General features: G+C 63.3%; 41 protein-coding genes, 2 tRNA genes and 5 rRNA genes (2 of these 48 only partly in view). 17 read left to right on the top strand and 31 right to left on the bottom strand.

Annotation, left to right across the window (positions count from 1 at the left end; all coding sequences use genetic code 11):
- The 4 genes from astA to ACSQ25_RS01500 all read right to left on the bottom strand — a co-directional run.
- On the bottom strand, positions 1 to 442 hold the 5' end (the start) of the coding sequence (gene astA, locus ACSQ25_RS01515; protein ID WP_436103947.1) for an arginine N-succinyltransferase. The gene continues 593 nt to the left of window position 1, outside the view; 442 of the gene's 1035 nt are visible here — the first part of the coding sequence; the start codon lies at positions 440 to 442; its stop codon lies beyond the left edge, outside the window.
- 11 nt (positions 443 to 453) lie between these two features.
- Positions 454 to 1482, bottom strand: coding sequence for an arginine N-succinyltransferase (locus ACSQ25_RS01510; protein WP_436103946.1), 1029 nt, complete (start codon positions 1480 to 1482; stop codon positions 454 to 456).
- Positions 1483 to 1561: 79 nt separating this feature from the next.
- A complete protein-coding gene (locus ACSQ25_RS01505) occupies positions 1562 to 2803 on the bottom strand; it encodes an acetylornithine/succinyldiaminopimelate transaminase (protein WP_436103945.1) in 1242 nt (413 codons plus the stop codon).
- 317 nt (positions 2804 to 3120) lie between these two features.
- Positions 3121 to 4062, bottom strand: coding sequence for a GlxA family transcriptional regulator (locus tag ACSQ25_RS01500; RefSeq protein ID WP_436103944.1), 942 nt, complete (start codon positions 4060 to 4062; stop codon positions 3121 to 3123).
- A 125-nt stretch (positions 4063 to 4187) separates the two neighbouring features.
- Here ACSQ25_RS01500 and ACSQ25_RS01495 point away from each other — a divergent pair, with 125 nt between their 5' ends.
- The 6 genes from ACSQ25_RS01495 (at position 4188) to ACSQ25_RS01470 (ending at position 10683) form a co-directional block, all read left to right on the top strand.
- Complete coding sequence (locus ACSQ25_RS01495; RefSeq protein WP_436103943.1) at positions 4188 to 4655, top strand: MarR family winged helix-turn-helix transcriptional regulator; 468 nt, start codon at positions 4188 to 4190, stop codon at positions 4653 to 4655.
- Complete coding sequence (locus tag ACSQ25_RS01490; RefSeq protein ID WP_436103942.1) at positions 4652 to 4933, top strand: hypothetical protein; 282 nt, start codon at positions 4652 to 4654, stop codon at positions 4931 to 4933. Before ACSQ25_RS01495 ends, ACSQ25_RS01490 begins: the two co-directional genes overlap by 4 nt.
- A gap of 76 nt (positions 4934 to 5009) precedes the next feature.
- Positions 5010 to 5855: an HDOD domain-containing protein gene (locus tag ACSQ25_RS01485; RefSeq protein WP_436103941.1), complete on the top strand. Its 846-nt coding sequence runs from the start codon at positions 5010 to 5012 to the stop codon at positions 5853 to 5855.
- Between the two features lie 130 nt (positions 5856 to 5985).
- Positions 5986 to 8328 (top strand): family 43 glycosylhydrolase, encoded by a 2343-nt coding sequence (locus tag ACSQ25_RS01480; protein WP_436103940.1) that lies wholly within the window; start codon positions 5986 to 5988, stop codon positions 8326 to 8328.
- A gap of 27 nt (positions 8329 to 8355) precedes the next feature.
- Complete coding sequence (locus ACSQ25_RS01475; RefSeq protein ID WP_436103939.1) at positions 8356 to 8958, top strand: PEP-CTERM sorting domain-containing protein; 603 nt, start codon at positions 8356 to 8358, stop codon at positions 8956 to 8958.
- Positions 8959 to 9270: 312 nt separating this feature from the next.
- Positions 9271 to 10683 (top strand): FAD-binding oxidoreductase, encoded by a 1413-nt coding sequence (locus ACSQ25_RS01470; protein WP_436103938.1) that lies wholly within the window; start codon positions 9271 to 9273, stop codon positions 10681 to 10683.
- A gap of 218 nt (positions 10684 to 10901) precedes the next feature.
- Here ACSQ25_RS01470 and secF read toward each other — a convergent pair whose 3' ends face one another.
- From secF to queA, 5 genes are all read right to left on the bottom strand, one after another.
- A complete protein-coding gene (secF, locus tag ACSQ25_RS01465; RefSeq protein ID WP_436103937.1) occupies positions 10902 to 11924 on the bottom strand; it encodes a protein translocase subunit SecF in 1023 nt (340 codons plus the stop codon).
- Positions 11925 to 11926: 2 nt separating this feature from the next.
- Positions 11927 to 13816: a protein translocase subunit SecD gene (gene secD / locus ACSQ25_RS01460; RefSeq protein ID WP_436103936.1), complete on the bottom strand. Its 1890-nt coding sequence runs from the start codon at positions 13814 to 13816 to the stop codon at positions 11927 to 11929.
- A 64-nt stretch (positions 13817 to 13880) separates the two neighbouring features.
- A complete protein-coding gene (gene yajC / locus ACSQ25_RS01455) occupies positions 13881 to 14213 on the bottom strand; it encodes a preprotein translocase subunit YajC (protein WP_277484156.1) in 333 nt (110 codons plus the stop codon).
- Positions 14214 to 14370: 157 nt separating this feature from the next.
- The gene (tgt, locus tag ACSQ25_RS01450) at positions 14371 to 15510 is read right to left on the bottom strand and encodes a tRNA guanosine(34) transglycosylase Tgt (RefSeq protein WP_436103935.1); all 1140 of its coding nucleotides are present in this window, start codon (positions 15508 to 15510) and stop codon (positions 14371 to 14373) included.
- 9 nt (positions 15511 to 15519) lie between these two features.
- Complete coding sequence (queA, locus tag ACSQ25_RS01445) at positions 15520 to 16542, bottom strand: tRNA preQ1(34) S-adenosylmethionine ribosyltransferase-isomerase QueA (RefSeq protein WP_436103934.1); 1023 nt, start codon at positions 16540 to 16542, stop codon at positions 15520 to 15522.
- 105 nt (positions 16543 to 16647) lie between these two features.
- Between queA and recG the strand changes: the two genes are divergently transcribed.
- Positions 16648 to 18711, top strand: a complete 2064-nt coding sequence (recG, locus tag ACSQ25_RS01440; protein ID WP_436103933.1) for an ATP-dependent DNA helicase RecG — start codon at positions 16648 to 16650, stop codon at positions 18709 to 18711.
- Positions 18712 to 18803: 92 nt separating this feature from the next.
- Positions 18804 to 19550, top strand: coding sequence for a tetratricopeptide repeat protein (locus ACSQ25_RS01435; RefSeq protein WP_436103932.1), 747 nt, complete (start codon positions 18804 to 18806; stop codon positions 19548 to 19550).
- A gap of 9 nt (positions 19551 to 19559) precedes the next feature.
- Here ACSQ25_RS01435 and ACSQ25_RS01430 read toward each other — a convergent pair whose 3' ends face one another.
- The 4 genes from ACSQ25_RS01430 to pyrC are packed head-to-tail and all read right to left on the bottom strand — an operon-like array spanning position 19560 to position 22859.
- Complete coding sequence (locus ACSQ25_RS01430; RefSeq protein WP_436103931.1) at positions 19560 to 19928, bottom strand: glyoxalase superfamily protein; 369 nt, start codon at positions 19926 to 19928, stop codon at positions 19560 to 19562.
- Positions 19925 to 20995 carry a Gfo/Idh/MocA family protein gene (locus ACSQ25_RS01425; RefSeq protein WP_436103930.1) on the bottom strand — a complete coding sequence of 357 codons (1071 nt, stop codon included), beginning with the start codon at positions 20993 to 20995 and terminating at the stop codon, positions 19925 to 19927. Before ACSQ25_RS01425 ends, ACSQ25_RS01430 begins: the two co-directional genes overlap by 4 nt.
- A gap of 11 nt (positions 20996 to 21006) precedes the next feature.
- Positions 21007 to 21801 (bottom strand): DUF3025 domain-containing protein, encoded by a 795-nt coding sequence (locus tag ACSQ25_RS01420; RefSeq protein ID WP_436103929.1) that lies wholly within the window; start codon positions 21799 to 21801, stop codon positions 21007 to 21009.
- Between the two features lie 8 nt (positions 21802 to 21809).
- On the bottom strand, positions 21810 to 22859 hold the full coding sequence (gene pyrC / locus ACSQ25_RS01415) for a dihydroorotase (protein ID WP_436103928.1): 1050 nt from the start codon (positions 22857 to 22859) through the stop codon (positions 21810 to 21812).
- A 276-nt stretch (positions 22860 to 23135) separates the two neighbouring features.
- Here pyrC and ACSQ25_RS01410 point away from each other — a divergent pair, with 276 nt between their 5' ends.
- A complete protein-coding gene (locus tag ACSQ25_RS01410; protein WP_436103927.1) occupies positions 23136 to 24191 on the top strand; it encodes an NF038122 family metalloprotease in 1056 nt (351 codons plus the stop codon).
- Between the two features lie 60 nt (positions 24192 to 24251).
- Here ACSQ25_RS01410 and ACSQ25_RS01405 read toward each other — a convergent pair whose 3' ends face one another.
- Positions 24252 to 24977, bottom strand: a complete 726-nt coding sequence (locus ACSQ25_RS01405) for an amino acid ABC transporter ATP-binding protein (RefSeq protein ID WP_436103926.1) — start codon at positions 24975 to 24977, stop codon at positions 24252 to 24254.
- A gap of 188 nt (positions 24978 to 25165) precedes the next feature.
- Here ACSQ25_RS01405 and ACSQ25_RS01400 point away from each other — a divergent pair, with 188 nt between their 5' ends.
- Both ACSQ25_RS01400 and ACSQ25_RS01395 read left to right on the top strand, forming a co-directional pair.
- Positions 25166 to 26428 (top strand): dicarboxylate/amino acid:cation symporter, encoded by a 1263-nt coding sequence (locus tag ACSQ25_RS01400; protein WP_436103925.1) that lies wholly within the window; start codon positions 25166 to 25168, stop codon positions 26426 to 26428.
- A gap of 81 nt (positions 26429 to 26509) precedes the next feature.
- The gene (locus ACSQ25_RS01395) at positions 26510 to 27796 is read left to right on the top strand and encodes an amidohydrolase family protein (RefSeq protein WP_436103924.1); all 1287 of its coding nucleotides are present in this window, start codon (positions 26510 to 26512) and stop codon (positions 27794 to 27796) included.
- A gap of 172 nt (positions 27797 to 27968) precedes the next feature.
- Here the strand turns inward: ACSQ25_RS01395 and ACSQ25_RS01390 are convergent, their stop codons facing one another.
- Positions 27969 to 29816, bottom strand: a complete 1848-nt coding sequence (locus tag ACSQ25_RS01390; protein ID WP_436103923.1) for an ABCB family ABC transporter ATP-binding protein/permease — start codon at positions 29814 to 29816, stop codon at positions 27969 to 27971.
- A gap of 62 nt (positions 29817 to 29878) precedes the next feature.
- Between ACSQ25_RS01390 and ACSQ25_RS01385 the strand changes: the two genes are divergently transcribed.
- The gene (locus tag ACSQ25_RS01385; RefSeq protein WP_436103922.1) at positions 29879 to 30319 is read left to right on the top strand and encodes an acyl-CoA thioesterase; all 441 of its coding nucleotides are present in this window, start codon (positions 29879 to 29881) and stop codon (positions 30317 to 30319) included.
- A 36-nt stretch (positions 30320 to 30355) separates the two neighbouring features.
- Here ACSQ25_RS01385 and ACSQ25_RS01380 read toward each other — a convergent pair whose 3' ends face one another.
- The 4 genes from ACSQ25_RS01380 to ACSQ25_RS01365 all read right to left on the bottom strand — a co-directional run bounded on the left by ACSQ25_RS01380 (position 30356) and on the right by ACSQ25_RS01365 (position 37200).
- Positions 30356 to 32038 (bottom strand): long-chain-fatty-acid--CoA ligase, encoded by a 1683-nt coding sequence (locus ACSQ25_RS01380; protein ID WP_436103921.1) that lies wholly within the window; start codon positions 32036 to 32038, stop codon positions 30356 to 30358.
- Positions 32039 to 32141: 103 nt separating this feature from the next.
- Positions 32142 to 33830 (bottom strand): long-chain-fatty-acid--CoA ligase, encoded by a 1689-nt coding sequence (locus tag ACSQ25_RS01375; protein ID WP_436103920.1) that lies wholly within the window; start codon positions 33828 to 33830, stop codon positions 32142 to 32144.
- A gap of 153 nt (positions 33831 to 33983) precedes the next feature.
- Positions 33984 to 35072, bottom strand: a complete 1089-nt coding sequence (locus tag ACSQ25_RS01370) for an aminopeptidase (RefSeq protein WP_436108007.1) — start codon at positions 35070 to 35072, stop codon at positions 33984 to 33986.
- A gap of 25 nt (positions 35073 to 35097) precedes the next feature.
- Positions 35098 to 37200 carry a molybdopterin-containing oxidoreductase family protein gene (locus tag ACSQ25_RS01365; RefSeq protein WP_436103919.1) on the bottom strand — a complete coding sequence of 701 codons (2103 nt, stop codon included), beginning with the start codon at positions 37198 to 37200 and terminating at the stop codon, positions 35098 to 35100.
- A 147-nt stretch (positions 37201 to 37347) separates the two neighbouring features.
- Here ACSQ25_RS01365 and ACSQ25_RS01360 point away from each other — a divergent pair, with 147 nt between their 5' ends.
- The gene (locus ACSQ25_RS01360) at positions 37348 to 38538 is read left to right on the top strand and encodes a M20 aminoacylase family protein (RefSeq protein WP_436103918.1); all 1191 of its coding nucleotides are present in this window, start codon (positions 37348 to 37350) and stop codon (positions 38536 to 38538) included.
- Between the two features lie 97 nt (positions 38539 to 38635).
- Here ACSQ25_RS01360 and ACSQ25_RS01355 read toward each other — a convergent pair whose 3' ends face one another.
- Together ACSQ25_RS01355 and ACSQ25_RS01350 are read right to left on the bottom strand one after the other, a co-directional pair.
- Positions 38636 to 39529 carry an NAD(P)-dependent oxidoreductase gene (locus ACSQ25_RS01355; protein WP_436103917.1) on the bottom strand — a complete coding sequence of 298 codons (894 nt, stop codon included), beginning with the start codon at positions 39527 to 39529 and terminating at the stop codon, positions 38636 to 38638.
- The gene (locus ACSQ25_RS01350; protein WP_436103916.1) at positions 39529 to 40227 is read right to left on the bottom strand and encodes a suppressor of fused domain protein; all 699 of its coding nucleotides are present in this window, start codon (positions 40225 to 40227) and stop codon (positions 39529 to 39531) included. The genes ACSQ25_RS01355 and ACSQ25_RS01350 overlap by 1 nt, the downstream gene beginning before the upstream one ends.
- 143 nt (positions 40228 to 40370) lie before the next feature.
- On the opposite strand from ACSQ25_RS01350, the gene ACSQ25_RS01345 reads away from it, so the two are divergent.
- Together ACSQ25_RS01345 and ACSQ25_RS01340 are read left to right on the top strand one after the other, a co-directional pair.
- Complete coding sequence (locus ACSQ25_RS01345; protein WP_436103915.1) at positions 40371 to 40937, top strand: acyloxyacyl hydrolase; 567 nt, start codon at positions 40371 to 40373, stop codon at positions 40935 to 40937.
- Positions 40938 to 41028: 91 nt separating this feature from the next.
- Positions 41029 to 42471 (top strand): DHA2 family efflux MFS transporter permease subunit, encoded by a 1443-nt coding sequence (locus ACSQ25_RS01340; protein ID WP_436103914.1) that lies wholly within the window; start codon positions 41029 to 41031, stop codon positions 42469 to 42471.
- A gap of 431 nt (positions 42472 to 42902) precedes the next feature.
- On the opposite strand, the gene rrf (ACSQ25_RS01335) is transcribed toward ACSQ25_RS01340, so the two are convergent.
- The 5 genes from rrf (ACSQ25_RS01335) to ACSQ25_RS01315 all read right to left on the bottom strand — a co-directional run bounded on the left by rrf (ACSQ25_RS01335) (position 42903) and on the right by ACSQ25_RS01315 (position 48046).
- A 5S ribosomal RNA gene (rrf, locus tag ACSQ25_RS01335) occupies positions 42903 to 43015 on the bottom strand.
- A 134-nt stretch (positions 43016 to 43149) separates the two neighbouring features.
- Positions 43150 to 46041, bottom strand: a 23S ribosomal RNA gene (locus ACSQ25_RS01330).
- A gap of 226 nt (positions 46042 to 46267) precedes the next feature.
- Positions 46268 to 46343 (bottom strand) — tRNA-Ala (locus tag ACSQ25_RS01325).
- A 17-nt stretch (positions 46344 to 46360) separates the two neighbouring features.
- Positions 46361 to 46437: transfer RNA gene (locus ACSQ25_RS01320), tRNA-Ile, on the bottom strand.
- An 80-nt stretch (positions 46438 to 46517) separates the two neighbouring features.
- Positions 46518 to 48046 (bottom strand): 16S ribosomal RNA (locus tag ACSQ25_RS01315).
- The 16S, 23S and 5S rRNA genes sit together here with 2 tRNA genes alongside, the layout of an rRNA operon.
- A 630-nt stretch (positions 48047 to 48676) precedes the next feature.
- Here ACSQ25_RS01315 and ACSQ25_RS01310 point away from each other — a divergent pair.
- The gene (locus ACSQ25_RS01310; protein WP_436103913.1) at positions 48677 to 50701 is read left to right on the top strand and encodes a TonB-dependent receptor family protein; all 2025 of its coding nucleotides are present in this window, start codon (positions 48677 to 48679) and stop codon (positions 50699 to 50701) included.
- On the opposite strand, the gene ACSQ25_RS01305 is transcribed toward ACSQ25_RS01310, so the two are convergent.
- The 3 genes from ACSQ25_RS01305 to ACSQ25_RS01295 all read right to left on the bottom strand — a co-directional run bounded on the left by ACSQ25_RS01305 (position 50698) and on the right by ACSQ25_RS01295 (position 54249).
- The gene (locus ACSQ25_RS01305; protein WP_436103912.1) at positions 50698 to 52179 is read right to left on the bottom strand and encodes a DUF3482 domain-containing protein; all 1482 of its coding nucleotides are present in this window, start codon (positions 52177 to 52179) and stop codon (positions 50698 to 50700) included. The two genes, ACSQ25_RS01310 and ACSQ25_RS01305, sit on opposite strands and share 4 nt — an antisense overlap.
- On the bottom strand, positions 52176 to 53657 hold the full coding sequence (locus tag ACSQ25_RS01300) for a DUF2868 domain-containing protein (RefSeq protein WP_436103911.1): 1482 nt from the start codon (positions 53655 to 53657) through the stop codon (positions 52176 to 52178). Before ACSQ25_RS01300 ends, ACSQ25_RS01305 begins: the two co-directional genes overlap by 4 nt.
- A 148-nt stretch (positions 53658 to 53805) precedes the next feature.
- The gene (locus tag ACSQ25_RS01295; protein WP_436103910.1) at positions 53806 to 54249 is read right to left on the bottom strand and encodes a hypothetical protein; all 444 of its coding nucleotides are present in this window, start codon (positions 54247 to 54249) and stop codon (positions 53806 to 53808) included.
- A 212-nt stretch (positions 54250 to 54461) separates the two neighbouring features.
- Between ACSQ25_RS01295 and ACSQ25_RS01290 the strand changes: the two genes are divergently transcribed.
- Complete coding sequence (locus ACSQ25_RS01290) at positions 54462 to 55676, top strand: M20/M25/M40 family metallo-hydrolase (protein ID WP_436103909.1); 1215 nt, start codon at positions 54462 to 54464, stop codon at positions 55674 to 55676.
- A 57-nt stretch (positions 55677 to 55733) separates the two neighbouring features.
- Here ACSQ25_RS01290 and rrf (ACSQ25_RS01285) read toward each other — a convergent pair.
- Positions 55734 to 55846 (bottom strand): 5S ribosomal RNA (gene rrf / locus ACSQ25_RS01285).
- 133 nt (positions 55847 to 55979) lie between these two features.
- A 23S ribosomal RNA gene (locus ACSQ25_RS01280) occupies positions 55980 to 57671 on the bottom strand (it continues 1184 nt past the right edge of the window).

Raw genomic sequence — 57671 nt, 5'->3', positions numbered from 1 at the left:
TGAACAGGAAGCGGCTCTTCGACAGCCACTTGCCGTTGAAGCCGGCGCGGTACTGCGGCAGCAGGAACAGCGAGCACAGTTCCGACGAGCCGGTCAGGTCGTTCGACAGGTACAGGGTTTCCATCCGCGTGAACACGTTCAGTTCGCGGCTGCTGTGCACCAGGGTGCCGATGCGGTAGTTGTAGAAGGGCTCGGTGAGGCCGACCGCGCCCTTGATCGCGCACACGCCGGCGATGCGCGCATCTTCGGTGTGCTCGAGCACGAACATGTAGTCGCGCTGCTCGGGCGGAATGCTCTGGTTGAAGGAGGCCACCGCGGTCGCGACGCGGTCGCCCAGCATCTTGCGGTCGGGTTTCAGCGTGGTCATGCCGCTGCCGGCCTGGCGCGCCATCTCGATCAGGGCGTCCAGGTCGTCGGTGTTCACTGCACGGATTACGAGCATCGGGTCCTCTCTCAGATGCGCACGCAGGTGACGCTGTCGCCCGCGGAAACACCCAGCGCCTGCTGGGCTTCGCGCGGCAGGCAGATTGCCTGGCCCGACTCGGCCGGCGGGCAGGCGGCGATGACGGCGCGGAAGTGTTGTTCGCTGCTGGCCACTGCGTAAGTCACCATCTCGTCGGCGCCTGCCGCGCGGCCGGCGTTCTCGACCTGGCGCACCTGCGAGGCGCAGAACGAGCGCAGGGCGTTCTTGTGGGCCTGCAGGATCGGGCCGCCGTCGAAGATGTCGATGTACTCGTCGGCCTCGAAGCCCTCTTGCGTGAGCAGCTGGAAGGCCAGCTGGCCGCTCGGGTGGATCTGGCCGAGCGCAGCCTGGGCGTCGCCCGGCAGCAGCGGCACGTAGACCGGGTAGTGCGGCATCAGCTCGACGATCATGGTGCGGTTGCGGGCGCCGTCGATGACGCGCTCGGCGTCGAGGAAGTCCATCTTGAAGAACTTGCGGCCCAGCGCATTCCAGAAAGGCGACTGGCCGTCGCTGTCGGTGACGCCGGCCAGCGGCACGAAGAAGCGGTCGCCGAAGCGCTGCGGCGCCAGCACGGCGTACAGCAGGCGCGCACGCGACAGCAGGGCCGCCTCGGTGCCGGCATTGTCGCGGTTGCGGACGTAGAAGCCCGACAGGTGCGAGTAGGCCGTCAGTTCCGAGCACAGGGTCAGCGCGTGCACGCTGTGGCTGATGTTCAGGTCGCGCGAGACCTGCTGGATCACGTCGTTGCGGAAGGCGAAATAGGTGCCGTTCGAACCGGCCGAGGCGTGGATCGACGAGGTGCCGACCACGTCGCGGGTACGCAGGTCCTCGAGCACGAACTGGTACGACTCCTCGCTCGGGATGTCGACGTGGGCGGCGAACGAGGCGATGGAGCGCTCGACCGCCGCGACGATGGCTTCGCGCGTGCGCGGCAGCGTGTGCACGCCGGGGATCGACACCGCCCCCAATGCCTCGAGGGCGCCGATATCTCCGCGTTCAACCGGTCGGACTACATACATGCGAACTCCTGGAAAGAGATCAACTCAAACAGCGAGGCCGGCACACCCGTGGAGGTGTGCCGGCCGGGATCGCACGGGCTTACGCGGCGAGGAAGGCCTCGACGGCTTCGCGCATCAGGCGGTCCGCTTCCGCGATCTGTTCGTCCGACACCACCAGGGCCGGCGCCAGGCGTACCACGTCCGGGCCGGCGATCAGCAGCATCAGGCCGAGCTTTTCGCAGATCTTGGTGTAGTCCTTGGCGCGGCCCTTGAAGTCGCCGGCCATCGGCAGGCCAATCAGGAGACCCAGGCCGCGCGGCTTGCCGAACAGCTGCGGATAGTCGCCGGCCAGCTTTTCGAGGTTGGCAAAGATCTTGCTGCTGGCTTCACGCACGCGTGCCAGGAAGCTCGGCTGGTTGATGGTCTCGACGACCTTCAGGCCGACGGTGCCGGCCAGCGGGTTGCCGCCGTAGGTGGTGCCGTGCGAGCCGACGTTCAGGTGCAGGCCGATTTCCTCGGTGGTCAGCATGGCGCCGATCGGGTAGCCGTTGCCCAGGGCCTTGGCCGAGGTCAGGATGTCCGGGGTGACGCCGGTGTCCATATAGGCGTAGAAGGCGCCGGTGCGGCCGACGCCCGACTGCACTTCGTCGAACACCAGCAGCGCGCCGGTCTGGTCGCAGAGTTCGCGCAGGGCCTTCAGGTAGGCGTGGTCGCCCGGGATCACGCCGCCCTCGCCCTGGATCGGCTCGACGATCACGGCGGCGACGTCGTCGGTGATGGCGGCGCGCGCGGCTTCGATGTCGTTGTACGGGATGTGGTTGATTTCCTGCGGCAGCGGCTCGAAGCCTTCGGTGTACTTCGGCTGGCCGCCCACCGAGACGGTGAACAGGGTACGGCCGTGGAAGGACGACAGGCAGGACACGATGCGCGACTTGTGCGCGCCGAACTTGGTGTGCGCGTACTTGCGGGCCAGCTTCAGGGCCGCTTCATTGGCTTCGGCGCCCGAATTGCAGAAGAAGGCGCGGTCGGCGAAGGTAGCTTCGGTCAGGGCGCGGCCCAGGCGCAGCACCGGCTCGTTGGTGTAGCCGTTGCCGAGGTGCCAGAGGGTGTTGATCTGCTCGGTCACCGCCGCCACGACGGCCGGGTTGCAATGGCCCAGGCTCGAGACGGCGATGCCCGAGGTGAAGTCCAGGTAACGCTTGCCTTCCTGGTCCCACACGTCCAGGCCCGCGGCGCGCACCGGCACCATGGCGGCCGGGGCGTAGGTCGGGACGAGGACTTCGTCGAAGGTCTGCCGGGTGACAGGCCGCGTGGTGACACCGGAATCAAGGTTTGCGTTCATGGCTTCTTCCTCATCAATAGTCGGTTGGTGCGCGGACGGTGCAGCGCAGGTTCGAGCCATTATAGAAAGCCACCCTGACAAGTTCTTGCAGAAGTGCGACAGGGATTTTCGTTTTTAGTCGGAGAAATATTGCGGGAATGGCAAGCTGCATCTCCGGTAGCCACCGGCGCGTCGTACCGGCGGAGGCCGGTACCTAAGTTTGCGTGCTCCGAGGTACTGCCAGCGTTCTCACTGCTCTACGGAATTGGATCCCGGCCTTCGCCGGGATGACGCTCTTACGCAGGTGGCCGCAAACATAAGTTGCAGGTATTCCATCTCTACTGCCCCAACTTGCGTTGCCGCTCTTCCCTTGGCGTATTCCCGAAAAGCGCCCCAAACGCCGTGGAAAAATGCGAGCCCGACGAGAACCCGCACATCAGCCCCACCTGCACGATCGAATAATTGGTGTCGAGCAGCAGCTTGCGCGCCCGCTGCAGGCGCAATTCGAGGTAGTAGCGCGAGGGCAGGCTGCCGAGGTATTGCTTGAACAGGCGCTCCAGCTGGCGCCGCGAGATGCCGGCCAGGCCGGCGATCTCGTCGGTCGAGAGCGGTTCTTCGATGTTGGCCTCCATCAAGGCCACCGCCTCGGTCAGCTTCGGCTGCAGGGTGCCGAAACGGGCCTGCAGCGCCACCCGCTGGCGCTCGTCCTTGCCGCGCACGCGGTCCACGCACAGGATTTCCTTCACCTGCGCCTGCACCGCCGCGCCGAACAGCATCTCGATCAGGGTCAGGGCGAAGTCGATGCTGGCCGCGCCGCCGCAGCAGGTCAGGCGGTTGCGGTCGAATTCGAAGAGATTCGGTGTGAACAGGGCCTGCTCGGCCAGCGCATTGGTGTCCGGATACAGGGCCCAGGGCAGCGCGGTCCGCACGCCGTGCAGCGCCCCGGCATCGGCCAGCCACAGCACGCCGGCGCCGACGCCGCCCCAGAACGGCGCCGCGCGGCAGCGCTCGACCAGGACGCGGCAGTTGGCGGGCTTGAGCGCCGCTTCGGCCTCGTCGGCCACCAGCAGCACCAGGTGCCAGTGGCGCTGGGAATCGGCAGTGAACTTGTCGGGGCTGCGCACGTCGACGTGCAGCAGCTCGGGCCCCAGCAGCTTGGCCGCCAGGCGCAAGGGCTGGACCAGGCCGGACCAGGTCAGCATGTCCGGCTCGCCCGCGTTCACCAGCAACACGCGCAGCGGACGCTCCTGTGCCAGTTGGGACAGGTCAGCAGGCGGCATCGGGATGGATCGGCGGTGTCATCAAGGTGGAATGATACCGGAGATAATGATCCGGGACCGATCATGCCCGTCCCGGGGACGCATGTCGATCCGGCAAAACCGCGCCGGCCAGCTATAATCCGCCCATGGGGGAACGATATCTAAAGAGTGTCCGGCTGCTGGCCGAGTGCATGCAGGGCTTCGAGCGTTTTTCCGGCGAATCGGTGCGCCAGCATGGGCTGACGCACGCACAGTTCGATATCATTGCCACGCTGGGCAACACGCCCGGCATGAGCTACAAGGAGCTCGGCGAGCGCACCCTGATCACCAAGGGCACACTCACCGGCGTCATCGAACGGCTGGAACAGAAAGGCCTCGTGGTGCGCGAACGCAGCAGCGACGACAAGCGCTCCTTCTTCGTGCGCCTCACGCCCGCGGGCGAAGCCGTATTCGGCGACGTGTTCCCCAAGGTGGTGGCGCACGGCAAGCAGCTGTTCGCGCACTACGGCGATGCCGACTTCGACGCCCTGGAAAACGTCTTGCGCAGGCTGCGCGACCAGATCGCCGCCGGCAGTCTTCCTCCCCAATCACCACAAGCAAAGGAATTGCCTTGAAAACATCCCTCATCGAAGGCAAAAAGCCTGCCCATTTCGACAAGCACATCATCGGCAACATCCTGCTCGATGTCGCGCCGCTGGACGAAGTCAAACAGGAAGCCATGCTGATCGGCGTGCGCAACGAAGCCGGCGAGATCTACCGCCTCATCGGTGCAACCAAGCTCAACAGTTTCATGAACGCAAGCGAAGAGCTGCTCGACCTCGGCCTGGTAGACGAACTGCAGGACCTCGAAGAGCAGAAGGAAGGCTGCGACGCCATCTTCAGCGAACCTTGAGCTGGCTCAAACCTTAGAAAAATTCCACAAGGCAATTTTTCTAAACTTGACAAGGGGATGGGGGTATAATTTTTCGATGGACCGACTCTCCGCACTCAAGAGCATCGCCGCCCAGGCCAGCCGCGGCGAACTCAGCTTTCCGACGAACGTCGACGCGACGCTCAAGCTGCAGCGCGCGCTCAACGAGCCCGACTGCCACGCCGACATGGCGGCGCGCCTGGTGCAGGCCGAACCCCTGCTCGCCGCACGCACGGTGGCGATCGCCAATTCGGTGGCCTACAACCGTGCCGGACACGACGTCACCAACGTCCGCGCGGCGGTCCAGCGCGTCGGCTTCCGTACGCTCGGCGCACTGGCCGCCTCCGTCATCGTGCGCCAGCTGGCCAGCGAAATCAGCGACCCCGGCCTGCGCGCCAAGGCCGATGCGCTCTGGATCCACTCGGCCCACGTGGCCGCGCTGGCCCAGGTGATCGCGCGCCGCGTTTCCTTCGTCGACCCCGAAACCGCGATGTTCGCCGGCATCGTGCACGAAGTCGGCGGCTTCTACCTGCTCTCGCGCGCCGAGGAATTCCCCGGCCTGCTCGACGATGATGCCGGGAACAGCGCCGACGAATGGATCGAGCATGGCGAAGTGGCGATCGGCCGCGGCGTGCTGATCAAGCTCGGCGTGCCGGTGCCGGTGATGGGCGCCATCGAAGCCCTGTGGAACGGCATGCGCGCGCTGCCGCCGGAAACCCTGGGCGACACCCTGCTGCTTGCCAACGACCTGGCGCCCTTCCCGTCCCCGCTGCACGAGCGTCCGGGCGCCACCACCCTGGCTTCCGCCGCCACCATCGACTTCACGGTCGGCGAAGGCACCCTGGCCCAGGTCCTCGCCGAATCGGCCGAGGAAGTGAAGAGCCTCACCGCCGCCCTGCTCTGAGCGGCTCTGCAGTCGATACCGATACCGGTATCGACTGCCGTATTAATCTCATTAGTAAATAAGCACAAACGTCTTCAAGCTTTGTATGCACCGTTCATACGGCATAACAAAAAGCTCACGGAGACATGCAATGAAGAACACCCTCGCGCTGTGGGGGATGGGGGCGCTGTTGGCCTCATCCCTGGTTTCCCCGAACGCCGCCGCCCAGGCCGGATTCACGCCCATCACCTTCAAGAACGCGTCCGTCCACGACCCGTCGGTGGTCAAGTCGGGCGACACGTACTACGTCTTCGGCTCCCACCTCGCTGCCGCGAAGTCCACCGACCTGATGAACTGGCAGCAGGTCAGCGACGGCGTCAGCGCGACCAATCCCCTGTTCCTGAATGGCGCGGCCAACGTGTTCACGGAACTGTCCGAAACCTTCGCCTGGGCACAATCGAATACCCTGTGGGCGGCGGACGTCAGGCAGCTGGCCGACGGCAAGTTCTACATGTACTACAACGCCTGCAAGGGCGATTCTCCCCGCTCCGCCCTCGGCATTGCCGTGGCCGACCGCATCGAAGGGCCGTATGTCGACAAGGGCATCATCCTGCGCTCCGGCATGTGGGGGCAGACCAGCCACGACGGCACGGTGTATGACGCCCTGAAGCATCCGAATGCGGTCGACCCGCATGTATTTTCGGACAATGCGGGCCGCCTGTGGATGATCTACGGCTCGTATTCGGGCGGGATCTTCATCATGCAGATGAACCCGAGTAACGGCATGCCCTTGCCCGGCCAGGGCTACGGCAAGCGCCTCATCGGCGGCAACCACAGCCGCATCGAAGGGGCCTTCGTGATGTACAGCCCGGCCACCTCCTACTACTACATGTTCACCTCCTTCGGTGGCCTGGATGCGAATGGCGGCTACAACATGCGGGTGGCGCGCTCGCTCAATCCGAATGGCCCCTACCTGGATGCCCAGGGCAATGACATGGCCAATGTCAGGTCGGATCCAGCCAAGCCGCTGTTCGACGACGCCTCGATCGCGCCCTACGGCGTCAAGCTGATGGGGAACTACCTGTTCGAGCGCAAGCTGGGCGAGGCCGGCACCGGCATCGGCACCGGCTACGTGTCGCCCGGCCATAACTCGGCCTATTACGATGCCGCGACCGGCAAGCATTTCCTGGTGTTCCATGCGCGCTTCCCCGAGCGCGGCGAACAGCACGAGATCCGGGTGCACCAGATGTTCATGAATGCCGACGGCTGGCCGGTCGTCGCGCCCTACCGCTACGCGAAAGAGAATCTCAACCTGGTGCGCCGCGAGTTCGTGATCGGCGACTACCTGTTCGTCAACCATGGCAAGGATATCTCTGCCGCCGTCAAGAAGTCGCAGCCGATCACACTGAACATCAATGGTTCGGTGAGCGGCGCGGTGACGGGCAGCTGGCTGCTTACCGGCACCAACAGGGTCGAACTGCGCCTCGCCGGCTCGCCCTCGCCTTACAAGGGCGTGTTCCTGAGCCAGTGGGACGAGACCTCGAAAAGCTATGTCATGACCCTGTCGGCCCTGTCGCACGAAGGGGTGGCGGTGTTCGGCAGCCGTTTGATTCCGCGCACCGACGCGCAGGTGGTGAATGCGATCTATGCAGAGCTCAGCCTGGGCAATACCGCGGCGGTGAGCGCCAACCTGAACTTGCCGACCTCGGCGGCGCGCGGCGCGACCATCGCCTGGACGTCCTCGCATCCGGCCATCGTCAGCAACACCGGGGTCGTCACCCCTGCCACCACCGACGTCACCGTGACCCTCACTGCGCGGATCAGCAAGGGCACGGCCAGCGCCGTGAAGAGCTTCGCCGTCACGGTGCGCAAGGCCGGCGGCCTGCTGGCGCATTACCCCTTCGACGGCAACCTGCTCGACGCCAGCGGCGCAGCGGCGCCGGGCAGCGTGGTCGGCAACCGGCTCGACGTGGCTGGAGGCAGCATCGGCTATGAAGCGGGCGCCAAGGGCAATGCCGCGGTCTTCAACGGCGCCAGCGGCATCCGCCTGCCGAACGGCCTGATCACGACCAACAACTACACGGTCGCGCTCTGGCTCAAGCCGGCGCAATTGACGCCGTTCACGACCACCTTCTTCGGCGCCCGGACGGCCGACTCGTGGATCAGCTTGCTGCCGATGGGGCATGAGTTCGTCAACGGCGCGTCCATGCTGTGGTCGGGGACGGCTTGGTACGACGCGGGGCTGGGCATGAACCTGCCGGTCGGCCGCTGGTCGCACCTGGCCTTCACGGTCAGGAACGGTGCCGTCAATGTCTACGTGGATGGAGTAAGGCGCTTCAGCGGCAGCAACTTCCCGAACGTGTTCACCACGACGAGCGGCGTATTCGCGCTGGGTGTGAACTGGTGGGATACGCCCTATAAAGGGTCGATGGATGAGCTGCGCATCTATGGCAGCGCCTTGAGCGATGCCGACGTCGCGGCCCTGGCCCGTTGAGCAAGCACTTACTTCAAGGACTAGCACATGAAAACTATTGCCTTCTCCCTGATGCTGTTGCTGGCCTCGGCGGGCGCTTCCGCCGGCGTGATCGGCTTCGACGACCTGCCGGGTGACGAAACCGAAGCGATCGCCAACGGCTACCAGGGCTTCGACTGGGACAATGTCGGCGCCATCCGGGCCGATGCCTATCCCGACAGCGGCTACGCCGCCGGCACGGTCTCGTTCGCGAACACCGCCTTCAACCGCGACGGCGGCATTGCCGCGATCTCGAAGGCGGGCGGCTTCAACTTTGCCGGCGCCTTCTTCACCTCCGCCTGGCTCGAGCAGGAACTGGCCTTCGACGGCTGGCGCGATGGCCAGCTGCTGTATTCCACCACGGCGTCCTACGTGGTCGATACGATCGCGCCGGTGTGGATCGGGCTCGGCTGGTCGGGGATCGATACGCTCGTCATCTACAACAGCAGCGGCACGCAATGGGCCATGGATGACTTCACGGTGCCGGAGCCGGCCATGCTCGGCCTGTTCGCCACTGCCCTGGCGGCCTTGGCGATGTCGCGCAGGAGTGAAGCCCGCAAAAAAAATGCCCGCTCAGGGAGCGGGCAAAGTCCAAAACTAGGGATGTCCTGAAAGAGACGCTTCCACTATAAGGTCCGCCCGGGGCCGCTTCCGTGCGCTGATTCACACAGAACGCGATCCCGGGCGCAGCGGCAAAAAAAAACCCGCTCAGCGAGAGCGGGTGAAGTCCAAAACTAGGGATGTCCTGAAAGAGACGGTTCCACTATAAGCCTTCACTGGTCCGCATTCCGTGCGCTGATTCACTTAGCGCCCGATACGCGCGGTATCGCAGCGCGCTACCGACGCAGGATTGTTTTGGCAAGGCCCCGGTTTTGCCGGAAGCTTCGGGTTCATCTTCTTGATCAACCTCGACCAGTCCAGCACATGCATCCACCTCGCCGCCGCTTCCTGGCCCAGGCCCTCGCCGGGGCCAGCCTGCTCACCCTCGTGCCGCCGCAGGCCCTCGCCGCGCCCGGCATCCTGGTCCCTAACATCACCGGGCTGTATCCGGTCGAAGTCGCGCGGGTCGCGGCGCCGGCCACCACGGAAGAGGTCGCACAGGCCCTGCGCAGCTGGCCCGGCAAGATCGCGGTCGGCGGCGGCCGCTACAGCATGGGCGGCCAGGCCGCCATCCAGGGTGGCTTGCACCTCGACATGCGCGGCATGAACCGGCTCATCCGGCTCGACGCAGGCGCGAAGCTGGCCCGGGTCCAGGCCGGGATGCGCTGGCGCGACCTGCAGGACGCACTCGACCCGCTCGGCCTGGCGGTGCACACCATGCAGAGCTATGCCAACTTCACCGTGGGCGGCGCCGTCTCCGTGAATGCGCACGGGCGTTACGTCGGCAACGGACCGGTGGTGAATTCCGTGCGCGCCCTGCAGCTGGTGCTGGCGGATGGCTCGGTCGTGGAGGCGACCCGCACCCGCAACGCCGACCTGTTCCGCGCAGCCGCAGGCGGGTATGGTGCAGTGGGCGTGATCACCGAGGTCGAACTCGCGCTGGCACAGAATACGCGCATCGAGCGCATCGTCGATGAGCTCGCGCTCGACGACTATCCCGCCTACTTCCGGCGCAACATCGAGGGCGGGGACTGCATCTTCCACAACGCCGACCTGCTGCCGCCGCAGTTCGACGCACCGGTGGCCGTCTCCTGGCGCCGGACCTCGAAAGCCCTGACCGAAAGGGCGCGGCTGGTGGCGCGCGGCCAGTCCTACGGCTTGCACCAGAACCTGCTGTTCGCCATGACCGAGCTGCCGCGCGGCGACCTGCTGCGCAGCAAGCTGATCCATCCGCTGCTGCTGGCCAAGCCGGCGGTCAAGTGGCGCAACCACGAGGCCAGCCTCGACGTCGCGGAGCTGGAGCCGCGCACGCGCCGGATCTCGACCTATGTGCTGCAGGAGTATTTCATCCCGGTGCGCCATTTCGCCGCCTACGCCCGCGCCATGGCCGCCGTCATCCGGGAGCACGAGGCCGAGGTGCTGAACGTGTCGGTGCGGCATTCGCCGGCCGACCTGACGAGCTTGCTGCCCTGGGCCAAGGAAGAGGTATTTTCCTTCGTGGTGTACTACAAGCAACGCACCCATGCCGATGCCCGGCGCCGGGCGGGCGACTGGACCCGCGCCATGATCGACACCGCCCTCGCCTTCGGTGGACGCTATTACCTGCCCTACCAGCTGCACGCCACGCGCAGCCAGTTCGAACAGGCCTACCCTGAAGCGGGAGAGTTGCGCGCGCTCAAACGCCGCGTCGACCCAGCGGGCCGCCTCGCCAACGAATTGTGGGCGAAATATCTGTAAGACGACGTGTGCGCAAAAAAAAACCCGCTCCGGTGAGGGGGCGGGTGAAGTCCAAAACTAGGGATGTCCTGAAAGAGACAGGTCCACTATAGGGACCGGGCCCATGCGATTCTGTGCGTTACCGCACGTAAACAGCCAAATTGTGTCACCGGGTTGATCTGGATGTAAAAAATGCCGCCGCGGCAGGGCCGGGGCGGCATTTTTAGAGGGCAGCGTCTTTACACCACGGCGCCGTCGGTCTCGTCTTTTTCCTTCACCGGCTTGATCAGGTCTTCGCGCTTCACGCCCAGCCACATGGCCAGTGCCGCGGCGACGAACACCGAGGAATAGATGCCGAAGCAGATACCGATGGTCAGTGCCAGCGCGAAGTAGTGCAGCGCGTGACCGCCGAACAGCAGCATCGACAGCACCATGATCTGGGTCGAACCGTGGGTGATGATGGTACGCGAGATGGTGGAGGTGATCGCGTGATCCATCACTTCCGGCACGCTCATCTTGCGCTGCTTGCGGAACATCTCGCGGATCCGGTCGAAGATGACGACCGATTCGTTGACCGAATAGCCCAGCACCGCCAGGATCGCCGCCAGCACCGTCAGCGAGAATTCCCACTGGAAGAAGGCGAAGAAGCCCAGGATGATGACCACGTCGTGCAGGTTCGCGATAATCGCCGAGACCGCGAACTTCCATTCGAAGCGGATCGCCAGGTAGGCGACCACGCCGATGATCACCATGATCAGTGCGTTCAGGCCGTTCTGGGCCAGCTCTTCACCGACCGCAGGGCCGACGAATTCGACGCGCTGCTGGCTGACCAGTTCCTTGCCGGCCGCGTCCACGCAGCTGGTACGGTTGACCTGCTGGCCCTTGTCGGTCGTCACCTGGGTGACTTTCGGCGTGCCTTGCTCGGACGCGCAGACAGCATTGAACACCTTGGTCGAGGAGCCGGCCGCCGCCTGGCCCTCGATGATCGGCAGGCGCAGCAGTACGGTCTGCGCATTGCCGAAGCTGGTCACCTCGGGCGCTTCATAGCCGATGCCACGCAGGGTGCCGCGGATCTTCTCCTGGTCCGCCGCGTGCGGATAGCTCAGCTCCATCACGGTACCGCCGGTGAACTCCACCGAGTAATTCAGGTTCTTGGTCACCAGGAAGAACACCGCCGCCAGGAAGGTCACCGCCGAGATCACATTGAGGATCACGGCATGGCGCATGAACGGGATGTCCCGTTTGATCTTGAAAAGTTCCATGTTTATTCCTGAGTCGCGTTTTGCTTGTTAGGCGTGAAGCCTTCTTTCCAGACCGTACCGATCGAGATGTGGGTCAGTTTCTTCTTGCGGCCATACCAGAGGTTGATGAAGCCACGCGACACGAACACGGCCGAGAACATCGAGGTCACGATGCCCAGGCAGTGCACCACGGCGAAGCCGCGCACCGGGCCCGAACCGAAGATCAGCAGCGCCAGGCCGACGATCAGGGCGGTGACGTTGGAGTCGAAAATCGTGTCCCAGGCATGCTTGAAGCCGGCGTTGATCGCTACCTGCGGCGTGGCGCCGGCACGCAGCTCCTCGCGGATGCGCTCGTTGATCAGCACGTTCGCATCGATCGCCATACCAAGTGTCAGCGCAATTGCCGCGATACCCGGCAGGGTCAGGGTGATCTGCATCATCGACAGCAGCGCCAGCAGGAACAGCACGTTGGCAGCCAGCGCCAGCGCGCTGAAGAAGCCCACCAGGTGGTAGTAGACGATCATGAAGACCGCAATCGCCGCGAAGCCCCAGACGGTGGACTTCAGGCCGCGATCGATGTTCTCGGCGCCCAGTTGCGGGCCGATCACGCGTTCCTCGATGAATTCCATCGGCGCCGACAGCGCGCCCGAGCGCAGCAGCAGCGCCAGCTCGTTCGCGTCTTCCGAGGTGCCCATGTTGGTGATCTGGAAGGTCGAACCCAGTTCGCTCTGGATGGTCGGGGCCGACAGCACGCTGTACTTGCCCTTTTCCTTCAGCAGGATGGCCATGCGCTTGCCGACGTTTTCACGGGTGGCCATGCGGATGCGGCGGCCACCGTCGCCGTTCAGGTCGAGCGAGACGGCCGGCTGCTGGTTCTGGTCGAAGCTGGCGACGGCGCTCGAGATGTAGTCGCCGGTCAGGATGATGTCCTTCGAGACCACGATCGGGGCGCCGCGGCCTTCGGTGAACAGTTCCGAATTCAGCGGGATGGCGGCGGTCAGCTCGGTGCCCGGGGTCACGGTCGAGTCGACCATGCGCAGTTCCAGGGTGGCGGTGCGGCCGATGATGTCCTTGGCGCGCGCCACGTCCTGCACGCCCGGCAGCTGGACGATGATGCGGTCGGCGCCCTGCTGCTGGATCAGCGGCTCGCTAGTGCCCAGTTCGTTGATACGCTTGGACAGGGTGGCGATGTTCTGCTTCACGCCGTCTTCGACGGTGCGCTTGAGCGCCTCCGGCTTCAGGGTGACGACCAGCTTCAGCTCGGTGCCGTCGGCGGCATCGGCGAAGGCCAGGTCCTGCATCTGCTTGGCCAGCGCATTACGGGCGGCGGTGCGGGTCGCTTCGTCGCGGAAGCGCACTTCGATGGCGTTGCCGACACGCTCGATGCCGGCGTGGCGGATGTTCTGGTCGCGCAGCTGGCTGCGCACGCCGGCCTGCACACCCTTGACCTTGGTGTCGAGCACGGCCTTGCCGTCGACCTGCAGCAGGAAGTGCACGCCGCCGCGCAGGTCCAGGCCCAGGTTCATGGGCTTGGCGCCGATGGATTCCATCCAGGCCGGGGTGTTCTTCGCCAGATTGACGGTGACGATGTAATCGGCGTTTTCCGGGTCGCGGTTCAGGTCGCGTTCGAGCGCCAGTTTCGCCTTGAACTGGGCGTCGGTGGTGGCGAAGCGCGCGCGCACCGAGGTGCTGTTGCCGCTGCCTTCGAGGCCGATGCCGGTGGCCGGAACACCATTGCGCTTGAGCGCATCCTCGACCATGCCGACGGTGGCGCTGGTGATATTGACCGTCGATTTACCGGTGGTAACCTGCAGTGCCGGCGATTCGCCGAAGTAGTTCGGCGCCGTGAACAGCGCTCCCAGCAGGAGCGCGACGGCGATCAATAAATATTTCCAGACGGGATAGCGATTCATAGTGTTCCAGCATTCAATGTTGGGCACGATGCGGCCCCGCAGGGCCGCCGCGATGCTTACTGACTTACAGGGCCTTCAGGGTGCCTTTCGGCAGCAGCGTCGTCACTGCATTCTTCTGGACCACGATTTCGGTACCGGTCGACACTTCGATCGTCACATAGGTGTCTGCCACCTTGGTCACGCGGCCGAGGATGCCGCCGGCAGTCGCCACTTCATCGCCCTTGGTCAGCGCATCCATCATCGCCTTCAGCTCGCGCTGGCGCTTCTGCTGCGGACGGATCATGAGGAAATACATGACCACGAACATCAGGATCAGCGGCAGGAAAGTGGTCAGGCTACCCATCAGGCCTGGATCGGCTGCGGCGGTGGTTTGCGCGTACGCGTTGGAAATGAACACAAGTACTCCGAGTGTGAGATTAAAAAATTAAGCGGTGTATTCTAGCACCGGCAGGAAGGCCGGGGACAATCTGGAGGTATGTAGGTTTGCAATTCCAAATTGCAAGATGTTGCAGGAAAATTAATGCACGTGATGGACGGCTGGGCCGTCCAACTCGCTACACCCCGCGCGTGCGATCAGCCCGGAACTGGATCCGGAATTCGTTGAACTTGTCCGCATCGATCGCGTCCCGCATCTCCTGCATGATCTTCAGGTAGAAGTGCAGGTTGTGGATGGTATTCAGGCGCGCGCCCAGGATCTCGTTCGAGCGGTGCAGGTGGTGCAGGTAGGCGCGCGAGAAATTCTTGCAGCAATAGCAATCGCAGGACTCGTCGAGCGGCGCCTGGTCATCCTTGTAACGGGCATTCTTGATCTTGACGTCGCCGAAGCGGGTGAACAGCCAGCCGTTGCGCGCATTCCGGGTCGGCATCACGCAGTCGAACATGTCCACGCCATTGGCCACGCCCTCGACCAGGTCTTCCGGCGTACCGACGCCCATCAGGTAGTGCGGCTTGTTCTCCGGCAGGCGCGGGCCGACGTGGGCCAGGATGCGCTGCATGTCTTCCTTCGGCTCGCCCACCGACAGGCCGCCGATCGCCAGGCCCGGGAAGTTGATGTCTTCCAGGCCCGCCAGCGACTCGTCGCGCAGGTGCTCGTACATGCCGCCCTGGACGATGCCGAACAGCGCGTTCGGGTTCTCGCCGCGATTGAACTCGTTCATCGAGCGCTGCGCCCAGCGCAGCGACATGCGCATCGACTTGGCCGCCTCTTCGGCCGTCGCGGGTCTCCCATCTATTTCGTAGGGGGTGCACTCGTCGAACTGCATCACGATGTCCGAGTTGAGCGAACGCTGGATCTGCATCGACACTTCCGGCGACAGGAACTGGCGCGAACCGTCGATCGGCGAGGCGAACTTCACGCCCTCTTCCGTGATCTTGCGCATCGCGCCCAGCGAGAACACCTGGAAGCCGCCCGAGTCGGTCAGGATCGGGCCATCCCAGCCCATGAACTTGTGCAGGCCGCCGAACTTGTCCAGCACCGCCGTGCCCGGGCGCAGCCACAGGTGGAAGGTATTACCCAGGATGATCTGCGAACCGACTTCGCGCAGTTCGATCGGGTCCATCGCCTTGACCGAGCCGTAGGTCCCGACCGGCATGAAGATCGGGGTTTCGATGGTGCCGTGGTTGAGCTTAAGGCGGCCGCGGCGCGCATGCGACAGGCCGCTGGTGTCTTTTTTAAGGAGGGTAAATTCGAGCATCGGTATGGTTTAGCGAGATGTTGTCGTCAGCAGCATGGCGTCGCCATAGCTGAAGAAGCGGTATTCATTGGCGATCGCATGCTGGTAGGCCTTGCGGATCTCGTCGTAGCCGGCAAAGGCCGACACCAGCATCATGAGCGTCGACTTCGGCAGGTGGAAATTGGTGATCAGGCGCGTGACGGTCTTGAAGCTGTAGCCCGGCGTGATGAACAGCGCGGTGTCGCCGCTGCCCGTCACCAGCGCGCCGGATTGGGACGCCGATTCCAGCGCGCGCAGGGAGGTGGTGCCGACTGCCACGACGTCGCGGCCCGCCGCTTTCGCGGCGCGCACCGCGTCCACGGTCTCCTGGGGAATCGTGTACCACTCGGTGTGCATCTTGTGCGCCGACAGGTCCTCGACCCGCACCGGCTGGAAGGTGCCGGCGCCCACGTGCAGGGTCACATAGGCGAACTTGATGCCTTTCTCAAGCAGGCGGTCCAGCAGCGGCTGGTCGAAATGCAGGCCGGCGGTCGGCGCGGCCACCGCACCCGGCTCCTTCGAATACACGGTCTGGTAGCGCTGCTCGTCGAATTCGTCGGCCGTGTGCTCGATGTAGGGCGGCAGCGGCAGGCGGCCGTGGGCCTCGATCAGCTCGAACACGTCGCCTTCGAAATGCAGGGTGAAGAATTCTCCGGCGCGCTCGCCGACCGTGACGCCGAAAGCGTCGGCCAGGCGGATGCGATTGCCCGGCTTGGGCGACTTCGAGGCGCGTACCTGCGCCAGCACCGTGCGGTTGTCCAGCACGCGCTCGACCAGCACTTCCACCTGGCCGCCGGTTTCCTTGACGCCGAAGAAGCGCGCCTTCAGCACGCGCGTATTGTTCATCACCAGCAGGTCGCCCGGCTGGAGCTGGTCGACGATGTCGGCGAAATGGCGGTCGGTGATGCGGTCGCCATCGAGCTGCAGCAGGCGCGAGGCACTCCGGTCCGGCAGCGGAAGCTGCGCGATCCGCTCTGGCGGCAGGTCGAAATCGAAATCGGAAAGCGAGTACATTGTTGTCAATTCTGGGAAAATGGATGCTGACAGCCTTACAATAGAGGCTGCAATGCGTGCGGCGAACCCTCTATTTTACGCCAGCATCTGCTTAAATGCCGCAATATGCCCGCCACCAAGACCCCATCTGCCCCAAAAACTGTTAAATCCAAGCTCGCCCGGCTGGGCCTGCGCACCGACATGGACCTGGTGCTGCACCTGCCGCTGCGCTACGAGGACGAGACCAAAGTGGTCACGATCCGCGAAGCCGCCATGCGCGGGCTCCAGACCTGGCAGGTCGAAGGCGTCGTGGTCAAGAATGAAATCACCTACAAGCCACGGCGCCAGCTGCTGGTGCAGATCGCCGACGAGACCGGCGAGCTGCAGCTGCGCTTCATGAATTTCTACGGCAGCCAGGTCAAGCAATTGTCTGAAGGCGTGAGGGTGCGTGCCCGGGGCGAACTGAAGCACGGCTTCTTCGGGGCCGAGATGGTCCACCCGACCTATAAAGTGATCAACGAGGGCGCTCCGCTGCCGACTTCGCTCACCCCGGTCTACCCGGCCGGCGAAGGCCTGTCGCAAACCGTGATGCGGCGCGCGATCACGGATGCCATGAAGCGGGTCGACTGGCGCGACACCCTGCCCAATGCTTTCCTGAGTCGCCTGCAGCTGTGGGACTTCGAACCCTCGGTGCGCTTGCTGCATTACCCGCCGGCCGACGTCGACGAATACGCGCTGACCGAGCGCTCGCACCCGGCCTGGACCCGCATGAAGTTCGACGAGCTGCTGGCCCAGCAGCTCTCCCTGAAACGGGCGCAGCGCGCCCGGCGCGAAAAAGGCGCGCCGCAACTGCGCGCGGTCGGCGCCCTGTCCGCCGCCTTCCTCGCGGCCCTGCCCTTCAAGCTGACGGGCGCGCAGCAGCGGGTAGTCAAGGAGATCGGCGCCGACCTGCGCGAAGGCTACCCGATGCAGCGCCTGCTGCAGGGCGACGTCGGCAGCGGCAAGACCGTGGTGTCGGCGCTCGCCGCGGCCCAGGCGATCGACAGCGGCTACCAGGCAGCCCTGATGGCGCCCACCGAAATCCTGGCCGAGCAGCACTTCCGCAAGATCGCGGCCTGGATGGAACCGCTCGGCGTCAAGGTGGCCTGGCTGACCGGCAGCCTGAAAAAGAAGGAAAAGGACGCGGCCAAGGAGCTGATCGAATCCGGCGCAGCGAAACTGGTGATCGGTACCCACGCCCTGATCCAGGACACGGTGCAGTTCGCGCGCCTGGGCCTGGTGATCGTCGACGAGCAGCACCGCTTCGGCGTCGGCCAGCGCCTCACCCTGCGCAACAAGGGCAGCGACGGCCTGGTGCCGCACCAGCTGATGATGTCGGCCACCCCGATCCCGCGCACACTGGCCATGACCTATTACGCCGACCTCGAAGTCTCGGTGATCGACGAACTGCCGCCGGGTCGCAGCCCGATCGTCACGCGCGCCATCGACCAGAACCGGCGCGACGAAGTGATCGAGCGCGTGCACGCGGCCGCGCAGGAAGGCCGCCAGGTGTACTGGGTCTGCCCGCTGATCGAGGAATCCGAGGTGCTGCAGCTGCAGACCGCCACCGAGACCTACGAGACCCTGGCCGAGGCCCTGCCCGATCTGCAGGTGGGGCTGGTGCACGGCCGCCTCAAGCCGGCCGAGAAGCAGATCATCATGGACGCATTCATCGCCGGCGATATCCACGTGCTGGTGGCGACCACCGTGATCGAGGTCGGCGTCGACGTGCCGAACGCCTCGCTGATGGTGATCGAGCACGCCGAGCGCTTCGGCCTGTCGCAGCTGCACCAGCTGCGCGGCCGCGTGGGCCGGGGCTCGGCGGCGAGCGTGTGCCTGCTTCTGTATCAGAGCCCGCTGGGCCAGGTCGCCAAGCAGCGCCTGCTGACGATGCGCGAGACCACCGACGGCTTCGAGATCGCGCGGCGCGACCTGGAGATCCGCGGTCCCGGCGAATTCCTGGGCGCGCGCCAGTCGGGCGAGGCGATGCTGCGCTTCGCCGACCTGGAAGCCGACCAGTGGATCGTGGACAAGGCGCGCGACGTGGCCCAGTACCTGCTGGACAACGGCGACCGGCCCGAGTACATGGCGATCATCGATGCCCACCTGACGCGCTGGCTGGGCGGGCGCGAGGAATTCCTGAAGGTATGACGCTCGATGGGGCGCAGCTCGTGACAATCCGATAGACATCCGCTACCCGAACCGGGCTATCGTGGCGGCTTCATCCCACACTGCCCACGGCCATGCCCATCCTCGGACTCGGACTTCACCTGATCGTCGCCATCTTCTTCGCCGTCCATGCCGTGCGCACGGGACGGCCGATGTACTGGCTGCTGATCCTGTTCTCCTTCCCCCTGCTCGGCAGCATCGTCTACTTTGCGGCGGTCTTCCTGCCGCATTCGCGCCTCGAACGCCAGGCCCGCCAGGCCGGGCACGCGCTGCAGAAGAAGCTCGACCCGGGCCGCGACGTGCGCGAGGCCCGGGAGGCCTTCGACCTGACGCCGACCGCGCACAACCAGATGCGCCTGGCTGCCGCGCTGCTGGACAACGGGCAGACCGCGGAGGCGGTGGCGCAGTACGAGGCCTGCCTGCAGGGACCGTTCGCGGGCGATGCCGGCGTGATCCTGGGCGCGGCACGCGCGCAGGCGGCACACGGCCGGCCGCAAGCAGCGATCGGCCTGCTCGAGCAGTTGCAGGCGAAGCAGGCCGGCTATCGTCCGGAAGAAGTCGGGCTGGTACTGGGCCGTGCCTATGCGGCAGCCGGCCGGCAGGAGCAGGCCGGCGCCCAGTTCGCGATGGTGGCGGAACGTTTCGGCAGCATCGAGGCGCGGGTGGAGCTGGCGTTGTGGGCGCTCGCCGCGCGCGACGAGGCGCTGGCGCAGCGCGAGCTGAAGGAGATCGGGCACGCGCGCCGGCACATGACGAAGTACACGCTCGACCTGCACCGGGAGCTGTTCAAGCGGCTGGACGCCGCGACCGGCGCACGCTGAACGGCCGCTTCAGGTACTGATCGCGCTGGTAAAAGTCAGCCGGTTCCCGAAGGGATCCTTCACCGACATGTCGCGCGAGCCCCAGGGCGTGTCGCCGACCTCCGGCCGGGCGTAGCCGTACTGCTTCGCCGTCAGCTCCGCATGATAGGCGTCGATGTCGCCGACCTCGATGCGCATTGCCGCGCCGGGGCAGCAGTCGCCATGGTGTTCGCTCAGATGCAGGATGCAGCCGTCGCGCGACACCTGCAGGTAGAGCGGCAGGCCGGGTTCGAAGCGGTGCTCCCAATCGACCCGGAAGCCGAGGAAGCCGACGTAGAATTCGCGCGCCTTCGCTTCGTCGAACATGCGCAGGATGGGGACGACCGTGCGCAGCGTCATCTCACTCGTCCCGGCTCAGTTCGACGCCATCCACCGTCATCCTCCACTTCCCCGCCTTCGCGCTGCAGCGGCCGGACGCGCCTGCGGTCGCTGTCGTAGGCCAGCCCGATCTGGCGCCGGATCTCGTCCATCACGCCCATCAGCGCCAGCGTCTCCTCGAGCTTCATGCCCGGGCTCTCCAGCAGCCCGGCACGGAAGCAGCGCTGCGCTTCCATCACTTCGTGGACGTAGCCGTTGCCGAGATAGGGCGTGTCGACCGTGCGCGTGCTGCCGTCGTCGAGGGCCACGGTGACGCTCTTCGCGCGGTGGAACATGGTGTTCATGCGCACGTGGCCGCGCGTGCCCGACACCGTCAGCTCGCAAGGCGTGCGTGCCTGGAACGAGCAGCTGCTCACCGACATCCCGCCGCCTTCGTGCCTGAGCGTGAAGCCGGTCTGCACGTCGACGCCGGTCGCGCCCAGCTCGGCCTGCGCCCTGATCTCGGCCACCGGGCCGAGCAGTGCGGTGGCGATCGACAGCGGATAGATGCCGAGATCCAGCAGTGCGCCGCCGCCGAGCTCCGGATTGAAGGCGCGGTGTTCGGGGCCGAAGTTCGCGGTGAAGCCGAAGTCGGCCACCACCTGGTGCACCGTGCCGATCTCGCCGGAGGCGATGATGCGCCGGACTTCGTCGAAGGCCGGCAGGAAGCGCGTCCACATCGCCTCCATCAGGAACAGGCGGCGCGAGCGCGCCAGCGTCACCACCTGCTCGGCTTCGCGCAGGTTCATCGTGAACGGTTTCTCGACCAGCACGCCCTTGCCGGCGCGCAGCGCCATCAGGGCATTGTCGGCATGCTGGGGATGCGGGGTGGCGACGTAGACCAGGTCGATGCCCTCGGCATCGGCCAGCTCATGGTAGGAAGCATAGGCGGTCACAGCATTGAACTCCTGCGCAAAAGCCTGGGCCTTCTCGAGGCTGCGCGAGGCGACTGCCGCCAGCACGGCGCCCGGCACATCCCCTAGTGCGGTGGCGAAGGCGCGCGCGATCTTGCCCGTGCCGAGGATGCCCCAGCGTACTGCGTTTGCCATCGGTATTCCTTTCAGGTCGCCTGCCGTTTTGGACGGAAGACGGTGGTGTCGAGATAAAAGTCCTGGTCCTGTCCCGGCCACCAGCCCGGCACGCCGAGCACCGGCAGCGGCGTGAAGCCGGCGGTAGTCAAGCCTTCACTGGTCAACTGCGCGGCCACGTGGGCGTCGAGCCAGGCGCGCCTGCCCTCCGGCGGCAGGGAGAGCACATCATCGCCCACGAAGATGACAAGCGTATGCGCGGTGATGGCCTTGCGCGGCGCCACCAGTTTCTCCATCAGCGCATGGCCGAACAGCCAGAGTTCCACGTCGCTGCCGAACATGGCGCGCTGGTCGAACAGCGCGGCGAGCCATTGGTGGGAACGCAGCTCGTCGACCAGCAGGCGTCCGGCACTGCCCTCGCGCACCAGCAGCAGCGCGGCATTCTCGTCGAAGATGGTGGCGGCATCGCGGGCCGGGCCGCGCGACTTGCCGATGCCGGCCTGGGCGATCTGCGCCGCCTGCAGGGCGTTCAGCTCGCGCTTGATGAGCGGGAAGGTCTGCCACACCAGGCCATTGAAGAAGTCGTGCAGGTTGTCGCGGGTCGGGACCTGGCCGGTGGCGCCGATGAATTCCTCGTAGGCCGTCCCCTCCGGCAGCGCGGCCTGCGGCACGAAACGCAGCGGCAGGCCCGCGTGGTTGCGCAGGCCGAGCGCCGCGGCGCTGCGGTTGAAGGCGTCGATGAAGCCCTCACCTGCCAGGCCCAGGCGCTCGAAGGCCGGCCGCACCGTGTCGTACCACGGACGCGACCAGTCGATCTGGGACAACATGGAGTCCCTTACACCATCTTCCAGTTGATGGTCTCGCCGGCATTGAGCGGCACCAGCTGGTGTTCGCCGAAGGGGACGGTTTCCGGCAGGGTCCAGGCTTCGCGCTTGAGCGTGATCGTCCCTTCGTTGACCGGCAGCTCGTAGAAGGCCGGACCGTTCAGGCTGGCGAAGGCTTCCAGTTTGTCGAGGGCGCCGGCCTGGGCGAAGGCTTCGGTATACATCTCCATCGCATGCAGCGCGGTGTAGCAGCCGGCGCAGCCGCAGGCCGCGTACTTGGTGTGCACCGCGTGCGGCGCCGAGTCGGTGCCGAGGAAGAAGCGCTCGTCGCCGCTGGTGGCGGCGGTCACCAGCGCCAGGCGGTGTTCCTCGCGCTTGAGCACCGGCAGGCAGTAGTAGTGCGGGCGGATGCCGCCGCGGAAGATCTCGTTGCGGTTGTACAGCAGGTGGTGGGCGGTGATGGTGGCCGCGATCGGGCCGTCCGCCTCGGCCACGTACTGGGCCGCTTCCTTGGTGGTGATGTGCTCGAACACCACCTTCAGGACCGGCATGGCGCTGCGCAGCGGGCGCATGACGCGCTCGATGAACACGGCCTCGCGGTCGAACAGGTCGATGTCATTGTCCGTCACTTCGCCATGCACCAGCAGGGGCATGCCGACTTCCTGCATCACTTCCAGCGTCTTGTAGCACTTCTTCAGGTCGGTGACGCCGGCGTCCGAATTGGTGGTGGCGCCGGCCGGATACAGCTTGACCGCGTGGACGAAACCGGAATCCTGGGCGCGGCGGATCTCGTCCGGATCGGTATTGTCGGTCAGGTACAGCGTCATCAGCGGCTCGAAGGACACGCCCTCCGGCAACGCCGCCAGGATGCGCTCGCGGTAGGCGGCGGCGGCGGCGGTCGTGGTGACCGGCGGCCTCAGGTTGGGCATCACGATCGCGCGCGCGAACTGGCGTGCGCTGTGCGGCAGGACGCTGGCAAGCGCCGCGCCGTCGCGCAGGTGCAGGTGCCAGTCGTCGGGGCGGGTGATGGTGATGGTGTCGGGGGTTTCGATGGGGGACATGGCGGCTCTCGGATTGCGGATGCCGACATTTTACCGGAGCCACTGTGCGCAGGGCAGCCATCCACGTTCGATTGCTTCATAGACAAGAACAAAGTGCCGAAAAATTTTACACTGTGCAATGCAACGTTTTCTCTAATTAAATTTTTCCATTGATAAACAACATCTTATTGTTTCTGGCTTGAAATTTGCATATGAGAATTTACCGCGAAAATAAGGCGGTTCAGACCAAACTAGCGAAGTCTCAAGAATAATTTCAAATTACGGAAACAAAGACTAATGAAAAACCTGAAAACCCTGCTCAAGGTCGTTCCTCTGCTTGCTTGCGCATACGCGAGCTCGGCACAAGCGCTCGTCATTAACTTCAACGCCAGGCCGGACATGGATGCTCGTGCCTTGGCCGGTTTCGAGAGCGCTGCCAAGCGCTGGGAGGCAGTTCTGCACGACAATGTGCAGGTCAACCTGGACATCGATTTCGCAGATCTTCCAGACAGGGTAATTGGCTCGACCTATTCAGAGTCCCTCTGGATGACCTACGGAAACTTCCGCCATTTCCTGGCAGCTGACGCGAAGTCGTGGCTCGACAAGAATGCGGTCGCCAACCTGCCGAATGTTCAATGCCTGAGCATGCTGATGAACGGTACCACTTCCAACCCTGCAGGCGCGGGCAGTACCGCCACCTTCCTGGACCAAGGTTGCGAAAACAACAATAGATATATCAACGTCAACACGGCGAATCTCCGCGCTCTCGGCCTGATCGCCAACAGCGACATGCGTTCGGACGGCGCAATCTCGTTCAGCAGCGACTTCGCTCCCGTCTTCGACTTCGATCCGACCGATGGCATCGACGCGGGCAAGCTCGACTTCATCGGCGTCGCGGCCCATGAAATCGGCCATGCACTCGGCTTCTCGAGCGGCGTCGACATTCTCGACTACGCCATGACGCTGAACTACGCGGCAGCGAGCTTCCCCTACGTTAGCCCGAGTGACGTCTTCCGCTGCTCGCCCGAGAGCAAGGCTGCCGGCGCCCATATCGACTGGTCCGCCGACAATCGCAATAAATACTTCTCGCTGGATAATTGCACTACCACCTTATCGATCTTTTCGAACGGCACGGATCACGGCGACGGTAACCAGGCCAGCCACTGGAAAGACGATCGCGGTATCGGCATCATGGACCCGACCGCCGGCGGTGGCGAGCGTCTGGCGATCAGCCAGATGGACCTTCAGATGTTCGATGCCATCGGCTGGGACGTCCCGGAACCGGCATCGATCGCCCTGTTCACGCTGGGCGCGGCCGCACTGACCGGCTCGCGCCGCCGCAAGCAGAAGTAATCCGGCGGTCTGCCTAAAGAACAAGGGCGCCTGCGGGCGCCGTTGTCGTATGTGGTAAGTCTAGTGAATGATCCGCGCCAGGAACTCGCGTGCCCGCTCCGAGCGGGGGGCGCCGAAGAAGTCTTCCTTGGGGCTGTCCTCGACGATGCTGCCGTGGTCCATGAAGACGATCCGGTCGGCCACCTTGCGCGCGAAGCCCATCTCGTGGGTGACGACCATCATGGTCATGCCGTCCTGCGCCAGCCCCACCATCACGTCGAGCACCTCGCCGATCATCTCCGGATCGAGCGCGGAGGTCGGCTCGTCGAACAGCATCGCCACCGGGTCCATCGCCAGCGCGCGCGCGATCGCCACGCGCTGCTGCTGGCCGCCGGAGAGCTGGCTCGGGAACTTGTCCTTGTGGGCCAGCAGGCCGACGCGGTCCAGGTAGGCCAGGCCGCGCTCGAGCGCCTCGTCCTTGCCGCGCCCCAGCACCTTGACCTGGGCCAGCGTCAGGTTGTCGCGTACCGACAGGTGCGGGAACAGCTCGAAGTTCTGGAACACCATGCCGATGCGGGCACGCAACTGCGACAAGTTGGTCCTGGGGTCGCCCACGTCGATGCCATCCACCACGACCTTGCCCTGCTGAAAGGCTTCGAGCCCGTTGACGGTCTTGATCAGGGTGGATTTTCCGGAGCCGGACGGCCCGCACACCACGACCACGTCGCCGCGCGCGACCCGGGTGCTGCAGTCGCGCAGCACCTGGAAACTGCCGTACCACTTGCTGACATTGTCGATGTCGATCATCTGTTGCCTGTTTCCTTGTACTCGTGTAAGCATGCTTGACAGCATTTCTAGCGACAAGGATACTTCGGAACTTGCTTTACCTACCAGAACGATCTGCCGTTCCTCCCCAAGAATTACCGATAATTTGACTTGCGACAGTGGCAACCGCTGCCGCGGGTTTTGCACAGGTCCACGAGACAGGAAGCATTATGGAAAAAAAGAACCGCCTGACTACCTACATCCTGATCGGCCTCGTGCTCGGCATCGTCGTCGGTTACGTGGCCAACACCAGCTTCGAGAACCCGGCCGGGTTTGCGGACACGATGTCGCTGATCACCACCATGTTCCTGCGCCTGATCAAGATGATCATCGCACCGCTGGTGTTCTCGACCCTGGTGGTCGGCATCGCCAAGATGGGCGACGCCAAGGAAGTGGGCCGCATCGGCGTCAAGGCATTGGGCTGGTTCGTGATTGCCTCGGTCATCTCGCTGTCGCTGGGCCTGATCCTGGTGAACCTGTTCCGTCCGGGCGACGCGATGGCCCTGTCGGGTGCCGTGCCGCCGGTCGGCACCGCGTCGGGCATCACCACCTCCAGCCTGACCCTGAAGGACTTCATCACCCACCTGATCCCGACCTCGATCTTCGAGGGCATGGCGAAGAACGAGATCCTGCAGATCGTGGTGTTCTCGGTGTTCTTCGGCACCGCCGCCGCCGCCGTCGGCGCGCGCGCCACCCCGCTGATCGACGCCGTGGACGGCATCGCCCACATCATGCTGAAGGTCACCGGCTACGTGATGAACTTCGCGCCGATCGCGGTGTTCGCGGCAGTCGCCGGCGTCATCGCCAAGAGCGGCCTGGGCGTGCTGTCGACCTACGGCATCTTCATGGCCGAGTTCTACCTCGGCATCGTCCTGCTGTGGGTGGTGCTGATCCTGATCGGCATGGCCTTCCTCGGACCGCGCGTGCTGCGCCTGATCTCCGAACTGAAGGAACCGACCATCCTGGCCTATACCTGCGCCTCGTCGGAAGCGGCCTTCCCGAAGACCCTGGAAGGCCTGGAGCGCTTCGGCGTCAAGAACCGCCTGGCCGCCTTCGTGCTGCCGATCGGCTACTCGTTCAACCTCGACGGCTCGATGATGTACTGCACCTTCGCGGCCGTGTTCATCGCCCAGGCCTACGGCATCGAGCTGGACATCTCGACCCAGCTGACCATGATGCTGGTGCTGATGCTGACCTCGAAGGGCATGGCCGGCGTGCCGCGCGCCTCGCTGGTCGTGATCGCCGCCACCCTGGCCCAGTTCAACATCCCGGAAGCCGGCCTGCTGCTCCTGCTGGGCATCGACCACTTCCTGGACATGGCCCGTTCGGCCACCAACGTGATCGGCAACGGCATCGCCACCGCCGTGGTCGCGAAGTGGGAAGGCGATCTGGCGGAGCCGAACAAGGACCCGGCGGTCGCACCGCTGCGCTAAGCATCAAGACAGGTTTCACCACGAAAGGCCTTCCAGCGATGGAGGGCCTTTTTCACATAACGAGAACATGAGGAGCGAGACATGAAACAGCTTTATATGGCAGGCCTGCTGCTGGGCGCATTTGGCGGCGCCCAGGCCGCCACTCAGACCATCGACTGCGGCCGCCTGCTGGACGTCAAGAGCGGCACCTGGCGCGAGCGCGTCAGCATCGTGGTCGAGAACGGCGTCGTGAAATCGGTCGGCCCGATGACCCAGGCGGCAGGCAATGTCGACCTGTCGCGCCACGCCTGCCTGCCGGGCCTGATCGACATGCACGTGCACCTGACCAGCGAGACCGCGCCTGTGGTCGAGGCCTATCGCGACCGCCTGACCGCCGATCCGCAGGACATGGCCTTCCGCTCGGTGAAATACGCCCACCGCACCCTGATGGCCGGTTTCACCACGGTGCGCGACCTCGGTGCGGCCGATGGCCTGAACGTCTCGCTCAAGCGCGCCATCGCCGCCGGCGAGATCCCCGGTCCGCGCATGTTCACCGCCGGGAAGTCGATCGCCACCACCGGCGGCCATGCCGACCCGACCAACAACCTGTCCCATTTCCTGAGCGAGAAGATCGGCGCCCCCGGTCCTGAAAAGGGCGTGATCGACAGCCCGGAAGAAGGCCGCCAGGCCGTGCGCCAGCGCTACAAGGAAGGCGCGGACCTGATCAAGATCACCGCCACCGGCGGCGTGCTGAGCCAGGCCGCCAATGGCCAGAACTCGCAGTACACCGAGGACGAGCTGAAGGCCATCGTCAGCACGGCGAAAGACTACGGCTTCCGCGTCGCGGCCCACGCCCACGGCGCCGAAGGCATGAAGCGCGCGCTGCGCGCCGGCGTCGACTCGATCGAGCACGGCACCCTGATGGACGACGAGACCATCGCCCTGTTCAAGAAGACCGGCCACTGGTACGTACCGACCATCTCGGCCGGCCGCTACGTGGCGGACAAGGCCAAGATCCCGGACTACTATTCGGCGCTGGTGCGCCCGAAGGCGGCCGCGATCGGACCGCAGCTGCAAGCCACCTTCGCGCGCGCCCACAAGGCCGGCGTGAAGATCGCCTTCGGCACCGATGCCGGCGTGTTCCCGCACGGCGAGAACGCGAAGGAGTTCGGCTACATGGTGGAAGCGGGCATGTCGCCGGTGGAAGCCATCCGTTCGGCGACCGTGCACGCCGCCGCCCTGCTCGACCAGCCCGGACGCCTGGGTGCGGTCGAACCGGGCTTCGCCGCGGACATCATCGCCGTCGAAGGCGATCCGCTGCGCGACGTGAAAGTGCTCGAGCAGGTGAAGTTCGTGATGAAGGACGGGGTCGTCTACAGGAAGCCATGAAGTTCAACCGCAGTTACTAACCGTAGAACCGTCATTCCGGCGAAGGCCGGAATCCAATTCTTGTGATCAGTGAGAACGCATGCAGAAGCAGTTTGCATGCAAACCTGGATCCCGGCCTTCGCCGGGATGACGTTCTTGAAGGCGCAGGCCAAATTAAGCGAAGGTGGCCTGACTACTTCGCAATCTCCAGCGGCGGCGAGGCCAGCTCCTCGTCCGGCCGCGCCAGCTGCCTTTCCCACATCTGCGCATACAGGCCGCGCGCCGCCAGCAGCGAGCCGTGCGTGCCGCGCTCCACGATGCGCCCGTGGTCCAGCACGATGATCTGCTGCGCGTCGGCGATGGTGGACAGCCGGTGCGCGATCACCAAAGTGGTACGGTCTTTCGCGATTTCCTTCAGCTGGGCCTGGATCGCCTGCTCCGACTTCGAATCCAGCGCCGAGGTCGCCTCGTCGAAGATCAGGATCGCCGGGTTCTTCAACAGCGTGCGCGCGATCGCCACGCGCTGCTTTTCGCCGCCCGACAGCTTCAGCCCGCGCTCGCCCACCATGGTCTGGTAGCCGTCCGGCAGGCTCTCGATGAAGTCGTGGATCGAGGCTGCCCGCGCCGCCGCCACGATATCCGCGTGCGAGGCGCCCGGCTTGCCGTAGGCGATGTTGTATTCGATCGTGTCGTTGAACAGCACCGTGTCCTGGGGCACGATGCCGATCGCCGCGCGCAGCGAGGTTTGGGTGATGTTGCGCAGGTCCTGCCCATCGATGCGGATCGCGCCGCCATTCACGTCGTAGAAGCGGAACAGCAGGCGTGACAGGGTCGACTTGCCCGAGCCGCTATGCCCCACCACCGCGGTCGTGGTGCCGGCCGGGATGGTGAAATCGACGTCAAACAGGATCTGGCGCTTGCTTTCATAGCTGAATTCGACGTGCGAGAACTCGACCTGGGCACCATGGGTCAGCAGGGGCTGGGCACCCGCGGAGTCGGCCACTTCGCGGTTCTGGTCGAGCAGCGAGAACAGGCGTTCCATGTCGGCCAGGCTCTGCTTGATCTCGCGGTAGATCACGCCGAGGAAGTTCAGCGGGATGTACAGCTGGATCATGAAGGAGTTGACCAGCACCAGGTCGCCCAGGGTCATGGTCCCGGCGATCACGCCTTCGGTGGCGCGCCACAGGATCAGCGTCACGGCGGTGGCGATGATCAGGGACTGGCCCGTGTTCAGGAAGGACAGCGAGGTCTGCGAGCGCACGGCGGCGTTCTCGAAGCTCTGCAGGCCCTGGTCGTAGCGCCTGGCCTCGTATTCCTCGTTGCCGAAGTATTTCACGGTCTCGTAGTTGAGCAGCGAGTCGATCGCCTTGGTATTCGCCTTGGAATCCAGGTCGTTCATCGTGCGGCGGAAGTGGGTGCGCCATTCGGTCACGACCACGGTGAAGGCGATATAGCTCGCCAGCGCCACCGCGGTGATCGCACTGAACCAGATGTCGTAATTCAGCACCAGGTAGCCGAGCACCAGCGTGATCTCCACCAGGGTCGGCAGCACGTTGAACAGCGAATACGAGATCAGGGAATTCACGCCGCGGGTGCCGCGCTCGATGTCGCGCGTCATGCCGCCGGTCTGGCGGTTCAGGTGGAAGCGCAGCGACAGTGCGTGCAGGTGGCGGAACACCTTCAGCGCGATCGTCCTCACCGCGCGCTGGGTCACGCGCGCAAACAGGAATTCGCGCAGCTCGGTAAATACCGTGGTGGACAGGCGCAGCAGGCCGTAGGCGACCAGCGCGCCGAGCGGCAGCACCAGCAGGGCTTTCGGATTGGCCGGGTCGATCGCGAGCTGGTCGATGAGCTGCTTGAGCACCAGCGGCACGCCGACGTTGGCCATCTTGGCGCCGATCAACGCGGCGAGCGCGGCCATTACCCGCCACTTGTACACCCACAGGTAGGGGAACAGGGTGCGCAGGGTGGCCCAGTCATTGCGGGGCACGCCCTTCGAATCGGGCGGCAAGGGTACGGATGAGGCTGGAGTGCGTCGCATGGCAGGGCTGGGGGATTTATGGTTCAATTCGGGACGATTGTAGCTTTTACCGAGAAAACAAGATGACCACGCCACAAAATGCCGCCCCCACCTCTTCCACCCGCCTGCCGCAAGGCAAGATGCCCGAACTGCGCGTGATGCCGGCGCCGTCCGATGCGAACGTGTACGGCGACGTGTTCGGCGGCTGGATCATGGCCCAGGTCGACGTCGCCGGTTCGCTGCCGGCCACCCGCCGCGCGAACGGACGCGTGGCGACCATCGCCGTGAACTCTTTCCTGTTCAAGCAGCCGGTGTTCGTGGGCGACCTGCTGTCCTTCTATGCCGAAATCGTCAAGGTCGGCAATACTTCGATCACCGTGTGCGTCGAAGTCTATGCCGAGCGCAACCGCCTGCAGGCGGATGTCGTGAAAGTGACCGAAGCCCAGCTGACCTATGTCGCCACCGGCCCGGACCGCAAGCCGCGCCAGCTGCCGCCGCTCGATTCGCTGATTTCTCACCAATAAAGAAAAAGCCGGCGAGGCGCCGGCTTCGGTGTCAGCTCAGGCCGACGTCTTTTCATCGCGCAATTCGCGCCGCAGGATCTTGCCCACGTTCGTCTTCGGCAAGGTCTCGCGGAACTCGACGTATTTCGGCCGCTTGTAGCCCGTGAACTGCTCCTTGCAGTAGGCGATCACCGCATCGCTGCTCAGGGAAGGATCTTTTTTCACGATGTACAGCTTCACCGCCTCGCCCGAGTTCTTGTCCGGCACGCCGACGCACGCCACTTCCAGCACGCCCGGCATCGCGGCGACCACGCCTTCGATCTCGTTCGGATAGACGTTGAAGCCGGACACCAGGATCATGTCCTTCTTGCGGTCCACGATGCGGGTGTAGCCCTGCTCGTTCATGATGCCGACGTCGCCGGTCTTGAAGAAGCCGTCCGCGGTCATGACCTTGGCGGTTTCGTCGTCGCGCTGCCAGTAGCCGGCCATCACCTGTGGGCCGCGCACGGCGATCTCGCCGGCGGTGCCGAACGGAACTTCCTTGTCGGCTTCGTCCAGGATGCGGATCTCGGTCGATGGCAGCGGCAGGCCGATGGTGCCGGTGAAATCGGTGATGTCGCAACGGTTCGCGGTAACCACCGGCGAGGTCTCGGACAGGCCGTAGCCTTCGACGATCGGGGTGCCGGTGATTTGCAGCCACTTGTCCGCCACCGCCTTCTGCACCGCCATGCCGCCGCCCGGGCACACCAGCATGCCCGAGAAGTCGAGCTTGGCAAATTCTGCGTTATTCACCAGGCCGTTATACAGCGTATTCACGGCCGGGAAGATATTGATGCGGTAGTTGGCCAGCTCCTTGATGAAGCCCGGGATGTCGCGCGGGTTCGGGATGAGCAAATTCATGCCGCCCACGCGCAGGCCCAGCAGCGCACACACGGTCAGGGCATAGATGTGGTACAGCGGCAGCGCGCACACGAACTGGGCCTGTTCGCCGGCCTTGATCTTGCTGAGGGTCGGTGCAAACCAGGCTTCGTTCTGCAGCACGTTGGCGATCACGTGCTTGTGCAGCAGCACGGCGCCCTTCGAGACGCCGGTGGTGCCGCCGGTGTATTGCAGGAAGGCGACGTCGTCGTGGCCGATGGCGACCGGGCGCAGGGTGGCGCCGGTGGCGTCCGCCAGCATGCGCTTGAAGCCGATCGAACCCGGCAGCGACCAGGCCGGCACCATCTTCTTGACCTTACGGACCACCAGATTGACCAGCATGCCCTTCAGGCCGCCCAGCAGGTCGCCCATGCTGGCGACCACGACGTGCTTGACCTGGGTTTTACCGATCACCTGCTCGAGCGTGTGGGCGAAGTTCTCCAGCACCACGATGGCCTCGGCACCGGAATCGGTCAGCTGGTGCTGCAGCTCGCGCGGGGTGTAGAGCGGATTGACGTTGACGATCACGTAGCCGGCGCGCAGCACGGCGGCCATCGCCACCGGGTACTGCAGCACGTTCGGCAGCATGATGGCCACGCGCGCGCCGGGCTTGAGGCCGCGGCCCTGCAGCCAGGCGGCCATGCGGCCGGACAGGCGGTCCAGTTCGGCGAAAGTCAGGGTCTTGCCCATGCACGCGTAGGCATTGCGGTCGGCGTACTTGCGGAACGCCTCCTCCAGCAGATGCGTCAGGGAGCGGTACTGCGTCGGATCGATCTCCGCAGGTACGCCTTCCTCATACGACTTGAGCCAAAACTTGTCCATCCGTGCCCTACCTTCCGTGTCAATGCTGTCCAATAAAACGCGAAGCCGCCCGCATGCGGGCGGCCTCGTGCGGGCCGGCATGCTGCCGGCCGTCATGCTGCGATCAGGCGTGTTCCGCCTGCGCCTGCTTTTCGTCCCTCAATGCGCGCCGCAGGATCTTGCCGACGTTGGTCTTCGGCAGTTCGTCGCGGAACTCGATGTACTTCGGTTTCTTGTAGCCGGTGAACTGCTGCTTGCAGTAGTCCATCAGTTGCTCGGCGGTCAGGTTCGGGTCCTTGCGCACCACGAATACCTTCACCGCTTCGCCGGAATGCTCGTCCGGCACGCCGATCACGGCGCATTCCAGCACGCCCGGGTGGCCGGCGATCACGCCTTCCAGTTCGTTCGGGTAGACGTTGAAGCCCGAGACCAGGATCATGTCCTTCTTGCGGTCGACGATCTTCACGTAGCCGTTCTCGTCCATGATGCCGACGTCGCCCGACTTGAAGAAGCCGTCCGGCGTCATGACCTTGGCCGTTTCGTCCGGGCGGTTCCAGTAGCCCGCCATCACCTGCGGACCGCGGATCGCGATCTCGCCGATCTGACCGAGCGCCATCGGCTTGCCTTCGTCATCCAGGATCGCGATGTCGGTGGACGGAATCGGCAGGCCGATGGTGCCGGTGAATTCCTTCACGTCGGCGCGGTTGCAGGTGGCCACCGGCGCGGTCTCCGACAGGCCGTAGCCTTCGATGATCGCGGTGCCCGTGACCTGCTTCCATTTGTCGTTGACGGCCTTCTGCACCGCCATGCCGCCGCCGTTCGATATCTTCAGGCCCGAGAAGTCCACGGTCCCGATGTCCGGGTGATTCACCAGCGCGTTGTACAGCGTGTTCACCGCCGGCAGCATGTTGATCTTGTACTTGCCCAGCTCCTTGATGAAGCCCGGGATGTCGCGCGGGTTCACGATCAGGATGTTCAGGGCGCCGGTGCGCATGCCCCACATCGCGCAGGCCGTCAGCGCGAAGATGTGGTACAGCGGCAGCGCGCAGACGATCACGGTCTGCTCGTTCGATGCGCCCATCGCCGGCGCCGACCAGGCTTCGGTCTGGAGCACGTTGGCGATCACGTTGCGGTGCGTGAGCGTCGCGCCCTTCGAGACGCCGGTGGTGCCGCCGGTGTACTGCAGGAAGGCGACGTCCGAGGACTTGAGCTCGACCTTCGTGAACGGCATCTTCGCGCCCTGCGACAGGGTGTCCTTGAAGCGCACCATGTTCGGCAGCGAGAACTCCGGCACCATCTTCTTGACGTTGCGGACCACGAAGTTGACCAGCATGCCCTTGGCGCCGCCCAGCATCTCGCCCATGCTCGCCACCACCACGTGCTTGAGCGGGGTCTTGCCCATCACCTGCTGCACCGTGTGCGCGAAGTTTTCGAGCACGATGATCGCTTCGCTGCCCGAGTCCTTGATCTGGTGCTCGAGCTCGCGCGGCGTGTACAGCGGGTTGACGTTGACCACGGTGTAGCCGGCGCGCAGCACGGCCGCGATCGCGATGGGGTATTGCAGCACGTTCGGCATCATGATCGCCACGCGCGCGCCGCGTTCCATGCCGCGGCTCTGCAGCCAGGCCGCCAGCTTCTTCGAGTAGGCATCCAGCTCGCCATAGGTCAGGAACTTGTCCATGCAGACATAGGCGTTGCGGTCGGCGTACTTGCTGAAGGACTCGTCCAGCATGTGCACGAGCGAGCCGTACTGGTCCGGATTGATCTCAGCAGGAACGTTCGGGGGGTAGGCCTTCAACCAGATCTTGTCCATCGGATGCCCTCTTGTCTCGAATAGTTATCGTTGTGGTCCGAGCAGGCGCGCGCGAAGCTTGCGCCTTTGCTATCGCCTGTCTGTGATGCTATCGGGCAGCGCCAATGCGCGCAAGTTCTTTTAAGTCGATTGGAACGTGTCCTCTACACTGCCTTATTTGCTATATCCAGTGGTCGCGCCCATGCTGCGCTGCACCACGAGCGGCGCGGTCGGCGCCGGCGCTGCCAGCTTGGCCAGCACCCGGTGGCGGTCGGCCTTGTCGAGCTTGGCAAGCCGGTTGACCGACTTGTAGAAAGCGGGCCAGGAACGCTCCTTGCGCATCAGGGCACGGAAGGCGGGGACGAAGTCGTTGTAGGTGGCGATCGAGGCCAGGTGGGCGTTCGACAGCGGCTCGGCGAAGAAGCGGTCGTAACCCGAATAGCCGCCCCAGTTCGCCTTCAGCACCTGGTAGTCGTCCTTCAGCGCAATGAACAGGCGGGCCTTGGTGGCGCGCTTTTCATCCTGGCTCAGGGCGCTGGCATAGGTCTTCTCCAGCTCGCCGCGGTAACGCACCAGCAGCGCCATGAAATCCTTCTTGCGCACGGTGTAGCGCTGGAAGGCCTCGCGCATGCCGTCGTTGCCGAAGCGCTCCAGCCAGCCTTCGACGCCGGCCTGCTCCACCGCGCTGGCGAAGGATTCGTTGAACTTCGAATCGCCCTGCACGTAGACTACCTGGTGCGCCAGTTCGTGGATGATCAGGCGCGCCAGTTCGGCATCCGGATAATGGATGAAGGTCGAGATCAGGGGATCGCTGAACCAGCCCAGGGTCGAATAGGCGCTGACGCCGCCCACTTCGACGTCATGGCCCTGCCTGCGCAGCTCCTTCGCATAGGCCTGGGCTTCCTGCTTGCTGTAGTAGCCGCGGTAGTTGACGCAGCCGGCCACCGGGAAGCACCACTGCATGGGTTTCAGCGACAGCTCGGGCGTGGCGACCACGTTCCACAGCACGTAGGGACGCTTGATGTTGGTGAAGTTGGTATAGCTGCCGTTGTCGGGCAGCTTGAGTTCCTGGATCGCGTAGCGGCGGATCTGGCGCGCCGCCTCGAGACGGTGGCGCAGCTTGGCGTTGGTGGCGGGGTCGGCCAGCCAGTCATCGATCGGACGGGAATCCGTCAGCAGTTCGAGCTGGCCTTGTGCGGCCTGGGAGTAGTAGGAGAGGGATGAGCAGCTTGACAACATCAGGGCCGCAGCTGCGGCGGCCATCAAGGGCCGGAAGGCCTGGGAAAATCTAGAGGGTTTCATCTCGCGTTGGAGGCGCAGATTTTTCAACCTGCACCAGGGTGTCGTAGAAAGTAGGCGCCCTGCCCATGTCGGTCAAACGCTGGCTGGTCACTTCATTGGCATTCTTGCCGTCGCTGGCGAGTTTCTTCCACCAGATCGACAAGCCCACCACCAGCCCTTCGCGCGCCTTGTCGGTGACGCGGGCACGGGCGACGAACGAGCCGCGGTCGTTATAAATACGCGCCATGTCGCCGTGAGCGATGCCGCGTCGTGCGGCGTCGTTCGGGTGCATGTCGAGGTGCGGCTCGCCCTCGGTTGCGCGTAGGCTCTGTACATTGACAAAGCTTGAGTTGAGGAAGTTCCTTGCCGGAGGCGAGATCATCGCCAACGGGTACTTGCTTGCCAGCTCAGGGTTGGAGGCGGCCGATTCATACGGCGGGATATAGGCCGGGACCGGGTCGAGCCCGTCGCGCGCCATGCTGCTCGAATAGAATTCGCACTTGCCCGACGGGGTCGGGAAGCCGCCTTCGGCGAAGGGCGCCTCCGGCATGTTGAGTTTCTGCCAGCCCTTCTGCTTGAGCGACTCCCAGTCGAAGTGCACCGCGCGCTCGTGGCGCTTGTCGAAGGCCTGGGCGGCGATCTCGTCGTCGGTCTCGCTGAAGCAGGGATCGTCGAAGCCCATGCGCGCGGCCAGCAGACGGAAGAACTCGGTGTTCGGCTTGGCTTCGCCGACCGGCTCGATGGCGGCGTTGTTTGCCATCATGTACAGGTGGCCATAGGCCAGGTGGGCGTCGACGTGCTCGAGCTGGGTGGTGGCCGGCAGCAGGATGTCGGCGTAGTCGGCGCTGTCGGTCTGGAAGTGTTCCAGCACCACGGTGAACAGGTCTTCGCGCTCGAAACCCTTCTGCACTTTCGCCGAGTCGGGGGCGATGGCCAGCGGGTTGGCGTTGTAGACGATCACGGCTTCGATCTTCGGGCCGAACTCCGGCGAGGCATCCTCGAGCAGGTCGTCGCCGATGGTGGTCATGTTGATGGTGCGCGGCATGCGGCCATCCAGCAGATCGGGACGCTGCAGGGCCGGACGGTCGGCCGGGAAGGAGCCCGAGGTCGACAGCTGCACGCCGCCGGCCTTGTGGCGCCAGGCGCCGACCAGTGCCGGCAGGCAGGCGATATTGCGCACCGCCATGCCGCCGCCGCGCACGCGCTGCAGGCCATAGTTCATGCGGATCGCCGTGCCCTCGCCGCTTCGTGCGCTCTGGCCGTACACGCGCGCCAGGTCGACCACTTCCTGCGCCGTGATGCCGCAGGTCGCGGCGGTGCGTTCCGGCGTCCATTCGAGGGCGCGCGCCTTGAGTTCCTCGTAGCCGAGGGTGTACTTGGCCACGTAATCGTGGTCGATCAGGTCTTCCTGGATGAGGACGTGCATCATGCCCAGCGCCAGCGCGGCATCCGTGCCTGGCAGCAGGGCAATGTGCTGGTGGCATTTCTCGGCCGTCAGCGAGCGGTAGGGATCGATCGCGATCAGCCTGGCGCCGCGGCGCTTGGCTTCCTGGACCCGCATCCAGAAGTGCAGGTTGGAGGCGATCGGGTTGCCGCCCCAGATCAGGATCAGCTTGGCGTCCTGGAACTGTTCGATGTCGGTGCCGATCGAGCCGCCGATGCTGTACTTGTAACCGGTCGCGCCGGCCGTGGCGCAGATGGTACGGTCGAGCAGCGAGGCGCCCAGCTTGTTGAAGAAGCGCAGCGACATCGAATCGCCCTGCACCAGTCCCATGGTGCCGGCATAGCTGTACGGCAGGATGGCCTGGGGGTCGCGGGCGGCGATCTCGCCCAGGCGGGCGGCGATCTCGTCGATCGCCTCGTTCCAGCTGATGCGTTTGAATTTTCCTTCGCCCTTGCGGCCGACGCGGCGCATCGGGTACAGCACGCGGTCCGGGTGGTAGGTGCGCTCGACGTAGCGCGACACCTTGGTGCACAGCACGCCCGCCGTGGTCGGATGCTCCGGATCGCCCTTGACTTCGACGGCCACGCCATTGTCGACGGTGACGAGGATGGCGCAGGTATCGGGGCAATCGTGGGGGCAGGCGGCGCGGACTTGTGTGACTGGCATGGGCGGGGAAGAGGCTGGAGTGCTTCGTTAAACCAATACTGTAAACGATTCCGGCATGGTCCGTGCCCCCTCTTTCATGGACTGTTTGAGGCAGGCTACAATGGTTCAAGACATGCAATGCAAGCATGACAAAAAACGGAGAGACAAATGAAACTCGTGGAACCACTCCTTGCCTTTCAGCCCGAACTGCAGGAGATCCGGCGCGACCTGCATGCGCATCCGGAGCTGTGCTACGAAGAACAGCGCACCGCCGACGTGGTGGCGGCGCGGCTGACCGAATGGGGCATCCCGATCGTGCGCGGCCTGGGCGTGACCGGCGTGGTCGGCATCATCAAGAACGGCAGCTCGAAGCGCGCGATCGGCCTGCGCGCCGACATGGACGCCCTGCCGATGCAGGAGACGAACGCTTTTGCCCATACCTCGCGCCATCCGGGCAAGATGCACGCCTGCGGCCATGACGGCCATACGGCCATGCTGCTCGGCGCGGCCCACCACCTGTCGACACAGCGCAATTTCGACGGCACGGTCTACCTGATCTTCCAGCCGGCCGAAGAAGGCGGCGGCGGCGCGCGCCGCATGATGGACGACGGCCTGTTCGAGCAGTTCCCGATGGAGGCCGTGTACGGCATGCACAACTGGCCGGGCATCCCGGAGGGGAACTTCGGCGTCGTGGCGGGGCCGATGATGGCATCCAGTAACGAGTTCCGCGTGACCGTGCGCGGCAAGGGCTGTCACGCGGCGCAGCCGCACCGCGGCATCGATCCGGTGATGGTGGCGGTGCAGATCGCCCAGGCCTGGCAGACCATCGTCTCGCGCGAAAAGAATCCGCTCGCGTCGGCGGTGCTGTCGATCACCCAGATCCACGCGGGCAGCGCCACCAACGTGATCCCCGACGAAGCTGAGCTGGTCGGCACCGTGCGTACCTTCTCGACCGACGTACTGGACCTGATCCAGCGCCGCATGGAAGAGATCGCGTCGGGTGTGGCTTCAGCCTTCAATGCCTCGGTCGACTTCAGTTTCAAGCGCAACTATCCGCCGCTGATCAACCATCCGGAACAGACCGCCTTCGCGGTCGAGGCGATGCGGGCGGTGGTGGGGGCCGATCGGGTGGATACCAATGTCGAGCCGACCATGGGGGCGGAAGACTTTGCCTTCATGCTGCAGGAAAAGCCGGGCTGCTATGTGTTCATCGGCAATGGCGAAGGGGCGCACCGCGCGGGCGGGCATGGGCTGGGGCCCTGCCAGCTGCATAACACGAGTTATGACTTCAACGACAATCTGCTGCCGATCGGGGGGAGTTTCTGGGTGAGGCTGGTGGAGATGAGTCTGCCGTTGTAGGGTGGGCGGGTTTCCCGCCCACGCGGTCAACTGTGCCGGTACGGCCGCGGCATATCCAATTGCGGCGATCACCGCGTGGGCGGCGAAGCCGCCCACCCTACGGAAGCTGGTCCGCCGCGTCGCCCAGCCTGAAGCCGGGATTCATCTGTTCCAGCGCCAGCAGCGCCGCCGCATGATCCGCCGCCGGCAGCACGGGCTCGATCGTCTCGTACTGCCGCGTCACCAGCTCCGTCAGCGGCAGCGTCAATCCGGCCGCCCCTGCGGCCGCCAGCACATTCCGCAAATCCTTCAGTTGGCTCTTCACCTGCCCGCCCGGTAGGAAGTTCCGGTCCAGCATGCGCTGTCCATGCACGTCCAGGATGCGGCTTCCCGCGAAGCCGCCACGGATCGCTTCGCGCACTGCCGCCGGATCGGCGCCCGCCGCTTGCGCCAGCAACAGCGCCTCGGCCACCACGTTCAGGGTCGCGCCGACGATCAGCTGGTTGCACAGCTTGGCCACCTGGCCGCTGCCCACCGGACCGACGCGCTGGGGCCTGCCCATCGCCCCGAATACTTTTACCACCTGGTCAAAGTCGGCGACGTCTCCGCCCGCCATGATGGCCAGCGTTCCCGCTTCGGCGCCGCCGACGCCGCCCGACACCGGTGCATCCACGAAACGGCAAGCCTGGGCTGCCAGCGTGGCGTGGAAGGCAAGCGCTTCATCGTGGCGCGTCGAGCTCATGTCGATCCACAGCGTGCCCGGGTCGAGCGCGGGCAGCGCGGCGGCGATCACCTCGCCCACCACCGGCCCGGCTTCGAGCATGGAGATCACCACCTGCGCTCCGCGCACTGCCTGCGCCAGTTCCGCCACCGGCTCGGCTCCGCTGCCGCGCAGGACTTCGGCCTTGGCGAACGTGCGGTTCCAGGCGCGTACCGGGAAACCGGCCTGCGCGAGGCGGCCGGCCATCGGCCTTCCCATCAGGCCGATGCCGAGGAAGGCGATGGTCCTCATCAGAACAGCCCGAGGAACTTCTTGACCGTGTTCTTGCGGCCGGGGACCACCAGGTCCGTGACGCCCTTCTCGTTGAAGCCGTCGAGCAGCGCAGGGAAGCCCTTGCGCTTCACGAGGTTCAGCTCGGCGTCGTAGAGCGGCACGACGCAGTGGAAATAGATGTCCTTGCCGTCGCGTTCGAGCGAGGCGAAGGCATCCGGCGCCGAAGCCGGCGGCAGCAGAATGGCGCCGCTGAACGCGACACCTTTCGCATAGGGCTTGGCCGGATGGCCATTCGGCAGCGTGTGGCCGAGGCCGAGCCAGGTCGCGTGTTGGTGCGGATAGTGGGCCAGGTGGCGCAGCAGGGCCACCGGCCAGTACCAGCGCTCATCCTTCACTGATTGCTCGTCCAGCTTCCAGTCCGCGGGCAGGGCAATCATCAGCTCGGCGAAGGGCGGCGCGCCTTCCGGCACGGTCATCGGGCGGCTGCTCATGCCCGAGGTCACCAGGCGCAGGAAGGGCGTGCGCTCGTTGGCGGGTACCACGTGGATGTCGACCTGTACCGGGTCGGCAATGGTGTCGTGGAACACGGTGTCGATCCGGCCCAGATGGGTGGCAATATGATCCGCCACGGGGTCGTGCGGCAGGACGGTGGGCGCGACTTGCTGCTGGGTCGGCGCCGCGAGCGGATACAGGGGAGTGCTGGTCGGTTCGGTCATGCGGGAATGGGGAAAAGGGTAAGCGTTCTGCGGGGTGTCTATGATACCTTCGCGACAGCACAAGGTGGCGGTCAGCACCGATTTGTTCTCGCTAGTACAATAGTGCGTTGCACAATATTGTTGCACTGCCAAGAAAGAAGAACATGCCTAACGTGAAAAAATTTGCCGGCATCGCTGTCGCGCTCGCGGCTGCTTCGTTCGCCCAGGCCGCCCAGGCCCAGAACCAGCCTCTCGGCGGCTGGGTAGACTCTGCATCGGTCGAGTTCGGCACCAATCCGGAACAACGCATGCTGCGCCTCGCCGTGCAGAACGACTGGGAGCAGCGCTGGTTCGCCCGCAATGGCTATCACCTGTCGGGCTACTGGGAAACCAACTTGGCCCTGTGGCGCCTGAACGCCTACCAGAACGTGCCGGGTCGCAAGAAGAACATCGCCGTGGTCGGCTTCACCCCGGTGTTCCGCTACCAGAGCGACAGCAAGCTCGGCCTGTACGGCGAGATCGGCATCGGCGTCAACCTGTTCTCCACGCTCTACAAGAACGAGGACAAGGAGCTGGCCACCGCCTTCCAGTTCGGCGACCACGTCGGCGTAGGCTACACCACCGCCAAGTGGGACTTCGGCCTGAAGTTCCAGCACTACTCGAACGCCAGCATCAAGCGCCCGAATGCCGGCGCGAACTGGATCATCGCCAAGGCGGCTTACCGCTTCTGAGTATCGCCCAGCCGGGCGTGGCCCGGCGGCGATCCATGGCACAATCGGGCCGAGGCGGGCCGCCCCGGCCTGCCGGTAACACGAGGCCCGATTGACCGATCCCAGCATCATCAAGCGCTACCTGCCCTGGCTCGTCGCGACTGCCCTGTTCATGGAGCAGCTCGACGCCACGATCGTCAACACCGCCATCCCGAGCATCGCCGCCAGCCTGCAGGTCACGCCGCTGAGCCTGAAATCGGTGGTGACCAGCTATATCCTCGGCCTGGCCGTCGGCATCCCGCTCAGCGGCTGGATGGCGGACCGCTTCGGCACCCGGCGCGTGTTCTTCATCGCCATCTCGATCTTCACCATTGCCTCGGTCCTGTGCGGCCTGTCCGTGAACGCGCACATGATGACGGCCGCGCGCCTGCTGCAGGGGCTGGGCGGCGCAATGATGATGCCGGTCGGCCGCCTGGCCATCGTGCGCACCTTCCCCAAGCATGAACTGCTGGGCGCGATGAACTTCGTGATCATCCCGGCGCTGATCGGGCCGCTGCTGGGGCCGACGGTCGGCGGGCTGATCGTGCACTGGACCTCGTGGCGCGTGATCTTCTTCGTCAACGTGCCGGTCGGCCTGGCGGCGCTCTACCTGGTCTGGAAGCACATGCCCGATTACCAGGGACACGAACGGCGTCCGCTCGACGTCATCGGCCTGATCCTGTTCAGCAGCGGCACCGCCATCCTGTCCTGGCTGCTGGAAGTGTTCGGCGAGCACAGGCTGGATGCGGCGACAGCCGCGCTGCTGCTGGCGCTGTCCCTCGCCCTGCTGGCTGCCTATGCCTGGCATGCCCTGCGCATCAAGCATCCGCTGCTGCAGCTCAGCTTGTTCAAGGTGCGTACCTTCCGCATTTCGGTGGCGGGAGGCTTCCTGACCCGCTTGGGCGTGGGCGCCCTGCCCTTCCTGCTGCCGCTGCTGTACCAGCTCGGCCTCGGCCTGCCGGCCTGGCAGTCGGGCCTCCTGATGATGCCGGCCGCGGCGGCGGCCATGGGCATGAAGATGTTCGCGCCCAGGCTGCTGGCGCGCTTCGGCTACCGGCAGGTGCTGACCGTGAACACAGTGTTCATCGGGCTGACGATCTCCCTGTTTACCCTGGTCGGCCCCGGCACGCCCTTCTACGTCATCGTCGCGATCAGCCTGGCGCAGGGTTTCTTCAATTCGCTGCAGTTCTCGAGCATGAACACGCTGGCCTATGCCGACATCGAGCCGCAGGACTCGAGCATGGCGAGTACGATGTCGAGCTCCTTCCAGCAGCTGTCGATGAGCTTCGGCCTGGCCGCGGGATCGATCGTCACCGCCTGGTTCCTGGGGCCGGTGGCGCAGGACAACCGGGTGCTGGTGTCGCAGGCGCTGCACCATGGTTTCGCGACCCTGGCGGTGCTGACCCTGCTGTCCTCGGCCGTGTTCTGGCGCCTGCGCCGCAACGATGGCGACAGCATCAGCCGTGGCCAGGTCAAGGCCAAGGAAGCGGAGCCGGTCGCCAGCGACGGCGTCTGAACGATCAGTGACGACCGCGGCCCCGGCCACGATCCCAGCCACCACCGCGGTGGTGACCCCGGCCGTCGCGCCAGCCGTGACCACGGTGGTGGTCATAGCGCGAACCGCCGTAATAGCCGAGTCCCAGATTCAATTCGACCGGGGGACCGACATAACTGGAGTAGCCGCCTGAACCATAGTAAGGATCGTAGCCCGCGTAGGGCGGCCCGTAGACCGCACATCCGCCGAGTCCTGCAGCCAGCAGGAGCCCGACCGCACATCGTTTTACTAGTCTTACGCTTCGAGCAATCATGTGATTCCCCTGCCGGTGAGTGTCAGTTCAGTCTAGGCTCGGGCACGGGGATTTCAACGAACGTTACGTTTGCTAACCCGGAACGCACAAACGCAAAAAAGCCCGCAGAGATCACTCTGCGGGCTTTTTCTTATAACTAGCCTGACGATAACCTACTTTCACACTGGTTGCAGCACTATCATCGGCGCAAAGTCGTTTCACGGTCCTGTTCGGGATGGGAAGGGGTGGGACCGACTTGCTATGGTCATCAGGCTTTGACTTGTCTGGACGTCTCTTGCGAGCCATCCACAATCCGGGAAGAAGTAAGTTTCTTTTTATTCTTGGGGTAGCAGTATCAACAAACTGCAGCTGTATTCTTGACTTGATCTATAGCCTACCAAGGTTATAGGGACAAGCCGTACGGGCAATTAGTACTGGTTAGCTTAATGCATTACTGCACTTCCACACCCAGCCTATCAACGTCCTGGTCTCGAACGACCCTTCAAGGAGCTCAAGGCTCCGGGAAATCTCATCTCAAGGCAAGTTTCCCGCTTAGATGCTTTCAGCGGTTATCTCTTCCGAACTTAGCTACCCGGCAATGCCACTGGCGTGACAACCGGTACACCAGAGGTTCGTCCACTCCGGTCCTCTCGTACTAGGAGCAGCCCCCTTCAAATTTCCAACGCCCACGGCAGATAGGGACCAAACTGTCTCACGACGTTTTAAACCCAGCTCACGTACCACTTTAAATGGCGAACAGCCATACCCTTGGGACCGGCTACAGCCCCAGGATGTGATGAGCCGACATCGAGGTGCCAAACTCCCCCGTCGATATGAACTCTTGGGAGGAATCAGCCTGTTATCCCCAGAGTACCTTTTATCCGTTGAGCGATGGCCCTTCCATACAGAACCACCGGATCACTATGTCCTACTTTCGTACCTGCTCGACTTGTCGGTCTCGCAGTTAAGCACGCTTATGCCATTGCACTATTAGCACGATGTCCGACCGTACCTAGCGTACCTTCGAACTCCTCCGTTACACTTTAGGAGGAGACCGCCCCAGTCAAACTGCCTACCATGCACTGTCCCCGATCCGGATAACGGACCAAGGTTAGAACCTCAAACAAACCAGGGTGGTATTTCAAGGATGGCTCCACGAGAACTGGCGTCCCCGCTTCAAAGCCTCCCACCTATCCTACACAGATTGGTTCAAAGTCCAATGCAAAGCTACAGTAAAGGTTCATGGGGTCTTTCCGTCTAGCCGCGGGTAGATTGCATCATCACAAACATTTCAACTTCGCTGAGTCTCGGGAGGAGACAGTGTGGCCATCGTTACGCCATTCGTGCAGGTCGGAACTTACCCGACAAGGAATTTCGCTACCTTAGGACCGTTATAGTTACGGCCGCCGTTTACTGGGACTTCAATCAAGAGCTTGCACCCCATCATTTAATCTTCCAGCACCGGGCAGGCGTCACACCCTATACGTCCACTTTCGTGTTTGCAGAGTGCTGTGTTTTTATTAAACAGTCGCAGCCACCAGTTTATTGCAACCCTTTCACCCTTCCACAGTAAAGTGGTCAAGCTACCGGGGCGTACCTTATCCCGAAGTTACGGTACCAATTTGCCGAGTTCCTTCTCCCGAGTTCTCTCAAGCGCCTTAGAATACTCATCTCGCCCACCTGTGTCGGTTTGCGGTACGGTCTCGTATGACTGAAGCTTAGAGGCTTTTCTTGGAACCACTTCCGATTGCTTCGCAGCACAAGGCCGCTCGTCCCACTCCCTTGAATTACGTGCCCGGATTTGCCTAAGCACCTTCTATGAAGCAGAAACTAACTATTCCAACAGTTAGACAACCTTCCGCGATCCGTCCCCCCATCGCATCATACGACGGTGCAGGAATATTAACCTGCTTCCCATCAGCTACGCATCTCTGCCTCGCCTTAGGGGCCGACTCACCCTGCTCCGATGAACGTTGAACAGGAAACCTTGGGCTTACGGCGTGCGGGCTTTTCACCCGCATTATCGCTACTCATGTCAGCATTCGCACTTCTGATACCTCCAGCATCCTTCACAAGACACCTTCGCAGGCTTACAGAACGCTCTCCTACCATATAGATCAAGTGATAAATCACGAGAAATATATCCGCAGCTTCGGTGACTGGCTTAGCCCCGTTACATCTTCCGCGCAGGACGACTCGATCAGTGAGCTATTACGCTTTCTTTAAATGGTGGCTGCTTCTAAGCCAACATCCTGACTGTTTTAGCCTTCCCACTTCGTTTTCCACTTAGCCAATCTTTGGGACCTTAGCTGGCGGTCTGGGTTGTTTCCCTCTTGACGCCGGACGTTAGCACCCGACGTCTGTCTCCCAAGCTCGCACTCATCGGTATTCGGAGTTTGCAATGGTTTGGTAAGTCGCAATGACCCCCTAGCCATAACAGTGCTCTACCCCCGATGGTGATACTTGAGGCACTACCTAAATAGTTTTCGGAGAGAACCAGCTATTTCCAAGTTTGTTTAGCCTTTCACCCCTACCCACAGCTCATCCCCTAATTTTTCAACATTAGTGGGTTCGGACCTCCAGGGCGTGTTACCGCACCTTCATCCTGGCCATGGGTAGATCACTTGGTTTCGGGTCTACACCCAGCGACTGTCGCCCTGTTCGGACTCGATTTCTCTACGGCTCCCCTATTCGGTTAACCTCGCCACTGAATGTAAGTCGCTGACCCATTATACAAAAGGTACGCCGTCACCCCATAAAGAGGCTCCGACTGTTTGTATGCACACGGTTTCAGGATCTATTTCACTCCCCTCCCGGGGTTCTTTTCGCCTTTCCCTCACGGTACTGGTTCACTATCGGTCGATTACGAGTATTTAGCCTTGGAGGATGGTCCCCCCATGTTCAGACAGGATTTCTCGTGTCCCGCCCTACTTGTCGTACGCTTAGTATCACCGTTTGGATTTCGTGTACGGGGCTATCACCCGCTATGGCCAACATTTCCAGGTTGTTCCACTATCCAATCGACTATCACGTACAGGCTCATCCCATTTCGCTCGCCACTACTTTGGGAATCTCGGTTGATTTCTTTTCCTGCAGCTACTTAGATGTTTCAGTTCGCCGCGTTCGCTTTGCATACCTATGTATTCAGCATGCAATGACCTAAAAGGCCGGGTTTCCCCATTCGGAAATCTGCGGATCAAAGTGTGTTTGCTCACTCCCCGCAGCTTATCGCAAGCTACTACGTCCTTCATCGCCTGTAATCGCCAAGGCATCCACCATGTGCACTTATTCGCTTGTCCCTATAACGTTGGCCTCTGCATGAGTTACAGAGATCGTCATAGAAATCAAGAGTACAGCTCGTTGCATGTTTGTTGATACTTGATTACTACCCTAAGTGTGCACTTTTACATGCACGCTTAAAAAAACTTTACTTCTTCCAGATTGTTAAAGAACGAAAAAACAGTGATCTCGAAAAGACCAAACCTAAGCATCTATGCTTACGTTTGTGCTTTCAGAACCAGGTAATGGTGGAGGATGACGGGATCGAACCGACGACCCCCTGCTTGCAAAGCAGGTGCTCTCCCAGCTGAGCTAATCCCCCGTTTTCTTGCGATAACTTGGTAGGGCTGGTTGGACTCGAACCAACGACCCCCGCGTTATCAACACGGTGCTCTAACCAGCTGAGCTACAGCCCCGACATACACTGTTGTTCTCTTTACTAACAGCCGATAAGCGTGGACGCTTGATGTGGAGACTAGCTCCGGTGCTACTCTAGAAAGGAGGTGATCCAGCCGCACCTTCCGATACGGCTACCTTGTTACGACTTCACCCCAGTCACGAATCCTACCGTGGTAAGCGCCCTCCTTGCGGTTAAGCTACCTACTTCTGGTAAAACCCGCTCCCATGGTGTGACGGGCGGTGTGTACAAGACCCGGGAACGTATTCACCGCGACATGCTGATCCGCGATTACTAGCGATTCCAACTTCATGTAGTCGAGTTGCAGACTACAATCCGGACTACGATACACTTTCTGGGATTAGCTCCCCCTCGCGGGTTGGCGGCCCTCTGTATGTACCATTGTATGACGTGTGAAGCCCTACCCATAAGGGCCATGAGGACTTGACGTCATCCCCACCTTCCTCCGGTTTGTCACCGGCAGTCTCATTAGAGTGCTCTTGCGTAGCAACTAATGACAAGGGTTGCGCTCGTTGCGGGACTTAACCCAACATCTCACGACACGAGCTGACGACAGCCATGCAGCACCTGTGTGAAGGTTCCCTTTCGGGCACTCCCGGATCTCTCCGGGATTCCTTCCATGTCAAGGGTAGGTAAGGTTTTTCGCGTTGCATCGAATTAATCCACATCATCCACCGCTTGTGCGGGTCCCCGTCAATTCCTTTGAGTTTTAATCTTGCGACCGTACTCCCCAGGCGGTCTACTTCACGCGTTAGCTGCGTTACCAAGTTAATTAAAACCCGACAACTAGTAGACATCGTTTAGGGCGTGGACTACCAGGGTATCTAATCCTGTTTGCTCCCCACGCTTTCGTGCATGAGCGTCAATCTTGACCCAGGGGGCTGCCTTCGCCATCGGTGTTCCTCCACATCTCTACGCATTTCACTGCTACACGTGGAATTCTACCCCCCTCTGCCAGATTCAAGCCTTGCAGTCTCCATCGCAATTCCCAGGTTGAGCCCGGGGCTTTCACGACAGACTTACAAAACCGCCTGCGCACGCTTTACGCCCAGTAATTCCGATTAACGCTTGCACCCTACGTATTACCGCGGCTGCTGGCACGTAGTTAGCCGGTGCTTATTCTTCAGGTACCGTCATTAGCCGAGGATATTAGCCTCAGCCGTTTCTTCCCTGACAAAAGAGCTTTACAACCCGAAGGCCTTCTTCACTCACGCGGCATTGCTGGATCAGGCTTGCGCCCATTGTCCAAAATTCCCCACTGCTGCCTCCCGTAGGAGTCTGGACCGTGTCTCAGTTCCAGTGTGGCTGGTCGTCCTCTCAGACCAGCTACTGATCGTCGCCTTGGTGAGCCTTTACCTCACCAACTAGCTAATCAGATATCGGCCGCTCCAAAAGCATGAGGCCCGAAGGTCCCCCACTTTCATCCGTAGATCGTATGCGGTATTAGCGTAACTTTCGCTACGTTATCCCCCACTTCTGGGTACGTTCCGATATATTACTCACCCGTTCGCCACTCGCCGCCAGGTTGCCCCGCGCTGCCGTTCGACTTGCATGTGTAAAGCATGCCGCCAGCGTTCAATCTGAGCCAGGATCAAACTCTTCAGTTCAATCTCTGTTTGTTGACACTTTCGTGTCACCCTGATTTCTCAGGGGTCGCTCACTCAAGATACTGACCGTCGCTCATTGCTGAGCAACGTTAATACTTTTGTGAACATTTGATAATTTAAGTATGCAGCTGAGCGAACTCAGCCGGCACCTTCATCAAACGCCCACACTTATCGACTGTTAATTGTTAAAGAACCGTGTTCTGTACTAGCTTGCTGCACCGTGCGAAGCGTTGTGTTCGTCAGCAGCAGAGAAGTGAGATTATGCAGTGTTTCGCTTAACTCGTCAACCCCTCGTTCGCTTCGTTGCAGATTTCTCTGCGGACCTTGTCAACGTAACCACTTGATTACGTTAACCTTTTTCAGTCCTGCCTTGCGGCCTTGCTGAAGCGGAGGCGAACTATAACAAACCCTGGCAGAGTCCGCAAGCCCTGCTCTGCGTGCGAGGGAGTTGCTGTGCGTGTCCGTTTTATCAATGCCGGGTATATTGCCTGCCGTACCAGCATGCCGGTTGTACGGGTGCTGTGAGTAATTGGAGATTATATGAAGCATCCCTTGTTCCGCCGGACCGCCATCGCCGCAGCATGCATGTCGGCCCCACTCTGCGCTGTCGCAAAGGAGGTTCGCTCCCCCATGAATGTCGTGGTGGTCAGCGCCACCCGCTCCGAACACGCCAGTTTCGACCTGCCTGCCGCGATCGACATCGTCGACGCGGCGCAGATCCGGGATACCCAGCCGCGGGTCAATGCCTCCGAGGCTTTGGCCGCCGTGCCCGGCCTGGTCGCACGCGACCGCCAGAATTATGCGCAGGACCTGCAGATCTCCTCACGCGGTTTCGGCGCGCGCTCGGCATTCGGTGTGCGTGGGGTGCGCCTGGTGGCGGACGGCATCCCGGCCACCATGCCGGACGGCCAGGGCCAGGCCGCGACCTTCAACCTCGACATGGCCGAGCGCATCGAAGTATTGCGCGGCCCCTTCTCCGCCCTGTACGGCAACCACTCCGGCGGCGTGGTCCAACTGTTCACGCGTGATCCCAAGGGAGCGCCGGCTGTCGAAACCAGTTTCGCCGCCGGCAGCGACGGCCTGCGCAAGACCGACATCAACGCCCAGGGCAAAAGCGGCAAACTTGGCTACCTGTTGGATGCCTCACGCTTCGAGACCGATGGCTACCGCGAGCACAGCGCCGCCACCCGCGACCAGGCCTACGCCAAGCTCGTGGCCGAGCCCACGGCCGACAGCCGCCTGGTCATCACGGCGAGCGGCCTGCGCCAGGACGATACCCAGGATCCGCTGGGCGTGACCTGGGCCACCTACCAGCGTGACCCGCGCGCCGGCGAGATCGACGCCACCGACACCCAGTCGCCCCCACGCACGCTGGCCGAGCGCTACGACACGCGCAAGAGCATCGACCACCAGCAGTTCGGCCTCAGCTGGGAACAGCGCTTCGGGCCCGACCGCCTGCTGCTGACCGCCTACGGCGGCAACCGCCGCGTGATCCAGTACCAGTCCTTCTCGCGCGGCTTCCAGGCACCGCCCACGCACTCGGGCGGCGTGATCGATTTCGACCGCGACTTCCACGGCATCGATGCCAACTGGCGGGCGGTCCGCCCACTGGCAGGCGGCACGCTGCGTGCGACCGTCGGCATCGAGCTGGCGCGCTCGCGCGACGCCCGCCAGGGCTTCGAGAACTTCGTCGGCAATACCTTCGGCGTGAAGGGGAATCTGCGCCGCGACGAGCAGAATGACGTCAGAAGCCTCGATCCCTACGCCCAGCTGGAGTGGGAGCGCGATCGCTGGGTCTTGACCGGCGGCCTGCGCCGCAGCCGCATCAGCTTCGATGTAAGCGACCACTTCCTCTCCAACGGCAACGACAGCGGCAGCGTCGAGTACAGCCATACCTCGCCGCTGCTCGGGGTGCTGTACAAGGTGTCGCCTTCGCTGAACGTCTACGCCAGTGCCGCGCGCGGCTTCGAAACCCCGACCCTGAACGAACTGTTTTATTCCGGGACCGGTGCCGGCTTCAACTTCGGCCTTGCGCCGGCCATCGGCAAGCACCTCGAAGCCGGCGTCAAGGCGATGCTTCAACCCGGGGTGCGCGTGAATGCCGCCGTGTTCCAGGTCCGCACGCAGGACGAGCTGGTCGTAGACAGCTCCTCGGGCGGCCGCACCAGCTACCGCAATGCCAGCGCGACGCTGCGCCAGGGCGGCGAGCTGTCGCTCGATGCGGAACTCGGCGCGGGCTGGAACGCACGCCTCGCGCTCACCGCGCTGCGCGCCACCTACGAGGAAGGCTTTGGCGCCGTGCCGCGCGGCAGCCGGCTGCCGGGCATCCCGAAATCCAGCCTGTACGGTGAGCTGGGCTGGAAGGAGCAGGCCGGCCGCTTCGGCGCGGCCCTGGAGACGATCGCGAACAGCCGTGTCTATGCGGAGGATACGAATAGCGCGATACCGGCACCGGGCTATGCGATCTTCAACGCGCGGGTGCAGGCCAGCCAGCAGTTGGGCGGATGGCGGCTCAGGCAGTTCGCACGCCTGAACAACCTGTTCGACCGCGGCTACGTCGGCTCGGTCATCGTGGGCGATGCCAATCGCCGTTATTACGAAGCCGCGCCCGGCCGCAATTGGATCCTGGGCGCGAGCGCGCAGTACCAGTTCTAGACAGGTTTGACGTCCGTGCGCGCGGGTAGTGCGACGTCGGGATAGAGCCTGGCCAGCGTGGCGTCGGTCGCGGGCCGCAGCACGTCCTCCACCAGCCTTGCCGCCGTCGCATCGTCCGGCGCGGCGCGTACGGCCTGCCACAGCTCGGGCTGGCCGGCTGCGCGCTCGGCCAGCGCCCGCTCGACCTCGGTCTGCCAGAAAGCCGGCGCTTCGCCCTCGACCCAGTTGCCGCGCCCTCGGCCGAAGTGCGCCACCGCCAGGTAGCGCAGCACCGCACCGACCAGCAGCGACTGCAGGAAGGGATCGGCGAACTGCACGCCCGGCTTGTTGCGGTCCGTGCCCTGGTTGAAGCCCCAGGCAGCGCCGGCCATCGTCAGGCCGCCGACGATCGCACCGAGCAGGGCGCCCGCCCCCATGGTCAGCCCGCCGGCCATCATGTCGGCCGACAGCCCGGTCGCCGCACCCGAGACGACCGCGCCGAGCAATCCGGCCTGCGCCTTGTCGACCGGGGCACGCACGGCGAAGTTGTCGCGCACGCGCGCATTGATGGTCAACGCCTGGCCCGGGTCGATCCGGTACAGTGCCAACATGCGGGCGGTCGCGCCGTTGATGCGGGCATTCAGGCGCTCGACCAGTGCCGCCATCGCCAGTTCCTGCCGCCGCTGTTCGTCCTTGCCGATGCCGACCGCCTTGAGCGCGCTGCGCAGCATGCTGCGCCCTTCTTCCGCGATCGGTTCGGCGTCGCGCGCCGCCGCCGCCAGCTGTTCGGCCGAGACGCGCAGGGCGGCGAGGTAGCGTTGGCGGTTGGCTGCGGACCAGGCCTCGAGCAGGCGCGCATAGCCGGGCTGCTTCGCTTCGTCGACCAGGCGTCCGATCGCTTCGTAGAACACATGTTCGTGCACCCAGCAGCGGGCGAAGGCGTCGAGCGGCAGCACCTCCTTCACCACCGGGAACTGGGCCAGGTGCTGACGCCAGCGTCCCTGCTCGCCGGATTCCTCGGCGCCGGGACGCGGTGGTCCCATCTGGTTGAGCAGGACGACGACCGGCTTGGCGAGCCATTCCAAAATCTTCATCTCGGACGGCAGGTAGCCGGCATCCTGCGGCGACTCCGAGGAGTTGACCAGGTAGAGGATCACGTCGGCTTCTTCCTTCGCCGCGCGCAGCGCCTGCTGGCTCAGCCAGAACGGGCGGTCGCGGTAGCGGTCGAAGACCTCGCGCAGGAACCAGCCGATCGGATTGCCCGCCATCGACAGGCGCTTCAACAGCCGCACCGAATCGCCGAAGCCCGGTGTGTCCCACAGCATGAGGGTGTCGCCGGCCTCGCTTTGCTGCAGCGGGTGGGCTTCGGCAAACTGGGTCACGTGGGCGGCGTCGCGCACCTCGCCGACGTCCATGCCGACCAGGGTGCGGGCCAGCGTCGTCTTGCCGTTGTTGGTGTGCGAGACGAGCGCGAACTGGATGTTTACCGGCTCGCTCATCGCAGCTCCGGCAGGTTCAGGCCCGCGCCCAGCTCGAGCGGATATTTGTCTGGCTGGAGCAGGTTCACGAAGGTGGCTGAGGTGCCGTGGAAGCTGCAGAACTGGCGCCATAGCGCAGTGCGTTCCGCCACGCGGGCGGCATTGCCCTGCTGCTCGCCGATGCGCTCGACCAGGGGCGACTCGTCCACCAGCACGGCGACGCCGCGCCGTACGCGCTTGCTCAGGTAATCGAGGAAGGCGCCGTGGTTTTCCTTCTCGGGCGTGGCGGCAAGGCTGAACAGGACGGCGGTGACGGTGACGCCCGCCTCGTCGAGCGCTGTATCGCGCAGGGCGTCCTTGGGTTCCGTGCCGTAAGCGGCGGCCGGGCGCAGCTGGACACGCGTCTGCGCACCCAGGGCGCTTGCCGCGATCGCCCACAGGCCGCGGTCGCGCGCCTCGTCGAGCGTGTAGCTATAGGGGAGCACACGCAGCAAGGCCGGGGTGCCGGCGCCGATGCTGTCCGCCAGCTTGCGGTAATAGGGCTGGTCGAGGTCGAGCGGGAACTGGCGCGCCAGACGCCGTGCGCGCCAGGCGGCAAAGCCCGCGAGCAGGAGGCGCGGCAGTACGACGAGCAGCAGCAGCGTGGCGCCGTACAGGTGGACCCAGCGCTCACCGCTCGCGGCGCTGACGGTGCGCCCGAAGCGCAACAGTTCGATCTCGGCCAGCGAGAAGCCCTGTAAGAAGGGGAACACGGTCATCGCCGGCATGAACAGCCAGGACAGCAGCGTGTGCACCTGGCGGCCGTCGAGGAAGGTGCTCTCCCAGCCGACCACGTACTGGGTCAGCAGGCCGCGCGCATACAACGAGGCGATGGCCCCGAGCGCGAAACCGGCGGCAGCCAGGTGAATGGTGCGGCGCAGGCGCGCCCGGGTGAGCGGTTCGCTCAGGGCGGCCCATTCGGCCATGAAGACGGCAAGGCCTTCGGCCATGGGCTTCGGGAGCTTGCGCGGTACCACAGCCTTGCCCACGCTCAGGCGCCGCAGCAGCTTCGGTCCCGCCCATCCATGGCGTTTGCCTGGAATGAGCGCCCACACCAGCATGAAGAGATAGACCAGCAGGTTCCAGCCAATGATCAGGAGGAAGGGGGCGGAGAGCAGGTCGACGCGATGCGGATCGGCGATGCGGTCGATGGCTGCGCCGCTGACGAAGGCCAGGAATGGCAGGGCGAGCCAGACGCCGCCCAGGCCCAGCCGGCGTTTCGCGAATGCGCCGAAGGCCGGCGAGCGTTCGCCCAGGCGTTTCAGGATCTGTTCGGAGCGCTGCTGCAGGAAATGATGCTGGCCGACGGCGGTCTTGCTGTCGGCGGCCTGCCAGGCGGCGAGCTCTTTTGCGCTGCGGCTCGCGTACTTGCGGTCGTCGTCGCTCAATACCTCGTGATTGACGTCGGCGGACTCGATGGCGCGCACCAGTACGACATTGCGGGCGACCTGTTCGTTCATGCTTCTCCTGTCATGGTTGAAATGGCAAGGCTGACAGTTGCATTGTGCCCCAGATTGCGACGGGAGACGGTTTCCACGCTGGTGGCGGCTGGACCTTGGACGTAAAAAAACCCGGGAAACCCGGGCTCGCAATGTTCCGCGCCGGCGTTCAGCTGCCGGGATTCTTCTTGTTCGGCTTGCTGCCGAAGTCGGAGGCGGGCAGGTCGGGGCGGCCCTGCAGGCCTTTGCCGCCACCCTGGCCGGAGTCCGACTGCTGGGAGCCGGCATGCTGGTATTGCTCGATGCCACCCTGGCCGGATTGCTGAACCTCGCCCAGGCGGTTCTGTTCCGCCTGTGCCTGCATCCGTTCGCCACGCTGGCGTGCGCTCCAGCCCTGGTGGACGGCACCGGCGCCGCCGCGTTGGCCGCGGCCGCTGGTGTCCGACTGCTGCGACCCCGTGCTCGCCATCCTGAACGGTGACTCAGGTCCGCCCGGCATCACGGCGCCGGGCGCGCGCGTCTGCATGCTGCCTTCGGCAACCGTCACGCCTTTCGGCTTGTGGATACCGCGCGCACGGTTGTCTCCACCGAGGTTTTTTTCCTTCGATTTCATGATTCCTCCTTCGCTTCGCTGAACCGATGGAACGATCATGCGCGCCGAAACAGTGGGGCTGTATAGGAGAAGCCTCCGAGGTGCTGTAGGAATCACCGTACGATTACCGTTCAGGTAGCGAAAGAGCTGGTCGGCTATACATTGAGGCGAGGCAAGCGGCAGCATCGTCGGGACTGCTAGGATTTTTTTCTGCCATGCCTCGGGGAACGACGATGACGTCCGGCCTGCTGAAGCTCTGCCTGTTTTCCATCCTTTGCCTTAGCCTTGCCGCGAGCGCGGGCTCCCCGCCCAGGAAACGTGCGTGGATCACCATTGGCGATGCCGCCTTTCGGCAGATAAAGACCGTCGCGCCTGAGTTGACCTCGATCGAGAGCCGCCAGGTCCGCGTCGAGGATGGATCGGAAAAGGTGCATGCGGTGGTTCTGGACGAAGGCAAGCTCGTGACCATTGCCGCCGCGATCCACCAGCGCATGGGGCAATGCGGCGGCTTCATGTATCACGCGAGCGAAAGCGAGGCGCGCGCCGCCCTCGACCGGCGGCGCTTTGTCCTGCCGGCGCGCCTGTACGGGATCCATCGGCGCGACGTCGTCGAACCGATATTGGCGAACATGCAGGAAAAGCCGATTGAATCGACGATCCTGGCCCTTAGCGCCTTTACCAACCGCTACTACGCGAGCAAGTCAGGCGTGGAGGCATCGAACTGGCTGTTGTCGGCCTGGCGCGAGCTGGCGGCTGGCCGCGAAGACATCTCGGTCGCCCTGGTCGCTCATAAGGGCTACCCCCAATCCTCCGTCACCTTGACCATCACGGGCACGGACCTGGCTGACGAATACGTCGTGGTCGGAGCGCATCTCGATTCCATTATCAGCTTCGGCATGAGCGAGACGGCACGCGCGCCCGGTGCCGATGACGATGCTTCCGGGGTGGCCAGCATGACCGAGGCAATTCGGGCGCTGATCGACAGCGGCTACCGCCCACGCAGGTCGATCCATGTCATTGCCTACGCGGCAGAAGAAGTGGGATTGCGGGGGTCGCAGGACATTGCGAAGCAGTTCAAGCAAGCGAACAGGAAAGTTGCGGGGGTGCTCCAGCTCGACATGACCAATTACAAAGGTGCGCCAAACGACATCTATCTGCTCACCGACTACACGAACGCTGCACAGAACGCATTCATCGCCGAACTCGTCGGCGCCTATCTTCCCGAACTCAAGCTCGGCTATGACAAATGCGGCTATGGCTGTTCGGATCACGCGAGCTGGGATGCCCAGGGCTATCCGGTATCGATGCCCTTCGAATCATCGTTTGCGCGCGATAACCCGACGATCCACACGTCCCGGGATACCCTGGCCAACTCGGGCGGGCAGACAGCGCACGCGTTGAAATTTGCGCGCCTTGCGGCGGCTTACATGGTTGAGCTTTCTTTTTGAAAGCACAAACGCAAAAAAGCCCACTCAGATCACTGAGTGGGCTTTCTCTTATAACTAGCCTGACGATAACCTACTTTCACACTGGTTGCAGCACTATCATCGGCGCAAAGTCGTTTCACGGTCCTGTTCGGGATGGGAAGGGGTGGGACCGACTTGCTATGGTCATCAGGCTTTGACTTGTCTGGATGTCTCTTGCGAGCCATCCACAATCCGGGAAGAAGTAAGTTTCTTTTTATTCTTGGGGTAGCAGTATCAACAAACTGCAGCTGTATTCTTGACTTGTCTATAGCCTACCAAGGTTATAGGGACAAGCCGTACGGGCAATTAGTACTGGTTAGCTTAATGCATTACTGCACTTCCACACCCAGCCTATCAACGTCCTGGTCTCGAACGACCCTTCAAGGAGCTCAAGGCTCCGGGAAATCTCATCTCAAGGCAAGTTTCCCGCTTAGATGCTTTCAGCGGTTATCTCTTCCGAACTTAGCTACCCGGCAATGCCACTGGCGTGACAACCGGTACACCAGAGGTTCGTCCACTCCGGTCCTCTCGTACTAGGAGCAGCCCCCTTCAAATTTCCAACGCCCACGGCAGATAGGGACCAAACTGTCTCACGACGTTTTAAACCCAGCTCACGTACCACTTTAAATGGCGAACAGCCATACCCTTGGGACCGGCTACAGCCCCAGGATGTGATGAGCCGACATCGAGGTGCCAAACTCCCCCGTCGATATGAACTCTTGGGAGGAATCAGCCTGTTATCCCCAGAGTACCTTTTATCCGTTGAGCGATGGCCCTTCCATACAGAACCACCGGATCACTATGTCCTACTTTCGTACCTGCTCGACTTGTCGGTCTCGCAGTTAAGCACGCTTATGCCATTGCACTATTAGCACGATGTCCGACCGTACCTAGCGTACCTTCGAACTCCTCCGTTACACTTTAGGAGGAGACCGCCCCAGTCAAACTGCCTACCATGCACTGTCCCCGATCCGGATAACGGACCAAGGTTAGAACCTCAAACAAACCAGGGTGGTATTTCAAGGATGGCTCCACGAGAACTGGCGTCCCCGCTTCAAAGCCTCCCACCTATCCTACACAGATTGGTTCAAAGTCCAATGCAAAGCTACAGTAAAGGTTCATGGGGTCTTTCCGTCTAGCCGCGGGTAGATTGCATCATCACAAACATTTCAACTTCGCTGAGTCTCGGGAGGAGACAGTGTGGCCATCGTTACGCCATTCGTGCAGGTCGGAACTTACCCGACAAGGAATTTCGCTACCTTAGGACCGTTATAGTTACGGCCGCCGTTTACTGGGACTTCAATCAAGAGCTTGCACCCCATCATTTAATCTTCCAGCACCGGGCAGGCGTCACACCCTATACGTCCACTTTCGTGTTTGCAGAGTGCTGTGTTTTTATTAAACAGTCGCAGCCACCAGTTTATTGCAACCCTTTCACCCTTCCACAGTAAAGTGGTCAAGCTACCGGGGCGTACCTTATCCCGAAGTTACGGTACCAATTTGCCGAGTTCCTTCTCCCGAGTTCTCTCAAGCGCCTTAGAATACTCATCTCGCCCACCTGTGTCGGTTTGCGGTACGGTCTCGTATGACTGAAGCTTAGAGGCTTTTCTTGGAACCACTTCCGATTGCTTCGCAGCACAAGGCCGCTCGTCCCACTCCCTTGAATTACGTGCCCGGATTTGCCTAAGCACCTTCTATGAAGCAGAAACTAACTATTCCAACAGTTAGACAACCTTCCGCGATCCGTCCCCCCATCGCATCATACGACGGTGCAGGAATATTAACCTGCTTCCCATCAGCTACGCATCTCTGCCTCGCCTTAGGGGCCGACTCACCCTGCTCCGATGAACGTTGAACAGGAAACCTTGGGCTTACGGCGTGCGGGCTTTTCACCCGCATTATCGCTACTCATGTCAGCATTCGCACTTCTGATACCTCCAGCATCCTTCACAAGACACCTTCGCAGGCTTACAGAAC

The organism is Massilia sp. LjRoot122, assembly GCF_964252725.1.
Taxonomy (GTDB): domain Bacteria; phylum Pseudomonadota; class Gammaproteobacteria; order Burkholderiales; family Burkholderiaceae_D; genus Telluria.
This window is presented reverse-complemented; position numbering and strand designations above follow the sequence as displayed.

Excerpts from the sequence above, each read along its gene's own strand:
- ACSQ25_RS01385 (WP_436103922.1), top strand. The coding sequence starts at position 29,879 with ATGACCACGCCACAAAATGCCGCCCCCACCTCTTCCACCCGCCTGCCG.
- ACSQ25_RS01395 (WP_436103924.1), top strand. The coding sequence starts at position 26,510 with ATGAAACAGCTTTATATGGCAGGCCTGCTGCTGGGCGCATTTGGCGGC.
- ACSQ25_RS01470 (WP_436103938.1), top strand. The coding sequence starts at position 9,271 with ATGCATCCACCTCGCCGCCGCTTCCTGGCCCAGGCCCTCGCCGGGGCC.
- ACSQ25_RS01350 (WP_436103916.1), bottom strand. The coding sequence starts at position 40,227 with ATGACCGAACCGACCAGCACTCCCCTGTATCCGCTCGCGGCGCCGACC.
- recG (WP_436103933.1), top strand. The coding sequence starts at position 16,648 with ATGCCCGCCACCAAGACCCCATCTGCCCCAAAAACTGTTAAATCCAAG.
- ACSQ25_RS01500 (WP_436103944.1), bottom strand. The coding sequence starts at position 4,062 with ATGCCGCCTGCTGACCTGTCCCAACTGGCACAGGAGCGTCCGCTGCGC.
- ACSQ25_RS01290 (WP_436103909.1), top strand. The coding sequence starts at position 54,462 with ATGACGTCCGGCCTGCTGAAGCTCTGCCTGTTTTCCATCCTTTGCCTT.
- ACSQ25_RS01410 (WP_436103927.1), top strand. The coding sequence starts at position 23,136 with ATGAAAAACCTGAAAACCCTGCTCAAGGTCGTTCCTCTGCTTGCTTGC.
- ACSQ25_RS01355 (WP_436103917.1), bottom strand. The coding sequence starts at position 39,529 with ATGAGGACCATCGCCTTCCTCGGCATCGGCCTGATGGGAAGGCCGATG.
- tgt (WP_436103935.1), bottom strand. The coding sequence starts at position 15,510 with ATGCTCGAATTTACCCTCCTTAAAAAAGACACCAGCGGCCTGTCGCAT.
- ACSQ25_RS01425 (WP_436103930.1), bottom strand. The coding sequence starts at position 20,995 with ATGGCAAACGCAGTACGCTGGGGCATCCTCGGCACGGGCAAGATCGCG.
- ACSQ25_RS01505 (WP_436103945.1), bottom strand. The coding sequence starts at position 2,803 with ATGAACGCAAACCTTGATTCCGGTGTCACCACGCGGCCTGTCACCCGG.
- ACSQ25_RS01380 (WP_436103921.1), bottom strand. The coding sequence starts at position 32,038 with ATGGACAAGTTTTGGCTCAAGTCGTATGAGGAAGGCGTACCTGCGGAG.
- ACSQ25_RS01345 (WP_436103915.1), top strand. The coding sequence starts at position 40,371 with ATGCCTAACGTGAAAAAATTTGCCGGCATCGCTGTCGCGCTCGCGGCT.
- ACSQ25_RS01420 (WP_436103929.1), bottom strand. The coding sequence starts at position 21,801 with ATGTTGTCCCAGATCGACTGGTCGCGTCCGTGGTACGACACGGTGCGG.
- ACSQ25_RS01300 (WP_436103911.1), bottom strand. The coding sequence starts at position 53,657 with ATGAACGAACAGGTCGCCCGCAATGTCGTACTGGTGCGCGCCATCGAG.
- ACSQ25_RS01295 (WP_436103910.1), bottom strand. The coding sequence starts at position 54,249 with ATGAAATCGAAGGAAAAAAACCTCGGTGGAGACAACCGTGCGCGCGGT.
- ACSQ25_RS01430 (WP_436103931.1), bottom strand. The coding sequence starts at position 19,928 with ATGACGCTGCGCACGGTCGTCCCCATCCTGCGCATGTTCGACGAAGCG.
- ACSQ25_RS01305 (WP_436103912.1), bottom strand. The coding sequence starts at position 52,179 with ATGAGCGAGCCGGTAAACATCCAGTTCGCGCTCGTCTCGCACACCAAC.
- ACSQ25_RS01360 (WP_436103918.1), top strand. The coding sequence starts at position 37,348 with ATGAAACTCGTGGAACCACTCCTTGCCTTTCAGCCCGAACTGCAGGAG.
- ACSQ25_RS01475 (WP_436103939.1), top strand. The coding sequence starts at position 8,356 with ATGAAAACTATTGCCTTCTCCCTGATGCTGTTGCTGGCCTCGGCGGGC.
- ACSQ25_RS01495 (WP_436103943.1), top strand. The coding sequence starts at position 4,188 with ATGGGGGAACGATATCTAAAGAGTGTCCGGCTGCTGGCCGAGTGCATG.
- ACSQ25_RS01435 (WP_436103932.1), top strand. The coding sequence starts at position 18,804 with ATGCCCATCCTCGGACTCGGACTTCACCTGATCGTCGCCATCTTCTTC.
- ACSQ25_RS01405 (WP_436103926.1), bottom strand. The coding sequence starts at position 24,977 with ATGATCGACATCGACAATGTCAGCAAGTGGTACGGCAGTTTCCAGGTG.
- ACSQ25_RS01485 (WP_436103941.1), top strand. The coding sequence starts at position 5,010 with ATGGACCGACTCTCCGCACTCAAGAGCATCGCCGCCCAGGCCAGCCGC.
- ACSQ25_RS01480 (WP_436103940.1), top strand. The coding sequence starts at position 5,986 with ATGAAGAACACCCTCGCGCTGTGGGGGATGGGGGCGCTGTTGGCCTCA.
- ACSQ25_RS01400 (WP_436103925.1), top strand. The coding sequence starts at position 25,166 with ATGGAAAAAAAGAACCGCCTGACTACCTACATCCTGATCGGCCTCGTG.
- ACSQ25_RS01310 (WP_436103913.1), top strand. The coding sequence starts at position 48,677 with ATGAATGTCGTGGTGGTCAGCGCCACCCGCTCCGAACACGCCAGTTTC.
- secF (WP_436103937.1), bottom strand. The coding sequence starts at position 11,924 with ATGGAACTTTTCAAGATCAAACGGGACATCCCGTTCATGCGCCATGCC.
- ACSQ25_RS01390 (WP_436103923.1), bottom strand. The coding sequence starts at position 29,816 with ATGCGACGCACTCCAGCCTCATCCGTACCCTTGCCGCCCGATTCGAAG.
- pyrC (WP_436103928.1), bottom strand. The coding sequence starts at position 22,859 with ATGTCCCCCATCGAAACCCCCGACACCATCACCATCACCCGCCCCGAC.
- ACSQ25_RS01365 (WP_436103919.1), bottom strand. The coding sequence starts at position 37,200 with ATGCCAGTCACACAAGTCCGCGCCGCCTGCCCCCACGATTGCCCCGAT.
- queA (WP_436103934.1), bottom strand. The coding sequence starts at position 16,542 with ATGTACTCGCTTTCCGATTTCGATTTCGACCTGCCGCCAGAGCGGATC.
- ACSQ25_RS01370 (WP_436108007.1), bottom strand. The coding sequence starts at position 35,072 with ATGGCCGCCGCAGCTGCGGCCCTGATGTTGTCAAGCTGCTCATCCCTC.
- secD (WP_436103936.1), bottom strand. The coding sequence starts at position 13,816 with ATGAATCGCTATCCCGTCTGGAAATATTTATTGATCGCCGTCGCGCTC.
- ACSQ25_RS01375 (WP_436103920.1), bottom strand. The coding sequence starts at position 33,830 with ATGGACAAGATCTGGTTGAAGGCCTACCCCCCGAACGTTCCTGCTGAG.
- ACSQ25_RS01510 (WP_436103946.1), bottom strand. The coding sequence starts at position 1,482 with ATGTATGTAGTCCGACCGGTTGAACGCGGAGATATCGGCGCCCTCGAG.